Source organism: Aquitalea sp. ASV11 (genome assembly GCF_016429185.1).
Taxonomy (GTDB): Bacteria; Pseudomonadota; Gammaproteobacteria; order Burkholderiales; family Chromobacteriaceae; genus Aquitalea; species Aquitalea pelogenes.
In genome coordinates, this window is record NZ_JAELUD010000006.1 from 1 (window position 1) to 57,095 (window position 57,095).

General features: G+C 60.6%; 52 protein-coding genes. 20 read left to right on the plus strand and 32 right to left on the minus strand.

Going from position 1 to position 57,095, the window contains the following annotated elements:
- The 4 genes from JHD62_RS03485 to JHD62_RS03500 all read right to left on the minus strand — a co-directional run.
- Nucleotides 1-400: efflux RND transporter permease subunit (locus tag JHD62_RS03485; protein WP_199101781.1), on the minus strand; the 400-nt coding region annotated here is incomplete at its 3' end.
- Nucleotides 397-3,504: an MdtB/MuxB family multidrug efflux RND transporter permease subunit gene (locus JHD62_RS03490; RefSeq protein WP_199101782.1), complete on the minus strand. Its 3,108-nt coding sequence runs from the start codon at nt 3,502-3,504 to the stop codon at nt 397-399. The genes JHD62_RS03485 and JHD62_RS03490, both read right to left, overlap by 4 nt.
- 15 nt (nt 3,505-3,519) lie before the next feature.
- The gene (locus JHD62_RS03495; RefSeq protein ID WP_199101783.1) at nt 3,520-4,779 is read right to left on the minus strand and encodes an MdtA/MuxA family multidrug efflux RND transporter periplasmic adaptor subunit; all 1,260 of its coding nucleotides are present in this window, start codon (nt 4,777-4,779) and stop codon (nt 3,520-3,522) included.
- A gap of 236 nt (nt 4,780-5,015) precedes the next feature.
- Nucleotides 5,016-7,388 carry a penicillin-binding protein 1A gene (locus tag JHD62_RS03500; protein WP_199101784.1) on the minus strand — a complete coding sequence of 791 codons (2,373 nt, stop codon included), beginning with the start codon at nt 7,386-7,388 and terminating at the stop codon, nt 5,016-5,018.
- A gap of 170 nt (nt 7,389-7,558) precedes the next feature.
- Between JHD62_RS03500 and JHD62_RS03505 the strand changes: the two genes are divergently transcribed.
- From JHD62_RS03505 to JHD62_RS03540, 8 genes are all read left to right on the plus strand, one after another.
- Nucleotides 7,559-8,620, plus strand: coding sequence for a pilus assembly protein PilM (locus JHD62_RS03505; protein ID WP_233160600.1), 1,062 nt, complete (start codon nt 7,559-7,561; stop codon nt 8,618-8,620).
- Nucleotides 8,620-9,216: a PilN domain-containing protein gene (locus tag JHD62_RS03510; RefSeq protein WP_199101785.1), complete on the plus strand. Its 597-nt coding sequence runs from the start codon at nt 8,620-8,622 to the stop codon at nt 9,214-9,216. The genes JHD62_RS03505 and JHD62_RS03510 overlap by 1 nt, the downstream gene beginning before the upstream one ends.
- Entirely contained in the window at nt 9,213-9,833 is a 621-nt protein-coding gene (locus JHD62_RS03515; protein ID WP_045847774.1) for a type 4a pilus biogenesis protein PilO, read from the plus strand. Before JHD62_RS03510 ends, JHD62_RS03515 begins: the two co-directional genes overlap by 4 nt.
- Before the next feature lie 10 nt (nt 9,834-9,843).
- On the plus strand, nt 9,844-10,365 hold the full coding sequence (locus tag JHD62_RS03520) for a pilus assembly protein PilP (RefSeq protein WP_131357471.1): 522 nt from the start codon (nt 9,844-9,846) through the stop codon (nt 10,363-10,365).
- On the plus strand, nt 10,365-12,494 hold the full coding sequence (pilQ, locus tag JHD62_RS03525) for a type IV pilus secretin PilQ (protein WP_199101786.1): 2,130 nt from the start codon (nt 10,365-10,367) through the stop codon (nt 12,492-12,494). The genes JHD62_RS03520 and pilQ overlap by 1 nt, the downstream gene beginning before the upstream one ends.
- Nucleotides 12,495-12,560: 66 nt before the next feature.
- Nucleotides 12,561-13,103, plus strand: coding sequence for a shikimate kinase AroK (gene aroK, locus JHD62_RS03530; protein ID WP_045847771.1), 543 nt, complete (start codon nt 12,561-12,563; stop codon nt 13,101-13,103).
- Nucleotides 13,104-13,106: 3 nt separating this feature from the next.
- Complete coding sequence (gene aroB / locus JHD62_RS03535; protein ID WP_199101787.1) at nt 13,107-14,216, plus strand: 3-dehydroquinate synthase; 1,110 nt, start codon at nt 13,107-13,109, stop codon at nt 14,214-14,216.
- Between the two features lie 120 nt (nt 14,217-14,336).
- Complete coding sequence (locus JHD62_RS03540) at nt 14,337-14,720, plus strand: FimV family protein (protein WP_231588907.1); 384 nt, start codon at nt 14,337-14,339, stop codon at nt 14,718-14,720.
- A gap of 82 nt (nt 14,721-14,802) precedes the next feature.
- On the opposite strand, the gene msbA is transcribed toward JHD62_RS03540, so the two are convergent.
- The 9 genes from msbA to cysG all read right to left on the minus strand — a co-directional run bounded on the left by msbA (nt 14,803) and on the right by cysG (nt 25,015).
- On the minus strand, nt 14,803-16,554 hold the full coding sequence (msbA, locus tag JHD62_RS03545; protein ID WP_233160601.1) for a lipid A export permease/ATP-binding protein MsbA: 1,752 nt from the start codon (nt 16,552-16,554) through the stop codon (nt 14,803-14,805).
- An 18-nt stretch (nt 16,555-16,572) separates the two neighbouring features.
- Nucleotides 16,573-17,682: a glycosyltransferase gene (locus tag JHD62_RS03550; RefSeq protein ID WP_199101788.1), complete on the minus strand. Its 1,110-nt coding sequence runs from the start codon at nt 17,680-17,682 to the stop codon at nt 16,573-16,575.
- Nucleotides 17,675-18,838, minus strand: coding sequence for a glycosyltransferase family 9 protein (locus JHD62_RS03555; protein WP_199101789.1), 1,164 nt, complete (start codon nt 18,836-18,838; stop codon nt 17,675-17,677). The genes JHD62_RS03550 and JHD62_RS03555 overlap by 8 nt, the downstream gene beginning before the upstream one ends.
- A complete protein-coding gene (locus tag JHD62_RS03560) occupies nt 18,835-19,998 on the minus strand; it encodes a glycosyltransferase family 4 protein (protein WP_199101790.1) in 1,164 nt (387 codons plus the stop codon). Before JHD62_RS03560 ends, JHD62_RS03555 begins: the two co-directional genes overlap by 4 nt.
- Complete coding sequence (gene rfaQ, locus JHD62_RS03565) at nt 19,995-21,077, minus strand: putative lipopolysaccharide heptosyltransferase III (protein ID WP_199101791.1); 1,083 nt, start codon at nt 21,075-21,077, stop codon at nt 19,995-19,997. The genes JHD62_RS03560 and rfaQ overlap by 4 nt, the downstream gene beginning before the upstream one ends.
- A 22-nt stretch (nt 21,078-21,099) precedes the next feature.
- Complete coding sequence (ptsP, locus tag JHD62_RS03570; protein ID WP_045847766.1) at nt 21,100-22,839, minus strand: phosphoenolpyruvate--protein phosphotransferase; 1,740 nt, start codon at nt 22,837-22,839, stop codon at nt 21,100-21,102.
- A 29-nt stretch (nt 22,840-22,868) separates the two neighbouring features.
- A complete protein-coding gene (locus JHD62_RS03575; protein ID WP_045847765.1) occupies nt 22,869-23,138 on the minus strand; it encodes an HPr family phosphocarrier protein in 270 nt (89 codons plus the stop codon).
- Nucleotides 23,125-23,532 (minus strand): PTS sugar transporter subunit IIA, encoded by a 408-nt coding sequence (locus JHD62_RS03580; RefSeq protein WP_045847764.1) that lies wholly within the window; start codon nt 23,530-23,532, stop codon nt 23,125-23,127. The genes JHD62_RS03575 and JHD62_RS03580 overlap by 14 nt, the downstream gene beginning before the upstream one ends.
- A gap of 61 nt (nt 23,533-23,593) precedes the next feature.
- Complete coding sequence (gene cysG / locus JHD62_RS03585; RefSeq protein WP_199101792.1) at nt 23,594-25,015, minus strand: siroheme synthase CysG; 1,422 nt, start codon at nt 25,013-25,015, stop codon at nt 23,594-23,596.
- 307 nt (nt 25,016-25,322) lie between these two features.
- Between cysG and JHD62_RS03590 the strand changes: the two genes are divergently transcribed.
- Together JHD62_RS03590 and JHD62_RS03595 are read left to right on the plus strand one after the other, a co-directional pair.
- A complete protein-coding gene (locus JHD62_RS03590; RefSeq protein ID WP_199101793.1) occupies nt 25,323-27,479 on the plus strand; it encodes a diguanylate cyclase in 2,157 nt (718 codons plus the stop codon).
- 80 nt (nt 27,480-27,559) lie between these two features.
- Nucleotides 27,560-28,366, plus strand: coding sequence for a DUF3025 domain-containing protein (locus JHD62_RS03595; protein WP_370541022.1), 807 nt, complete (start codon nt 27,560-27,562; stop codon nt 28,364-28,366).
- Here JHD62_RS03595 and JHD62_RS03600 read toward each other — a convergent pair.
- Nucleotides 28,318-29,589 carry a YihY family inner membrane protein gene (locus JHD62_RS03600; protein ID WP_233160603.1) on the minus strand — a complete coding sequence of 424 codons (1,272 nt, stop codon included), beginning with the start codon at nt 29,587-29,589 and terminating at the stop codon, nt 28,318-28,320. The two genes, JHD62_RS03595 and JHD62_RS03600, sit on opposite strands and share 49 nt — an antisense overlap.
- 136 nt (nt 29,590-29,725) lie before the next feature.
- Between JHD62_RS03600 and wrbA the strand changes: the two genes are divergently transcribed.
- Nucleotides 29,726-30,328, plus strand: coding sequence for an NAD(P)H:quinone oxidoreductase (gene wrbA, locus JHD62_RS03605; protein WP_199101795.1), 603 nt, complete (start codon nt 29,726-29,728; stop codon nt 30,326-30,328).
- Nucleotides 30,329-30,468: 140 nt separating this feature from the next.
- Nucleotides 30,469-32,325, plus strand: a complete 1,857-nt coding sequence (asnB, locus tag JHD62_RS03610; protein ID WP_199101796.1) for an asparagine synthase (glutamine-hydrolyzing) — start codon at nt 30,469-30,471, stop codon at nt 32,323-32,325.
- Here asnB and JHD62_RS03615 read toward each other — a convergent pair.
- Nucleotides 32,322-33,128 (minus strand): helix-turn-helix domain-containing protein, encoded by an 807-nt coding sequence (locus JHD62_RS03615; RefSeq protein WP_199101797.1) that lies wholly within the window; start codon nt 33,126-33,128, stop codon nt 32,322-32,324. The two genes, asnB and JHD62_RS03615, sit on opposite strands and share 4 nt — an antisense overlap.
- Before the next feature lie 69 nt (nt 33,129-33,197).
- On the opposite strand from JHD62_RS03615, the gene JHD62_RS03620 reads away from it, so the two are divergent.
- Nucleotides 33,198-34,424, plus strand: coding sequence for an MFS transporter (locus JHD62_RS03620; protein ID WP_304506235.1), 1,227 nt, complete (start codon nt 33,198-33,200; stop codon nt 34,422-34,424).
- Nucleotides 34,425-34,488: 64 nt separating this feature from the next.
- Here the strand turns inward: JHD62_RS03620 and JHD62_RS03625 are convergent, their stop codons facing one another.
- The 4 genes from JHD62_RS03625 to JHD62_RS03640 form a co-directional block, all read right to left on the minus strand.
- The gene (locus JHD62_RS03625) at nt 34,489-34,869 is read right to left on the minus strand and encodes an MliC family protein (protein WP_199101798.1); all 381 of its coding nucleotides are present in this window, start codon (nt 34,867-34,869) and stop codon (nt 34,489-34,491) included.
- Nucleotides 34,866-36,146 carry an AmpG family muropeptide MFS transporter gene (locus JHD62_RS03630; RefSeq protein ID WP_199101799.1) on the minus strand — a complete coding sequence of 427 codons (1,281 nt, stop codon included), beginning with the start codon at nt 36,144-36,146 and terminating at the stop codon, nt 34,866-34,868. The genes JHD62_RS03625 and JHD62_RS03630 overlap by 4 nt, the downstream gene beginning before the upstream one ends.
- Nucleotides 36,147-36,214: 68 nt before the next feature.
- Nucleotides 36,215-36,817, minus strand: a complete 603-nt coding sequence (gene metW / locus JHD62_RS03635; RefSeq protein ID WP_199101800.1) for a methionine biosynthesis protein MetW — start codon at nt 36,815-36,817, stop codon at nt 36,215-36,217.
- On the minus strand, nt 36,814-37,956 hold the full coding sequence (locus JHD62_RS03640; protein WP_199101801.1) for a homoserine O-acetyltransferase: 1,143 nt from the start codon (nt 37,954-37,956) through the stop codon (nt 36,814-36,816). Before JHD62_RS03640 ends, metW begins: the two co-directional genes overlap by 4 nt.
- A gap of 183 nt (nt 37,957-38,139) precedes the next feature.
- On the opposite strand from JHD62_RS03640, the gene JHD62_RS03645 reads away from it, so the two are divergent.
- On the plus strand, nt 38,140-38,322 hold the full coding sequence (locus JHD62_RS03645) for a hypothetical protein (protein WP_199101802.1): 183 nt from the start codon (nt 38,140-38,142) through the stop codon (nt 38,320-38,322).
- A gap of 358 nt (nt 38,323-38,680) precedes the next feature.
- On the opposite strand, the gene JHD62_RS03650 is transcribed toward JHD62_RS03645, so the two are convergent.
- On the minus strand, nt 38,681-39,214 hold the full coding sequence (locus JHD62_RS03650; RefSeq protein ID WP_199101803.1) for a fimbrial protein: 534 nt from the start codon (nt 39,212-39,214) through the stop codon (nt 38,681-38,683).
- 424 nt (nt 39,215-39,638) lie between these two features.
- Between JHD62_RS03650 and msrP the strand changes: the two genes are divergently transcribed.
- Nucleotides 39,639-40,547 (plus strand): protein-methionine-sulfoxide reductase catalytic subunit MsrP, encoded by a 909-nt coding sequence (gene msrP, locus JHD62_RS03655; protein ID WP_199101804.1) that lies wholly within the window; start codon nt 39,639-39,641, stop codon nt 40,545-40,547.
- Nucleotide 40,548: 1 nt separating this feature from the next.
- On the plus strand, nt 40,549-41,175 hold the full coding sequence (locus tag JHD62_RS03660) for a sulfite oxidase heme-binding subunit YedZ (protein ID WP_199101805.1): 627 nt from the start codon (nt 40,549-40,551) through the stop codon (nt 41,173-41,175).
- Here JHD62_RS03660 and pcaF read toward each other — a convergent pair.
- The 6 genes from pcaF to JHD62_RS03690 all read right to left on the minus strand — a co-directional run bounded on the left by pcaF (nt 41,168) and on the right by JHD62_RS03690 (nt 49,122).
- Entirely contained in the window at nt 41,168-42,376 is a 1,209-nt protein-coding gene (gene pcaF, locus JHD62_RS03665) for a 3-oxoadipyl-CoA thiolase (protein WP_199101806.1), read from the minus strand. The genes JHD62_RS03660 and pcaF overlap by 8 nt on opposite strands.
- On the minus strand, nt 42,376-43,911 hold the full coding sequence (locus JHD62_RS03670; RefSeq protein ID WP_199101807.1) for a 3-hydroxyacyl-CoA dehydrogenase: 1,536 nt from the start codon (nt 43,909-43,911) through the stop codon (nt 42,376-42,378). The genes pcaF and JHD62_RS03670 overlap by 1 nt, the downstream gene beginning before the upstream one ends.
- Before the next feature lie 28 nt (nt 43,912-43,939).
- Nucleotides 43,940-44,728 (minus strand): enoyl-CoA hydratase-related protein, encoded by a 789-nt coding sequence (locus JHD62_RS03675; protein WP_199101808.1) that lies wholly within the window; start codon nt 44,726-44,728, stop codon nt 43,940-43,942.
- A gap of 27 nt (nt 44,729-44,755) precedes the next feature.
- Entirely contained in the window at nt 44,756-46,105 is a 1,350-nt protein-coding gene (locus JHD62_RS03680; protein WP_199101809.1) for an MFS transporter, read from the minus strand.
- A gap of 78 nt (nt 46,106-46,183) precedes the next feature.
- Nucleotides 46,184-47,377, minus strand: a complete 1,194-nt coding sequence (locus JHD62_RS03685; RefSeq protein WP_199101810.1) for a CaiB/BaiF CoA-transferase family protein — start codon at nt 47,375-47,377, stop codon at nt 46,184-46,186.
- Nucleotides 47,374-49,122 carry an acyl-CoA dehydrogenase family protein gene (locus JHD62_RS03690; protein ID WP_199101811.1) on the minus strand — a complete coding sequence of 583 codons (1,749 nt, stop codon included), beginning with the start codon at nt 49,120-49,122 and terminating at the stop codon, nt 47,374-47,376. Before JHD62_RS03690 ends, JHD62_RS03685 begins: the two co-directional genes overlap by 4 nt.
- Between JHD62_RS03690 and JHD62_RS03695 the strand changes: the two genes are divergently transcribed.
- The gene (locus JHD62_RS03695) at nt 49,053-50,165 is read left to right on the plus strand and encodes a LysR family transcriptional regulator (protein WP_233160605.1); all 1,113 of its coding nucleotides are present in this window, start codon (nt 49,053-49,055) and stop codon (nt 50,163-50,165) included. The two genes, JHD62_RS03690 and JHD62_RS03695, sit on opposite strands and share 70 nt — an antisense overlap.
- Here JHD62_RS03695 and JHD62_RS03700 read toward each other — a convergent pair.
- On the minus strand, nt 50,149-50,460 hold the full coding sequence (locus tag JHD62_RS03700) for an antibiotic biosynthesis monooxygenase (RefSeq protein WP_199101813.1): 312 nt from the start codon (nt 50,458-50,460) through the stop codon (nt 50,149-50,151). The genes JHD62_RS03695 and JHD62_RS03700 overlap by 17 nt on opposite strands.
- A gap of 103 nt (nt 50,461-50,563) precedes the next feature.
- Between JHD62_RS03700 and ybaK the strand changes: the two genes are divergently transcribed.
- The gene (gene ybaK, locus JHD62_RS03705; protein WP_199101814.1) at nt 50,564-51,046 is read left to right on the plus strand and encodes a Cys-tRNA(Pro) deacylase; all 483 of its coding nucleotides are present in this window, start codon (nt 50,564-50,566) and stop codon (nt 51,044-51,046) included.
- A 57-nt stretch (nt 51,047-51,103) separates the two neighbouring features.
- Here the strand turns inward: ybaK and JHD62_RS03710 are convergent, their stop codons facing one another.
- The 5 genes from JHD62_RS03710 to JHD62_RS03730 all read right to left on the minus strand — a co-directional run bounded on the left by JHD62_RS03710 (nt 51,104) and on the right by JHD62_RS03730 (nt 55,821).
- A complete protein-coding gene (locus JHD62_RS03710) occupies nt 51,104-52,558 on the minus strand; it encodes a 4Fe-4S binding protein (protein WP_199101815.1) in 1,455 nt (484 codons plus the stop codon).
- Nucleotides 52,555-53,373: an FTR1 family protein gene (locus tag JHD62_RS03715; protein ID WP_199101816.1), complete on the minus strand. Its 819-nt coding sequence runs from the start codon at nt 53,371-53,373 to the stop codon at nt 52,555-52,557. The genes JHD62_RS03710 and JHD62_RS03715 overlap by 4 nt, the downstream gene beginning before the upstream one ends.
- Nucleotides 53,374-53,400: 27 nt before the next feature.
- On the minus strand, nt 53,401-53,724 hold the full coding sequence (locus JHD62_RS03720) for a cupredoxin domain-containing protein (protein ID WP_045847748.1): 324 nt from the start codon (nt 53,722-53,724) through the stop codon (nt 53,401-53,403).
- A gap of 122 nt (nt 53,725-53,846) precedes the next feature.
- Nucleotides 53,847-54,392 (minus strand): iron transporter, encoded by a 546-nt coding sequence (locus JHD62_RS03725; protein WP_045847747.1) that lies wholly within the window; start codon nt 54,390-54,392, stop codon nt 53,847-53,849.
- Between the two features lie 223 nt (nt 54,393-54,615).
- Nucleotides 54,616-55,821 carry a multidrug effflux MFS transporter gene (locus tag JHD62_RS03730; protein WP_199101817.1) on the minus strand — a complete coding sequence of 402 codons (1,206 nt, stop codon included), beginning with the start codon at nt 55,819-55,821 and terminating at the stop codon, nt 54,616-54,618.
- A gap of 240 nt (nt 55,822-56,061) precedes the next feature.
- On the opposite strand from JHD62_RS03730, the gene arsC reads away from it, so the two are divergent.
- On the plus strand, nt 56,062-56,412 hold the full coding sequence (gene arsC / locus JHD62_RS03735) for an arsenate reductase (glutaredoxin) (RefSeq protein WP_045847745.1): 351 nt from the start codon (nt 56,062-56,064) through the stop codon (nt 56,410-56,412).
- A 154-nt stretch (nt 56,413-56,566) separates the two neighbouring features.
- A complete protein-coding gene (locus JHD62_RS03740) occupies nt 56,567-57,061 on the plus strand; it encodes a MarR family transcriptional regulator (RefSeq protein ID WP_045847744.1) in 495 nt (164 codons plus the stop codon).
- The last annotated feature ends 34 nt before the right edge of the window (nt 57,062-57,095 follow it).

The following is a 57,095-nucleotide window of genomic DNA, read 5'->3' on the forward strand; positions in this document are numbered from 1 at the left end:
GGTTCACCTTGCGGTAGGTGGGGTTGGACGGCATGCCGGTGGGCAGCAACGAACGCGCAGCATTGATGGCGGCCTGTACATCGCGCGCGGCACCGTTGATGTCGCGGTTGAGGTCAAACTGCAAGGTAATGCGGGTGGAGGCCAGCGAGCTGGACGAGGTGATTTCCGTCACTCCGGCAATGCGCCCCAGCGCCCGTTCCAGCGGGGTGGCCACGGTGGACGCCATGGTTTCCGGGCTGGCACCGGGCAGCTTGGCGCTGACCGAGATGGTGGGAAAATCCACCTGCGGCAAGGGCGACACCGGCAGCAGCTTGAAGGCCAGAAAGCCCGCCAGCAGGATGGCCAGCGTCAGCAACGTGGTGGCAATGGGCCGCCGGATGAAGGGCGCGGACGGAATCATGCCTCGGCCTCTGCCTTGTCATCGTCAGCGGCATGGTCAGGACGCCGCCAGCGTCGTGCCAGCCGGTCGAAGGCCAGGTAAATCACCGGGGTGGTAAACAGCGTCAGCACCTGGCTGACCAGCAGCCCGCCCACCATGGTGACACCCAGCGGCGAGCGCAATTCGGAACCCATGCCGCTGCCCAGCATCAGCGGCAGCGCGCCCAGCAGCGCCGCCATGGTGGTCATCAGGATGGGACGGAAGCGCAGCAAACAGGCCTGGTAGATGGCGTCACGCGGGCTCATGCCCTGCTCGCGCTCGGCCTCCAGCGCAAAGTCGATCATCATGATGGCGTTTTTCTTGACGATGCCGATCAGCAGGATGATGCCGATGATGGCAATCACCGACAGGTCGTTGCCGGACACCAGCAAGGCCAGCAAGGCACCGATACCGGCCGAGGGTAACGTCGACAGGATGGTGATGGGGTGGATATAGCTCTCGTACAGCACCCCCAGCACGATATACATGGTGATGATGGCCGCCAGGATCAGCCACAGCGTGTTGCTGAGCGAAGCCTGGAAGGCCAGCGCCGCGCCCTGGAATCTGGTATCCAGGCTGGCCGGCATGCCCAGTTCGGCTTCAGCCTGACGGATGGCCTCCACCGCAGGGCCCAGTGCCGCACCCTTGGCCAGGTTGAACGAGATGGTGGTGGTGGGGAATTGCCCCAGATGGTTGATGGTGAGCGCGGTCGGGCGCTGCTCGATGCTGGCCACCGTATCCAGCGGTACTGGTCCACCACTGGCGGTGGGCACGTAGATGCCCTTCAGCGACAGCGGGCCTTGCTGGTTCTGCGCGTCCACTTCCAGCACCACGCGGTACTGGTTGGTCTGGGTGAAGATGGTGGAAATCAGCCGCTGGCCAAAGGCGTCGTACAGCGCATTGTCGATAGCTGCGGTGGTGACGCCCAGCCGGGCGGCGGTATCACGGTTGATGTTCACATAGGCTTGCAGGCCCTTGTCCTGCAAGTCGCTGGCCACATCCGCCAGTTGCGGCAACTGGTTCAGCTTGTGCACCAGCTTGGGCACCCATTGCGACAGCTCGTCCGGATTGGTGGCCTGCAGGGTGAACTGGTACTGGGTGCGGCTGATACGGGTGTCGATGGACAAATCCTGTACCGGCTGCAAATACAGCGACATGCCCGGCACGCTGGCGGCACTTTGTTGCAGGCGGGCCAGCACGGTGCGGATATCATCGCGCTCGCCCTTGGGCTTGAGGTTGATTTGCAGGCGGCCGCTGTTGAGCGAGGCATTATTGCCATCCACCCCGATAAAGGACGACAGGCTGTCCACCGCCGGGTCTTTCAGCAAGGCCTGGGCCAGTTGTTCCTGCTTCAGCGCCATGGCGCTGAAGGAAATGCTTTGCGCTGCCTCGCTGCTGCCCATGATGGCACCGGTGTCCTGCAAGGGGAAAAAGCCCTTGGGCACCGCCACATACAGCAGCACGGTCAGCAGCAAGGTGCCCAGTGCCACCAGTAGGGTGAGCTTTTGCCGCTCCAGCACCCAGCCCAGCATCTGGCCGTAACGGGCAATGATGCGGTCGAAGAAGGCCCCGCTGGCATGGTAGAAGCGGCCCTGTTTTTCTTCCGGCACATGCTTGAGCAGGCGCGCGCACATCATCGGCGTCAGCGTCAGCGAAATGAAAGCCGAAATCAGGATGGACACCGCCAGCGTGATGGCAAACTCGCGGAACAGCCGCCCCACCACATCGCCCATGAACAGCAGCGGAATCAGCACCGCAATCAGCGAGAAGGTGAGCGAGATGATGGTGAAGCCAATCTGCTGCGAGCCCTTCAGCGCCGCAGCCATCGGTTTTTCGCCTTCCTCGATGTAGCGGGCGATGTTTTCGATCATCACGATGGCATCATCCACCACAAAGCCGGTGGCAATGGTCAGCGCCATCAGGGTGAGGTTGTTGATGGAAAAGCCGGTGAGGTACATCACGCCAAACGTGCCCACCAGCGACAGCGGCACCGCCACGGCGGGAATGATGGTGGCCGGCACATTGCGCAGGAACACGAAAATCACCATCACCACCAGGCCGATGGCCAGCATGAGTTCAAACTCGACATCCTCCACCGAGGCACGGATGGTGACGGTGCGGTCGCTCAGCACCTTCACATCCACCGCGCCGGGCAAGGTGGATTGCAGTTGCGGCAGCAAGGCCTTGATGCGGTCGGTCACCTGGATGACATTGGCCCCCGGCTGGCGCTGTACATTCAGGATGATGGACGGCGTCGTACCAGCCCAGGCTGCCAGCCGCATGTTTTCTGCCGCATCAACGACCTTGGCCACGTCCCTCAGGCGCACCGCTGCGCCGTTCTGGTAAGCGATGATGACATTCTGGTATTCCTCGGCCGACTTCAGCTGGTCGTTGCCATCCACGGTGGAGGCTTGCTGCGGGCCGTCAAAACTGCCCTTGGCCTGGTTCACATTGGCATTGCTGATGGCGGTGCGGATGTCCTCCAGCGTCAGGCCACGCGCGGCCAGTGCCTTGGGGTTGCTCTGGATGCGCACCGCAGGCCGCTGGCCACCGCTGAGGCTGACCAGCCCCACGCCCGGCACTTGCGACAGTTTTTGCGCCAGCCGGGTATCCACCAGGTCTTCCAGCTTGGTCAGCGGCAGCGTGTCCGAGCTGACCGCGATGGTGAGAATCGGGGTATCCGCCGGGTTCACCTTGCTGTAGATCGGCGGATTGGGCAGGTCGCTGGGTAACAGGTTACCCGCCGCATTGATGGCGGCCTGCACTTCCTGCTCGGCCACATCCAGCGTCAATTCCAGGCTGAACTGCAAGGTAATCACCGATGCCCCACCGGAACTGGTGGACGACATCTGGGTCAGGCCCGGCATCTGGCCGAACTGGCGCTCCAGCGGCGCGGTAATGGACGAGGTGATGACTTCCGGGCTGGCTCCGGGATATTGGGTCACCACCTGGATGGTGGGATAGTCCACCTCGGGCAGGGCCGATACCGGCAGCAGCTTCCAGGCCACCAGGCCGGTAAGCAGGATGGCCAGCATCAGCAAGGTGGTGGCCACCGGCCGCAGGATAAAGGGACGTGAAGGGTTCATGCCGTCATCCCGCGCTTAGTTGGCGGCAGAAGCGTGCTGGCGCTGACCGCCCCAGCTGCCACTGGCGGCATGCTGCTTGCCCCGGCCCTTGCCTTTGCCATTTCCATCGGCTGCATTCTGCATGGCCCGGTCGATCACCTTGATCTGCGCACCTTCACGCAGCTTGTCCAGGCCATCCACCACCACTTTCTGACCGGGCTTCACGCCCTCTTCGATAAGGGTGTTGTCACCGGATACCGCACCGGTTTTCACCTTGCTGATGCTGACGGTCTGGTCCGGATTCACCGTGTAGACATAGCTGCCCACCTTGCCCTGCTGCAAGGCGACGCTGGGGACTACGATTGCATCGGGCTGGTCGCCCAGTTGCAGGTGCACATTGACAAACTGGTTGGGGAACAAGACGGCATCCGCATTGGCAAAGCGCGCCTTCAGGTTCACCGTGCCGGTGGTGGTGCTCAGCTGGTTGTCGATGGCCAGCAGCTCGCCATCGGCCAGCTTGTGGCGGTTGTCACGGTCCCAGGCTTCCACCTGCAATTTGCCCTTGGCGGCACGCGCGGCAGCCAGCACCTGGCCAAGGCTGGTTTCCGGCACGGCAAACAGCACATTGATGGGTTGGGTCTGGGTAATCACCACCACGCCGTTGCTGTCGCTGGAGTGCACGATATTGCCCAGGTCCACCTGCCGCAAGCCGACACGGCCGGACAAGGGCGCGGTGATGCGGCTGTAATCCAGTTGCAGCCGGGCGGTAGCCACGGCACCCTGATCCAGCTTCACCGTACCCTGATACTGGGCCACCAGCGCCTGCTGGGTATCCACCTGCTGCTTGGCAATGGAGTTCTGCGCCAGCAGCTGCTGGTAACGGGTGAGGTCCAGCCTGGCGTTTTGCAGCAGTGCCTGGTCGCGCATCAGCTGGCCTTCGGCCTGAGTCAGCGCAGCCTGGAAGGGACGCGGGTCCAGTTCGGCCAGCAGCTGGCCTTTCTGTACCAGCTGGCCCTCCTCAAAATGCAGGGCCATCAACTGGCCATCCACCCGGCTGTGCACCGTCACCGTGTTGGTGGCCGTCACCGTGCCGAGAGCCCCCAGCTGCAAGGGCGCATCCTGCTGCATCACCGGGGCCACCGCCACGGCTACCGGGCCGCCACCGCGCTTGGGTGCGGCTGCATCCGGTGCGGCACTGCGGTGACTGCTCCACCACCAGCCACCAGCCGCCAGTGCCAGCAGTAACAGGGAAACATTGCGCAAGGTATGGGTGGATTTGGCAGGAGCGGCAGACATATTGGTTTTCCGGGAAAGGGCCAGCTTAAATTGTCAGCGGAGTCAGGATCGACAGGCCTGATGCAAAGCAGTAAACAGGCTGAGATGATAAGGAATCGCCCTGCCCTTGCCTATCGACAAGCTGTTTATAGTTGTTAATCGTCCGGCATCACGCAGGTCCTGGCGGACATGACGGACCAACAGGCAAGAAAAAGCCCACTCTGGTGAGAGTGGGCTGTGATGAACGGCCATCTGGCTCAGAACAGCATTTCCTTGACGTTTTCCACGGCATCCTTGGCAGCAGGCGCGTTGGGATCTTTCGCCGCAGGGTCGTCTGCCGCAGCATCAGAAGCGTTAGCGCCCGGAATGCTGCCGTGGTTGTCAATCTTCAGTTCCGGATTGGTCTTCTGGAATTCTTCGTAGTAGTACTCGTCACCACCACGCTGACCCGCACCCGGTTTCACCACGATGCCGGCAGGCACTGGCAGTTCCACTTCCGGCACGCCCTTGAGCGCATTGGCCATGTAATTCATCCACACCGGCAAGGCGGCGGTACCGCCATAACCATATCGGCCCAGCGAGCGCGGCTGGTCGTAACCCACCCAGGTGGCTGCCACCAGATTGGGGTTGAAGCCGACAAACCAGGCATCCTTCCAGTCGCTGGTGGTACCGGTCTTGCCGGCCAGATCCATACGCCCCAGGCTCATGGCCTTGGCTGCCGTACCGTAACGCACCACGTCCTTGAGCATGGAAGTCATGATGAAGGCATTGCGCGGGTCGATGGCCTGCGTGGCATTCTGGCCGGCCACCGCAGGCTGGGTCTTGGCCAGTACATGGCCGGACTGGTCCTCGATGCGGTCAATGAAGTAGGCCTTGATGCGGTAGCCACCATTGGAGAACACCGAATAGCCCTCAGCCATCTGCAGCGGCGTGGCCGCACCGGCACCCAGCGCCATGGTGAGATAGGCCGGATGCTGCTTGGGCGAGAAGCCGAAACGCTGGATATATTGCTGGGCGTAATCGGTTCCCAGCGCCATCAGCAAGCGTACCGACACAAGGTTTTTGGATTGGGTCAGTGCGCGGCGCAGGGTAATCAGGCCGGCAAATTTGCCATCGTCGTTCTTCGGTTCCCAATTACCGGTACCCGGCGCACCAGGCACGGTCAGCGGGGCATCGTTGAACATGGTGGATGGCGTCACGCCGCGTTCGATACCGGCCGAATAGATAAAGGGCTTGAAGGTGGAGCCCGGCTGACGCCAGGCCTGGGTCACGTGGTTGAAGCTGCGACGGTTGAAGTCAAAGCCGCCCACCAGCGACTTGATGGCACCGCTACGCGGGTCCATCGACACGAATGCCCCTTCGACATCCGGCATCTGTACGATTTCCCAGTAGCCCTTGTCATTGGCACGCACACGGATGACGGCACCGCGGCGAATCTGTTTATCCGCTGCCAGCTTGGGGTTGAGCGCACGGCGGGCAAACTCCAGGCCCGGCCCCTTGATGACCGCCACCTTGCCGCCGCGCAGGTAGGCACGCACTTCGGACGGGCTGGCAGACAGCACGATGGCCGCCTGCATGTCGCCACTGTCGCGAATTTCAGACAGTGCATCGTCCAGCACTTCGGTCTGGTCTTCCCCCTCTGCCGAGGCCAGATCGATATAACTTTCCGGGGCACGGTAACCCTGCTTGCGGTCGAAATCGATCAGGCCGGCACGCAGTGCGTCATAAGCCCATTGCTGGTGATGGCTGTCCAGCGTGGTGTAGACCTTGTAGCCCTCGGTATAGGCAGCATCCTTGTAGCGTTCGTACATGGCCTGACGGACCATTTCCGCCACGTACAGGGCCGGCTGATTGCCGTCAACACTGGCGCTGGCCAGATGCAGCGGCTCTTTGATGGCCGCGTCATACTGGTCCTGGGTAATGAAATTCAACTCGCGCATGCGGCGCAGCACATACTGCTGACGCAGGTGGGCACGCTCCGGATTGACGATGGGGTTGTAGGCGGAAGGTGCCTTGGGCAGGCCGGCCAGCATGGCCATTTCGGCAACGCTCAGGTCAGTGATGGGCTTGCCGAAATAAGCTTGTGCGGCAGCTGAAAAACCGTAAGCACGCTGCCCAAGATAGATCTGGTTGAAGTACAACTCGAGAATCTGATCCTTGGAAAGCGTATGTTCGATTTTGAAAGCGAGCAAAGCTTCATTAAACTTACGTGTGAAAGTCTTTTCACTGGAAAGAAAGAAATTCTTGGCCACCTGCATGGTGATGGTACTGGCACCGGAACGGGCATGACCGGACACCAGATTACCGACGGCAGCACGCATGACACCCATGTAGTCGATGCCGCTATGCTGATAGAATCTTTCATCCTCGGCAGCCAGCAGTGCTTGTTTCATCAGTTGCGGGACTTCATGGATACGGGCGAACGAACGGCGCTCTTCACCGAACTCTCCCAGCAACTGGCCATCTGCCGAGTAGACGCGCAGTGGAATTTTTGGACGGTAATCCGTCAGCACATCAAGACTTGGCAAACGCGGGTAGGTTATGATGATGGCAATGGCTGCAGCACCGGCTGCCAGCACGGCCCCACCAATGACCAAACCGGCCAGAATCGCAAGAAGTCGTTTGAACATAATTACAAATAGGCTTTCGGAAGAAAGCGGATTATAACGTCTTGTGAGAACTAGCAAGACAAACATTGACAGCGACAGTGCAAAAACTGTCGCACTAGACTATTTCGGGGCCTTAACTGATGCTATCCGACAAATTTCGGTTCAGTACGGACTGGCTGGATCAGCTTGGATTGGGGAAATCCAAGAATGTTCCTCTGCTGGGTCTTGATATCAGCACTACCTCGGTCAAGCTGGTAGAGCTGTCCAGATCGGGCAAAAACTTCCAGATCGAGCGTTACGTGATTGAAAACCTGCCCAAGGAAGCCGTTTCCGAAGGCAATCTGGTGGATATCGAAGGGATTGCCGAGACCTTGCGCAAAGCATGGAAGCGACTTGGCAGCCCGATCCGGAATGTCGCCATCGCCATTCCCACTTCGATGGCCATCTACAAAAAGCTTCTGGTACCGGTCAGCCAATCCGAGGACATGGAAGGCATGATCGAGTCGGAAGCCGACCAGATCATCCCCTTTCCGCTCGATGAAGTGAATCTGGATTACCAGGTGCTGGGCCCGTCCAGTAGCAGTCTGGATGACCTGGAAGTGCTGCTGTGTGCCGCGCGCAAGGAAAAAGTGGAAGAACGGGTGGCTGTAGTGGAAATGGCTGGCCTGCGCGCCCATCTGGTGGATGTGGAATCCTTCGCCATGATGACGGCCTTCGAGCAGATCCAGCAGCAACTGCCCGATCATGGCATGAACCAGACCTTTGCCCTGTTTGATATCGGTGCCAGCAAGATCCACTGCAATGTCATCCGTAACGGCCAGCAAATCTACTACCGCGAACAGATGTTTGGCGGCCAGCAACTGACCCGTGACATCCAGCGCCGCTACGGCATCAGTTTTGACGAAGCAGAAAACGGCAAACGCAGCATGGCGATGCCCGACGGTTACGAGTCGGAACTACTGCACCCGTTTGTCGACGCACTGGCGCAAGAAATCCAGCGCGCACTGCAGTTTTTCTACACCACGGTCAGCGTGTCGCAATACCTGCGCGTGGACTACATCCTCCTGGGCGGCGGCTGCAGCATGCTGTCCGGACTGGACGACGCCGTGGCCTCCCGCACACAGATCAGTACCATGATTGCCAACCCCTTCACCTCCATGGTGCAGTCCAGTTCGATCCGGCTGAAGGAATTGCTGCTGGATGCGCCTGCACTGCTCATTGCATGTGGACTTGCCATGCGGAGGTTTGACTGATGATCCGCATCAACCTCCTGCCGCACCGCGAGCAGAAAAAAGCCGCACACCGCCTGCGCTTCCAGCTGTTGCTGGGCAGTGCCTTTGGTGTCGCCCTGCTGATTGTCGGACTGAGCTATTTCGTTCTGGACACCCGTGAATCGCATCAGGAAGAACGCAACCAGTTCCTGCAAGGCGAAATTGCCAAGCTGGATCAGCAAATCAAGGACATCGGCGCACTCAAGAAGCAGCGTGACGACCTGCTGACACGCAAACAGCTGGTGGAACGCCTGCAACAGGGGCGTAATGATGCCGTACACATTTTCGACCAGCTGGTTCGCCAGACACCGGATGGCATCTATCTGAAGAGCTTCAGCCAGAGCGGCAACAACTTCAGCTTTAGCGGCTATGGCCTGTCCGGGGCCCGCGTGTCCAATTACATGCGTACCCTGGCACAGTCCACGGTATTCACCGAACCACAGCTGGTGGAAGTGAAAGCCTCCACTGCCAGCAACCAGCGCGTGAGCGAGTTCAGCCTGACCAGCACCTTCAAACAGACAGCCCCGGCTGCCAGCGCACCGCAAGGCCAGGTCGCACCGCAGGGAGCCAAGCCATGACCCTAGACGAGTTCCGCAACCTTGACCCCAAGGACATGCCCAACTGGCCCTTCCCGGCCCAGGTGTTCGTGGCAATCTTCATCGCCGTGGCCTTTTTGGGACTGGGATATTTCTTCGTGCTGAGCGACCAGCTGGACAAGCTGCACAATGCCCAGCAACAGGAAGAACAGCTCAAGCAAACCTTCGTCGACAAAAAGCGCCAGGCCATCAACCTGGAAGCGCTGCAACAGCAATTGAAAGAAATCCAGCTGTCCTTCGGTGCCCTGCTCAAACAGTTGCCTACCAAGGCAGAAATGGATGCCCTGCTGACCGAAATCAACCAGGCCGGCATCGGTCGCGGACTGCAGTTTGACCTGTTCCGCCCCAGCGGCGAGGTGAAGACTGCCGAAATGGCGGAAGTGCCGATCGCCATCCGCCTGACCGGCAGCTACAACGACCTGGCCGCCTTTGTCAGCGATGTGGCACAGCTCTCGCGCATTGTCACCATCGGCGACATCAAGCTGACTCCGGGCCAGGGCAAGGATGCTGCACGCATGACCATGGAAGCCACGGCCAAGACCTATCGGTCGCTGGAGCCGGAAGAGCGCATCGCAGCGGCACAGCCGCCGAAGAAGTGAGTGTGACTTCATGCTGAAAAAAACTTACGCCATCTTGCTGTGCCCGCTGCTGCTGACCGCCTGCAGTGGCAGCAATACCGATGACCTGCATGCCTGGATGTTGCAGGCCAGCCAGGGTTTGCGCGGTCAGATCGACCCCCTGCCCCAGGCACAGAGCTACCAGCCGTTTGCCTACAATGCGTTTGATCTGCCCGATCCGTTCAACCCGGTCAAGCTGCAAATGGCAAAACGACAGAACTCGGCCAACGCGCCCGACTTCAAGCGCCCGCGCGAACTGCTGGAAAACTATGATCTGGACAAGCTGAAAATGACCGGCTTGCTCAAGCGCAACAATATTACCTATGCCTTGATCCGCACTCCGGAAGGCAGTATCTACCGCGTGCAACCGGGTAATTTCATTGGCCCCAATTTCGGCCAGATCAAACGTATCAGCGATACCGAACTAGTACTTTCCGAGACCGTGGAAGATCTGAACGGAGAATGGGTACAACGCGAAACCAGCATGTACCTGGATGAACAAGGGCAGAAATAATGAAAAACCATTCAATCAAACTGTTGTCGGGGCTGGGTCTGTCCATTGCATTTTCCATTGCCCATGCAGCATCCATCACCGCGATCGACATCGCCCAGACCGATGGCGATGCCCAGTTGCTGCAGATCACCTTTGACGGGCCGGCCAGCAAGCCCAACAGCTTCGCCATTGCCAACCCGGCGCGTGTCGCCTTCGACTTTGCCGATACGCAGGTGAAGCTGCCGAAGAACACGGTTGAGCTGGGCAACCCCATCGTCAAGTCCGCTGTCGCGGTTGAGGCTAACGGCCGCTCCCGCCTGGTGCTGAACCTGGCACACAACGTGTCCTACAGCACCAGCGTCTCCGGCAACAAGCTGCTGGTGCGCATCAACAACAGCATGTCTTCCCCGCAGCAGTCGGCCACTTCGCAAGAACAGCCGGCCAGCACCGCTTCCGCTGCCGCCCAGGCCAGTGCGCAAGCTGCCGTGGCCACCACCCCGCTGGGTCTTGACTTCCGTCGTGGCCGTGGCGGCGAGGGCCGGGTGGAAATCAACCTGCCAACCGAGAGCACGCCGGTTGATATCCGTCGTGAAGGCAAAAACCTGGTGCTGGACGTGATGGGTGCCAATCTGCCGCGTTCGCTGGAAAAGCGCATGGATGTCAGCGACTTTGCCACACCTGTGGACAAGGTGATTGCCAGCAATCAGGGCCGCAACAGCCGTGTACTGATTCAACCGCAGGGTGACTGGGAATTCTCCTCCTACCAGACCGAACGCAAGCTGGTGGTGGAAGTACGCAAGGCCGTGGTGGAAAGTGCCAGCAAGAACGAGCTGAACAGCAAGCCGCAATACAAGGGCGACAAGCTGTCGCTCAACTTCCAGAACATTGAAGTGCGCACCGTGTTGCAGGTGATTGCCGAGTTCACCGGGCTGAACATCGTCACCAGTGACTCGGTCACCGGCAATATCACGCTGCGCCTGAAAGACGTGCCGTGGGATCAGGCGCTGGACCTGATTCTGCAAACCAAGGGTCTGGATCAGCGCCGCAATGGCAACATCATCAATATTGCCCCGCGTGAAGAGCTGCTCAACCGCGACAAGCAGATTCTGGAAGGCAAGCAACAGCTCAATGCGCTGGAGCCCATCCGCTCGGAAACCTTTGTCCTGCGCTATCGTTCGGCCGAAGACTTCAAGAAGATTCTGGATGGCAGCACCACCACCGCCGGCTCCAATGCAACGGGTAATAGCGGCGGCAACGGCCTGCTGTCGGCCCGTGGCAGCTTCATGATCGACCCGAAAACCAATACCCTGATCATCAACGACACCCAGACCGTGATCGACAAGATCCGCGATCTGGTGACCAAGACCGACATTCCGGTCAAGCAGGTGCTGATTGAAGCACGTATCGTCGAAGCCACCGACAACTGGAGCAAGAGCCTGGGGGTGAAACTCAATGTGGCACGCGCCAGTGGCGGTACCAGTATTGGCGGCTCGCTGGCTGATGCCACCACCAGCTTCAATATCGCTCGCGGAACGACTACTGGCACCATCCCTCTGACCTCCGGGGTAAACCTGGGCCTGTCCGGTACCTATAACTCCATCGGCGCCGTTTTTGGTGCTGGTTCGCGTGCCGCCATTGGCCTGGAACTGGATGCAATGGAAACCGCCGACAAGGGCAAGATTCTGGCCAGTCCGCGCATCATGACTGCCGACCGGGTAGAGGCCAGCATCGAACAGGGTACGGAAATTCCGTATCAGGAAGCCAGCTCCAGCGGTGCAACATCCGTATCGTTCAAAAAGGCCAACCTCAGCCTGAAAGTGACCCCGCAAATCACACCGGACAACCGTGTGCTGATGGAAATCCAGATCAACAAGGACAGCGTCAGCAGCACCTTGTTTGTCAACAGCACCCCGGCCATCGACACCAAGGTGGTGAAAACCCAGGTGATGGTGGAAAACGGCGGCACCGTGGTGATTGGCGGTATTTACCAGCAAACACTGGATACCACGATCAACAAGGTACCGCTGCTGGGTGACATCCCCTTCCTGGGCGCGCTGTTCCGCAGCAAGGTGGACAAGAACAACCGCACCGAGCTGCTGGTATTCATCACGCCGAAGGTGGTGGAAGACCTGAACCTGCAAAATCGCTGAACACTGGGCATCTGCGCGCATTTTGTCCTCTGCCCGCGCAGACAGACCCAGCCAGCATCAGCTACAATGCCTGCCATGGAGAACATGGCAGGCAATTTTTTTCTTGTCGGGCTGATGGGTGCCGGCAAGACCACCGTTGGCAGGGCACTGGCACGCAAGACCGGCAAGACCTTCTACGACTCGGATCATGAAATCGAGGCGCGCACTGGCGTTCGCGTTGCCACCATTTTCGAGATAGAAGGCGAGCTGCGCTTTCGCGACCGTGAAAGCAGCGTGATTGCCGATCTGGCAAAAATGAACAATATCGTGCTGGCCACCGGTGGGGGCGCCGTACTGCGTCCGGAAAACCGGGCCGAGCTGTCAAGACATGGCGTGGTGATCTACCTGCGCGCCTCCATTGACGACCTGCTGGCGCGCACCATGCACGACAAGAACCGCCCGCTGCTGCAAACCGCCGACCCGCGTGCCAAACTGCAAAGTCTGCTCGAGCAGCGCGACCCCTTGTACCGCGAAGTCGCCGACATCGTGGTTGATACCTCGCAACAGAACGTCAACCTGCTGGTCAGCCGCCTGCTCGACCAGCTGCATAACATTCCAGCCAAGACCTGACGCATGATTACGCTAGACCTGACCCTGCCGGATACCCGCTACCCCATTCACATTGGCCACGGACTGCTTGATCAGGTTGAACTGATCCTGCCGCACCTGCCCATTCCCCAGGTTGCCATCGTCACCAACGACGTTGTTGCCCCACTCTACCTGGAGCGTCTGACCCGACAATTGGAACGCCTCGGCGTGCATTGCATTCCGGTGGTGTTGCCGGACGGTGAGGCAAACAAGAACTGGCAGACGCTGAACCTGATCTTCGACGCCCTGCTCAGCCACAATGCCGAACGCAAAACCACGCTGATTGCCCTCGGTGGCGGTGTGGTGGGCGACATGACCGGCTTTGCCGCCGCCTGCTACCAGCGCGGTGCGCCCTTCATCCAGATTCCCACCACCTTGCTGGCGCAGGTTGACTCTTCTGTTGGGGGCAAGACGGCCATCAACCATCCGCTGGGCAAAAACATGATTGGTGCCTTCTACCAGCCCCGCATGGTGCTGGCCGACATGGATCTGCTGGCCACCCTGCCCGAGCGGGAACTGTCGGCCGGTATTGCTGAAGTCATCAAGTATGGCTTGCTGGGCGATACCGACTTCCTCGCCTGGCTGGAAGCCAATATGGACAAACTGCGTGCGCGCGACCCGGCAGCGCTGCAATACGCCGTACGCCGTTCCTGTGAAATGAAAGCTGAAATTGTCGGCCAGGATGAAAAAGAACAGGGCGTGCGCGCCTTGCTCAATCTTGGTCATACCTTTGGCCACGCCATCGAAGCCGGCCTGGGTTATGGCGCATGGCTGCATGGCGAGGCCGTCGGGGCTGGCATGGTGCTGGCTGCTGCCGCGTCACAGGCACTGGGCTGGCTGAGTGCGCAAGATGTCCAGCGGGTGGTGACACTGATTGCCGCTGCCGGGTTACCGGTACAGAGCCCCGACTTCGGCCTTGAGGAATGGATGCGCCACATGGGCCACGACAAGAAAGTGGAAAGCGGCGTCATCCGCTTTGTCCTGCTCAAGCAACTGGGGCAGGCCGTGATTCAAGCCGGGCTGCCCACCGCGCTGCTGGAGCAGCTGTTCCAGTCCTCGCACATCAATCCGGCGCTGGGCCGGCAGGGTGTTTGAGACCGTCACCACGGAAACCTTGACCCTATTAAGGATTTTTACGGATTGCGGCCCTGCACGCCTCCCCGAATAATCGACTGCATAATTCAAGCAGAGAGAGAATCTCGGAGGGAAGCCGCGGTGGATGCAATAACAGCCTTGGTCGCCAGTTTTGGCCTGATGTGTACTTATGGTCTTGCCCGCCGTGTCTGGCGCAAGGCAACTTACAAGAAACCGCGTGCGCGGGGTATCGACCCTGTCGGTGAGGCCGAGGTGTTTCTGGCTTACGGCCGCAGCAGCGATGCAGTGCGGGTACTGAAAGAGGCGATGAAAGATGAGCCACAGAATCTTTCCATCAAGGTGACGCTGCTGCGTGCCTATTCCTCGGCAGGTAACTGCAAAGCCTACTGCCGTCTGGCGCGAGATGTACAGGCCCAGGTGAAGGATCAGCCGGTATGGCGCACCATTCAGGAAAATGGCCGGCTGCTGGCACCGCAGGATCCACTGTTCGCCGCCAAGGCGTGATGCCATCGCAAAGAAACAGGCTGCCCGAGGGCAGCCTGTCTTGTTTTGTCCTGTGACGATTGGAAATTCAGCTGGGGGAAACTCAGCTGGCGTCAGCTTCCGGCTCGCGGAACTGCAAGCTGTGCAGACGTGCGTAGATACCATCCTGCTGCATCAACTGCTGATGACTGCCCTGCTCCGCCACCTTGCCCTGATGCATCACGATGATGCGGTCGGCATTCTCGATGGTGGACAGGCGGTGGGCAATCACGATGGTGGTACGGTTCTTCATCAGGTTTTCCAACGCGGCCTGTACCAGTCGTTCGGATTGGGTATCCAGTGCAGAGGTCGCTTCGTCCAGAATCAGCAATGGGGCATTTTTCAGCAGTGCACGGGCAATGGCCAGACGTTGACGCTGGCCACCTGACAGGCGCACTCCGTTCTCGCCAATCTGGGTATCCAGCCCTTCCGGCATCGCCTCAATGAACTCCAGCGCATTAGCCGCACGTGCCGCTTCAATGATCTGCTCGCGGGTAATGTTATCGCGTGCGCCATAGGCGATATTGGCGGCTACAGTGTCGTTGAACAGCACCACATCCTGACTCACCATGGCGATATGCTGGCGCAGATCAGCCAGCACAATGTCATCCAATGCAATGCCATCCAGCGTGATCTGCCCGGACAAGGGCTGGTAAAAACGCGGAATCAGGCTGACCAGCGTGGTTTTGCCGCTGCCGGAAGAACCCACCAGCGCCACGGTTTCACCCGAATTCACCTCCAGGCTGACCTGCTGCAACACATCGCGTTCGGCATTCGGATAGCGGAAAGACACATTATCAAAGCGCAGTCGGCCCTGGGTTTGTGGTAGACGGCGCGTACCGTGATCCGGCTCGCCCGCCTCGTCCAGGAAATCGAATACACTTTGCGCTGCTGCCAGGCCCCGCTGCATGGCCTGGGAAATGCCGGTAATCCGCTTCACCGGTGCGAACAGCAGCATCATGGCGGTGAGGAAGGACATGAAGTCACCGGCGGTGAATGATCCATGCTGGGCACGCAAGGCGGCAAAATACAGGATGGCGGCCAGCGCACAGGCAATCATCAGCTGGGTCACCCCGGTATTGGCCGAACTGGCCGCGCTCTGCTTCACCCCGTTGCGGCGGATGGCCTGGGCTGCAGCATTGAAGCGGCTTTCTTCATATTCCTCGCCACCATAAACCTTGATGACTTTCTGACAATCCACCCCTTCACCCAGAATCTGGGTCAGGTCGGCCATGTGTTGCTGATTTTCCAGCGCCAGACCACGCAGACGCTTGGCCACCATGCGCATGCAGACGGTGACCACCGGCATCACCACCAGGCAGATGATGGTCAGTTGCCAGTCGATATACAGCAGCCAGGCCAGCAGGCTGACAGCAGTCACCCCGTCCTTGACCGTGACGGTGATGACATTGAAACCTGCTTCGGTCACCTGATTGACATCAAAGGAGATGCGCGACACCAGGCGGCCGGACTGATTGTCGGCGTAATACGGCACCGGCAGGCGCAACATCTTGGCAAACATTTGCTGGCGCAGGGTTTGTACCAGATGCCCGGCCAGCCAGCTGGAGGTGTATTCGTTGATGAAACTGGTGATGCCGCGCACCAGGAATACCCCGACAATGGCCATCGGCACCCAGACAATGGCCTTTGGGTCCTTGTTGACAAAGCCGCCATCAATCAGCGGTTTCATCAGCCGGGCAAACGCCGGTTCGGTCAGCGCGGCAATGGTCATGGAGACCAATGACAGGGCGAATACTTTCCAGTACTGGGCCAGGTAACCCAGCAGTCGTCGGTAGATGGGCCAGCTATGTTTCAAGTTGATAGTCCAATCAGTTCAATGTGATGCGGCCAGCAGGCCGGAAAGCCCGCTCAAGGCCATGATCTGCTGCAGATTGCTGTCCGGCGCAAAGCGTTGCCGGACATCCTGCGAACCGGCCGCCGCCATGACACGCTGCTGCGGCATCGCATCCAGCGCGCTGGCAATCGCGTCCGCCCAGGCCTGGGCGTTGCCGGCTTCCACCAGGGTGCCGGTCTGGCCATGCTTTACTGTTTCCGGAATGCCCCCGGTATTGCTGGCCAGCACCGGGCAGTGCAAGGCCAGTGCTTCGATTTGCGACATGCCCAGCGGCTCGTAGGTGGATGGCATCAGCAGCAGGTCCGCACGCCTATACAGCGGTGCCACCGGGGATACCACGCCGGCCAGCAGCACGCGCGACTGCAAACCCAGGCGCTGGATTTCAGTCTCGATATCTGCCTTTGCCACCCCATCGCCCGCCACCAGATAGCGCCAGTGCGGATGGCTGTCACGCAGGATATTCATTGCTTGCAGGATGGTCAGATGCCCCTTTTCACCGCGCAGCATGGCGGCATGCAGCAGCACCGGGCTGTCATCTGCCGCCAGCCAGCTGGCAATATGAGGTGGCACCGCCTGATCAACGGCAGCATCCAGCCCGGCGAAGTCTATCCCCGGATACACCACGTGGATGCGCTCGGGCCGGATGGCCGGATTCTGCAGCAAGGCATCACGCAGGTAATGACTGGGCACCATGGTGGCATCCACCAGCCGGTTATAGGACCATGCCGAAGGCTTGCCCGGCTGATAGGTACGCGAGCGCAGCAGGAACGGCCGATGCCATACCAGGCGCGCGGCAATGGTCAGGTTATTACTGTCATGCCCGCTGTGGCAAATGGCCAGACGCGGCTGATGCCGGCTGATCCAGCGCCGCAAAATGGCAATGGAGGGCAGGTGCAGGCTGTTACGGAAGCGCACCGGCAGCACCGACAGCCCTTGTTGCAAGGCAACCTGCTCCACCCGGCTACCGGGACGGCAGGCCAGCATGGTGCGCAGGCCATGCGACTGCATCTGACGCATTTGCTGCATCAGTTGCAGCTCCTGGCCACCCACATTGTCGGATGACTCGGTAAACAACACCCAGTCAGTCATGATGATTTCCTTCGGCAGCGCCGGCTGGCTGGCTGATACGCAGCAGCTGTTGCAGGGTTTGCCATGCCTCGGCGCTGCTGATGGCTTCCATGCACAGGGCACGACGACATTCATTGGCACCGTTGCCAAAACGGCGGAAACAGCGCAAAGCCCAGTCCACATCGCGATGGTGCACACTGCGCTGGTTACGGCAGGGGAAGATGGCAGGCCCTACCCCCAGGCAGTGATGGTGCGCAAAGAAACGGCTGGCACCAAACAACACTTCGCTGCCGGGGCCAAACAGCATCAGCAATGGCGTACCGGCTACCTTGGCCAGATGCGCCACACCGGTATCAGGGCAAACACAGGCGCGCGCACCGGCCAACAGCTGACGCAGTTGCAGCAGGCTCAGGCAACCAGCCATGCGTACATCACTGGCAGGCGGGTCGATTTGGCGCTGCAGGGCATCCTCGCCTGGCCCGCAAGACCACACCACAGACAGCTGGGCGGCACGAATGGCATCCGCCAGTGCCCGCCAGTGTTCAGCAGGCCAGAAGCGGGTGGCCGAGCTGGCCCCCACATGCAGTACGATATAGTTGTCCGGCAAGGCTGGCAGGCTCTGCGGCGGCATCGGCCAGTCGGCCAACTGATAAGGAGCAGGTTCCGGCCCTTCCACCAGTCTGGCGGCGGTCTCGGTCCAGGATTCCGGCTCCTGGGCATAGGGAACAGCCTCGTCCAGCAGCCAGTTCTTGTGTGCGGGTTGTTCAGCGGCAAAGCCGACAATCCAGCGCGCCCCGATGGCACGTGCCAGATAACTCAGCCGGTTTTCCCCCATCAGCAGCACCAAATCAAACCGCGGCATGGCAAACAACTGGCACACCGAGGCAAAGTTGCGGATATGCCAGCCAAAAGCCCGCACACCATAAGGTTGACCAGCATAAAGCGCTGCCTGACCTGGTGGGCAGGCCATCACGATGTCGGCCTGTGGATAACACTGTCTGGCTTTGGCCAGCAGGCTGGTGGCCATCAGCGCATCGCCCAGCAGGAACTGGTGCAGGATCAGTACACGCTGTACTTGTTCAGGCCGTGGCTTGCGCCGTAACCATTGCCAGGGCAGACGTAATAACAGGGACAGGAAAATCAGCGCCCGGCCGGGAAATCGGCTCGCCTTCATCATGTCGGCCTCACTGCTTGGGATGCATGGCCGTGCTGGTCTGACAGCAGGCTGCGGTACAAGGCCAGCATTTGCGCCACCATATGCTGCTCGGTTTGGCCTTCCACCCGCTGGCGGGCCTGGGCTGCCATGGTCGGCCAACTGTCCTGTGCTGCCAGCCAGGCAGCCACATTGCGTTGCCAGGCTGCAGTATCGTGCGGGGCGGCCAGCCAGCCGGTAGCCGGGCTCACCCACTCGGCACCACCACAGCGGGTACTGGTAAGCACCGGCAGCCCGCACGCCATGGCTTCCCCCACCACCGAGCCGAACGGTTCGTACATGGTGGGCAGAATAAAACCGTCGGCCATGCCGTAATGGCTGAGCACATCTTTTTGCGGGCCGGTAAACACCACCCGTCCGGCAATACCCAACTGGCTGGCCAGTTGCCGGTAAGCGGCCAGTTTCTTGTCGCCCCCCACCACCACCAGCCATACATCCGGATGAGGCTGGATGGCACGCAGCGCCTGCGCCACACCCTTGCGCTCAAAACCTGAACCGACATACACCAGCAGCGGTGCCGCCGGGGGAATACCGTATTGCGCCCGCAGTGTGCTGCGCTGTTGGCGGGCAGCTGCAGGGTTGAACCGCTGTGCATCCACGCCGTTATGAATCACCACACACTGCTCTGGCCGGAGCGGGAAACGCTGCAATACGTCCTGTTTCACCATCTCCGAATTGCAAATCACCGTGCGCAAGGCCGGATGACTGAACATGGCGCGCTCCATGCGCAGCATGAAATGATGATAGGGATTACACCAGACCGACAGCTTGTGCCACCAGCCCTTGCCTTCGGCGCGGGCAGCCAGCCAGGCAGCATGCACCCCATCGCCGGCACGGAAGATATGGCAGCCCGGAATGCGTTCGTGGGACTGCACCAGATCGGCCCCCATCTGCAGCCAGGCGCGGCGCGCGGCGCGGGCAAAGCTCCAGTCACGCCAGATGCTGCCCAGATAGAAGGGATTGACGCGACACACGGCCACGCCATCCAGTTGTTCCCAGTTACGGTTGATCAGCACCGGCTGCAGTTCGTCCTGCTGTTTGAGCTGGCCCAGAATGGCGCTGACAATCCGTTCTGCCCCACCGGCCGGATTGTATTTCTGCCGCACAATGGCCAGTCGGCTCATGCGGTTTCTCCCAGCACGGCATCCACCGCGTCCAGCACTTGTTGCAGGCTGATCAGCTTCAGGCATTCGCTGTTCCAGCCGCCACCGCAACCAGCGTTACCACAAGGACGACAGGGCACACGGGCAGCAACCACGCGGTGCGGCACCTGCCACGGCCCCCATTCGATGTCACCGGACGGACCAAACAGCGCCACACAGGGAGTTTTCATGGCCGACGCAATATGCATGGGCACCGAATCCACGCCGATGTACAGGCGTGCATTGTCGATGGCTGCGGCGAGCTCCTTCAGGGTCAGCTGGCCGGCCAGGCTGGCAACCGGCTGCGTCAGCCGTGACTGGATATCAGCCAGCATGGCCATTTCATCCGGGCTGGGCGCTGCCGTCAGCAGTACGCGCTGGCCACGCTGCTGCAGGGTGTTGATCAGCGCGGCCATGTTTTCCACCGTCCAGCTCTTGAACAACCAGCGCGAGGTGGGGTGCACCAGAATGTACTGCCCGGCCTGCAAGTCTTGCTGTTCCAGCTTGGCAGCCAGCGTAGCCTCGGCATTATGCCCGGCCACCAGAGTCAGCTGACGCTGTTGTTCTGCCGGATATACCCCGATACGCCGCAGCGCATCCAGATGGATTTCAATGGTATGGCGGCGGTTGCCCGGCACCTGCAAATAACGGTGGGTGAAGCTCTTGCGGAACATCTTGCCATACGGGCCATCCGGCCCCACCGACCAGCGTGGTGACAGCAGGCGGACCAGCCAGGCGCCGCGCTTGTGTTCGGTCAGGGTGATGACCAGGTCGTACTGGCGCTGACGCAGCCGGTTGATCAGCCCCAGCTCGGCCTTGCACTGACCGATGAGGCCCAGCTTTTTCCAGTTGCGGTCTATGGTGTGCAACTGGCTGATGGCAGGATGCAGGCTGAGCATTTCCTGCGTATCCCGATACACCAGCGCATCGATTTCCAGCTGCGGAGCCTGCTGTTTGAGGACGTTGAACACCGGAGAGGTGAGCAGCACATCCCCATGGTGGCGCAGTTTGATGACCAAGACGCGGCGCACCTGGTTCAGATCGATGGAGTCGTTCAGCATAGATAGGGTGAAAAAAGCCGGATCAGGCATCCGGCTCGGCATTCAGCAGTTGCAAAAGATCGGCGATTTTATCAGGGTCTTCGGATCGAAGCATGCGCCCCGCAATGGGCGCGATATCGTCCAGATGGGTGTTGAGCACCATGCGCTTGACCGAGAGCAGGCTGGCCGGATGCATGGAGAACTTGCGCAGTCCCATGCCCAGCAGCAGGCGGGTCAGGCGCGGGTCGCCCGCCATCTCGCCGCACACCGATACCGGTACCCCACCCTTGATGCCGGTGCGGATGGTATGCAGGATGAGCTTGAGCACCGCCGGATGCACCGGGTCGTACAGGTGGCTGACCGAATCGTCGTTACGGTCGATGGCCAGGGTGTACTGGATCAGGTCGTTGGTGCCGATGGACAGGAAATCGACGTACTTGATGAAACTCCCCACCACCAGTGCGGCGGACGGGATTTCAATCATCGCGCCTACTTCCACCTTTTCATCGAATGGCAGGCCTTCTTCGTGCAACTCCTGCTTGGCGTAATCCAGCTGGGCAATGGACTGCTTGAGTTCGCCCAGTGAATTGAGCATGGGGAACAGGATTTTCACCTTGCCATAGTGCGAGGCGCGCAACAGCGCCCGCAGCTGGGCACGGAACATCAGTGGCTCGGCCAGGCACAGGCGAATGCCGGTGAGGCCCAGCGCCGGGTTGTCCGCCACATCATGGTTCAGCCACTTGGGGTTCTTGTCGGCCCCCAGGTCCATGGTGCGGATGGTGACTGGCAGGCCTTTCATGTCTTCAGCCACCTTGCGGTAGGCCTCGAACTGTTCGTCCTCGGTAGGCAGGGTGTCGCGCCCCAGAAACAGGAACTCGCTGCGGAACAGCCCCACCCCGGCTGCGCCGGAGCCTTTTACCACGTCCACATCCTGTGGCAGCTCGATATTGGCCAGCAGTTCGATCACCGTGCCATCTTTGGTTTTGGCATCGGATTTGCGGATGGAGGACAGCTTGCGCTTGGCGTCGCGCCAGGCACGCTGACGCCGGCGGTACTCGCTCAGCACCAGTTCGTCCGGGTTGATGATCAGCACGCCTTGCTGGCCATCGACGATGATCTGTTCTTCCTCGCGGATCAGCTCACGCGCATGGTGCAGAGCGATAACGGAGGGCAGGTCGAGGCTGCGCCCCAGAATGGCGGTGTGTGAAGTCGCGCCGCCCACATCGGTGACAAAGGCAGCAAAGCTGGAATCCTTGAAATACACCATGTCGGCAGGTGACAGGTCGTGTGCCACCAGGATGGTGTCGTCCAGCAGGTCGCCCGGTGCCGGCAGTTGCGGCGTGTGGCCGTCCAGATTCTTGAAAATGCGTTCCACCACCTGCAGCACGTCGTTCTTGCGTTCGCGCAGGTAGTCTTCCTCGATGGCGTCAAACTGCTCCACCAGCAAGTCGCATTGCAGTTTCAGCGCCCATTCGGCATTGCAGTGCTGCTTTTCGATGATTTCACGCGGTTCGCGCGAAATGGTGACGTCGCCCAGCAACATGATGTGCAAGGACAGGAAGGCGCCCAGCTCGGCCGGGGCATTTTCCGGGATGCTGCCCCACAGCATCTCCAGTTCCTTGCGCGTGGCACGGACGGCTTCGTCAAAGCGCGCCATTTCGGCCGGAATGTCCTTCTCTTCCAGGCCGTAATGCGCCACATCGTCCATGCTGCGCGAGATGAGATGGGCCCGGCCAATGGCGATGCCGCCACCAATGGCTACACCGTGCAGGGTGATATTCATCGTCCCATCCCCTCCTCAAGCGGGCTGATTCATTCAGCCTCGTCAAAACGATTGTTGATCAGTGCCACCAGCGCATCCAGCGCTTCCTGCTCGTCCGGACCATCCACATCCAGCTCCACGGTAGCCCCCTTGGCCGCAGCCAGCATCATCACGCCCATGATGCTCTTGCCGTTGACACGCCTGCCGTTGCGGGCAATGCCCACATCGCTCTTGAAGCGGCTGGCCAGCTGGGTGAATTTACTCGAAGCCCGCGCATGCAGGCCAAGTTTATTGATAATTTGTATTTCAACGCGCAGCATTACCGTCCCCTGGAAGAATATAAAGCACGCCCTCCAACCCACCGGTAATGGCTTTGCTGACCACGATTTCCAGCGGTTGGCTGCTATAGCTGAGCGCACGCACCAGCATGGGCAGACTGACCCCGGCAACGGCTTCCACCTTGCCCGGGTCGATCAGCCGGCTGGCAATATTGGATGGTGTGCCACCATACATATCAGTCAGTACCACTACGCCATCGCCTTGTTCCAGGCGTGCCACCAGCGCAGAAGCCTCGACCAGTTTCTGATCCGGATCCTCGGTTTTTTCTACCGCCAGCGTGGCGATATTGTCCGGGTCCCGTCCTAATACATGCCGGGCGCAGTCCAGTAGACAAGCGCCCAGATTGCCATGCGATATGACCAATACACCTACCATGCCCGCGTCTTCTTGTCCGTAACGATGATCGGCACACAGCTGCCCCGGGGGCAGGCTGCGCTCATTTCTGCTGCGAATCCGCCATTGTAGCAGGCCCGTTTTCCACACGGCGGAACCAGGCCAGTTTATCTGCCAGCGTGACAACGCTGCCCACAATGATAAGCGCTGGCGACGCAACACCATAGGAAGAAATCAGCGCCGGCAGGCTTTCCAGCGTTCCGGTCAGCGTGCGCTGACGCGTGGTGGTGGCCCATTCGATGACCGCCGCCGGGGTATCCGCCGGTTTGCCGTGGGCGATGAAGGCCGCACACAAATCAGCCGCCATGGTCAGCCCCATGTACACCACCACGGTCTGGTCCGGCCGGGTAAGGGCAGGCCAGTCCAGATCGATGCTGCCGTCTTTCTTGTGGCCAGTGACAAAAGTCACCGACTGGGCATGATCACGATGGGTCAAGGGTATACCGGCATAGCTGGCTGCGCCATTTGCCGAGGTAATGCCCGGCACTACTTCAAACGGAATGCCGTGGGCGGCCAGGGTTTCGATTTCCTCACCACCACGGCCAAAAGTAAACGGATCGCCGCCTTTCAAGCGCAATACGCGGCGGCCTTCGCTGGCCAGGCGCACCATCAGCTGATTGATGTCCTCTTGCGGCAAGGTGTGATTGGCACGGGCCTTGCCCACATAGATGCGCTCGGCATCGCGCCGCACCAGCTCCAGCAATTCCGGCGCAACCAGGTTGTCATGCAGCACCACATCGGCCTGCTGCATCAGGCGCAGGGCACGGAAGGTAAGCAGATCGGGATTGCCCGGTCCGGCACCTACCAGATACACCGCACCACTGGGGCGGTCTTCAGCCGAAGCCAGGCACTGCTCCATTTCGGCGCTGGCAACCGCCTCGCGACCATTCATCACCGCTTCGGCAATCGGTCCTTCCAGCACGTTTTCCCAGAAAATGCGGCGTGACTCCACGTCGGCAAAGCGGGCCTTTACCCGGTCGCGAAAGCGTGCCGAAAATGCGGCCAGCAGGCCGAAACCGGCGGGAATGATGCTCTCCAGCCGTGCCCGTACCAGACGGGCCAGCACCGGAACGGCACCGCCGGATGACACGGCAATCACCAGCGGCGAGCGGTCGATGATGGCCGGCGTGATGTAGGTGGAGAGCTCCGGATCATCCACCACATTGACCGGAATATTCTGCTCTTGCGCCGCGGCTGATACTTGCTGGTTGACCTCCCGCAAATTGGTGGCCGCAACCACCAGCCGCATGCCGGCCACGCGGGATGCCTCAAACCGCTCCGGCAGCCACTCCAGCTCGCCCCGTTCAATCATCTGGGCCAGTTCGGCCGTGACTTCCGGCGCAAGTACTGTCAGGCGTGCACCGGCAGCCTTGAGCAAACGCACCTTGCGCAGGGCGACATCGCCCCCGCCCACCACCAGGCAGGCGGCATCCTGCAGCTTGAGAAAAATCGGGAAATAATCCATGCAACACTCCGCAACAATCGGCACAGCATACTTTATTTGTTGCACAAAAACGACGACCACAGCATATGCAGTCTGATTTTCATCATCACAATTTCTGTATCAGATGCCATGATGAAGTAAAGCCCCGCACAAACGTTAACAGGGGCGGCATCAGAAAGCGGCGGGTAGGCATTTGGATAAATTGAGCGCAAATACCGGCAACCATGTCATCCGGTCTGGCAGCGCCCTGCTGCTGTTCAGTAGTTCTGCATGGGCGGCACCTGCCATCAAAACTCCATGGGAATGGCCGTTGCTATGCATCGCGGGTTTGGCGTTGGCAGCATGGCTGGGCAGTTTCTGGCAACGCTGGCGCCTGCGCCAGTTGCAGGAGGATTCCCTGCGTTTCAATGTGCAGCATTCCGGCACAGCCATGCTGGTTCTGGACGAACAGGGCCGGGTACAGGCTGCCGGGGATGCCTGTGCCAAGTGGCTGGATATCGGCCCGGACCAGCGCTTGCCCGAAATACTGTACGCACGCTTGCAGCAACAGACTGCACTGCTGGCTAGCTCCCAGCCCCTGGTGTGGACCGATGAGCGCTGCGGCCATACCCGGCTGGGCATTCAGCAACTGGTGCTGCCGGCGGAATTCCTGCCCGCGCGCTGGCGCATCATCCAGCTGCATGCGCTTGACGAGGCGGTACTGGCCGTACCGCAAGCCCAGGCCATGCTGACCGCCATGCAAGGCGCACGCATCGGCCTGTGCGAATTCGACCTCGACAAGAACCTGGTACAAGGCTCACCCGCAGCCCTGTCCACCCTGCTGGGCCTGCCAGCCAGCGACATGCAGCTGGATCTGGGCGACTGGCTGGAGCGTGTGCACCCGGATGACAGAGCGCTGCTGGAAAACGCCCTGCAAGCCATCGCCCACAGCGGGCAGACCAGCCAGGAGCTGGAATACCGTATCCGCCACGAAAAACAGCACTGGGAATGGCTGGAGCAAATCCTGCAGGGCAAGGACTGTGCGGACGATACGCATCGCGTGCTGGCCCTCAGCCAGGTCATCACCCCGCGCAAACTGGCCGAGGCGGCCATCCGCCGGCGGGAGCAGGAGTTCCGCACGCTGGTGGAGAACTCCAGCGACATCATTGCCCGTTACGATCTGTCGCTGCGCTGCCAGTTCATCAACCGCAGTGTCAGCCGTTATTCACCGCTGATCCGCGATGAACACATCGGCAAGACCATGGCGGAAAAAGGCTGGCCCGCCGATATCGTCCAGCAGTTTGAAAGCGAATGCCAGACGCTGATCGACACCGGGCAGCCACGCTGTTTCGAGATGGAATTGCTGCTGCTCAACCGGCGTCATATCTTCGAAACCCGGCTGTTTCCCGAATTCGACAGCCAGGGCAAGCTCACCAGCATCCTGTCAGTGGACCGGGAAGTCACCGACAGTCGACTGGCCCAGCGCCTGCTCAGTGAAGAAAACGCCGTGATGGAGATGATTGCCTCCAATCAGCCGCTGGAAGACACGCTGGCGCAGATCTGCACCATGATTGAGACCCAGCTGGCGGGAGGACGCTGTTCGGTGATGCTGCTGACCGAAGACGGCCAGCACCTGCATGTGGCATCCGGCCCCGGACTGCCTGCGGGCTACACCTCCCGGATAGAGGGCATCGCCATCGGCCCGGAAGTCGGCTCCTGCGGCACCGCCGCCTACTGGAAGCGCACCATCATTGTAGAGGATATGGAAAGCAGCCCCTTGTGGCAGCCCTATCTGGAACTGACGCGCCGCTTTGCGCTGCGTGCGTGCTGGTCCACACCGCTGTTTAGCAGCCAGCGTGAGCTGCTGGGCACTTTTGCCATTTATTACAGCGAGCCACGCACGCCAACCCCGGAGGAAATGCGTCTGGTGTACCGCAGCTCGCATATCACCGCCATTGCCCTGCAAAGCGACCTGCATGAACAGAAGCTGGTGCAACTGGCCACCATTGATGAACTGACCCATCTGGATAACCGTCGCCACTTCCTGCAACAAGCCGGGCGCGAACTCAAGCGCTGCCAGCGCTACCAGACGCCGATGGCGGTGCTGATGATGGATCTGGACCACTTCAAGAACATCAACGATCAATATGGCCATGCCGCCGGTGATGAGGTGATCACCCACTTTGCCCGCCTGTGTCGTGAAGTCTTGCGGACCAGTGACCTGACCGGGCGGCTGGGAGGTGAAGAGTTTGCCGCCATCTTGCCCAACACCGACAGCAGCGCGGCACTGGCCGCGGCCGAACGCCTGCGCCAGGCCGTCAGCGACAGCCTGGTGACGGTCAATGGCCAGCAAATCCATTACACCGTCAGCCTGGGCATGACGCTATTGCGCGAAACCGACTTGCATGTGGACGACTTGCTCAAACGGGCGGACAAACTGCTGTACCAGGCCAAGCACGAGGGACGCAACCGGGTATGCCATGACCTGGCGCTCAAGGTGGTGTGACGGACAGCAGCAGGCAAGGCGGCTATCGCAGCCGGCGGGTGTGGCTCTAGAATACGCGTTTTCCCGCAATGGCCGCTGCCGTGAAAGACTGGAGCAAGCACTACCTCAGCCACCCGCTGTACCAGCCGGTTGCCGATTTTGCCACCCTGCTGCCGCTGGCGGACTGGCCGGATCAACAGGACTACGACCAACTGCTGCAACAAGCCCGCCTGCGCTGCCAGCTCCCCGCGCAGCTGCGTTTCTGCTGTGACCTGCAAGCAGACGCCTACTATGAAATGCACATCGGCAGCACCGGCGAAGTGCCCACCCGCAGCCACAACTGGCATGACTGGTTCAATGCGCTGGCCTGGCTGGCATGGCCGCGCAGCAAGGAGGCACTGAACGCGCGCCATGTGCGCGCCATCGGCCGTGGAGAGGTAAAACGCGGGCCACGGCGTGATGCCGCCACCTTGCTGGATGAATGCGGGGTGATCGTGGCCTGTGCCCGTCCGGAACTGGGCCAGGCACTGGATGACATGCAGTGGCAAAGACTGTTTGTCGATGAGCGTGCCGCCTGGGGACGGCACATCAGCGTGCATACGCTGGGACACGCCATTTTCGAAGTAGGCTTGCAGCCGCATATCGGCTGGTGCGGCAAAGCCTTGCTGCTGGATGTCGACACCGGATTTTTCCAGCTGGATGAACACGCGCAACGGGCCTGGCTGGATGCCAGGCTGGCTGCGCTGCTGGCCGATGACAACTGGCTGGCCAGCCCGCGCCAGCTGTGGCCGCTGCCCTTGCTGGGCATACCGGGCTGGTGGCCGGACAATGAAAACCCTGCCTTCTACCAGAATACCGACTACTTCCGCCCCAGCCGGCGGGCAAAATCCTCCAGCGTCACGGTCTGAAGCCGTTCGGTGACACTGCCCAGCAAGGCTTCAATACCCTGGCCGACATCATCGTCATTGGCCAGGTCGGCCCGGTAGACAAACAGCTGGAACAGGTCGGACAAGTGCACGCTGGCCAGTTTGCGCATCAGCACCCAGCCATCACGCTGGCCTTTCTGCACGTAACCATGCTGTGCCAGCTTGTCCAGCACCAGGCCCAGTTCGTCATAACCGATCTTCACCTGCTCGCGCAGCTGTACCGGTGTCAGGCTGCGGCCTTGCACCTGGGCCGCATCCAGCATCAGCAATACTTCTACCGCATCCAGAAAACGGCGGCGCGGTTCAAAGCGGCGCCGCCAGGCCCCACCTTCCCAGTAAGACAGGGAGGCGGTGAATACCGCACCGGCCAGCACCACCATCCACAGGCAGTACACCCACAGCAGGAAAATCGGAATGCTGGCAAAAGCGCCATACACCAGCTGGTAATTGGCGACCTGCCCGATGTAGTAGCCAAACAGCAGCTTGGTCAGTTCCAGCAATACCGCGGTAATCATCGCGCCCAGCACGGCATGACGGATCGGGACAAAGCGGTTGGGCACAATGCGGTACAGCAGCGACAAGACAATGCCGGTCAGCAAAATGGTGCCCCCGGCCTCGACCGTACTGGCCAACAGCGGCATGGTCTTTTCAAAACGGGTGAACTTGAGCAGCCAGCGCCAGGACAGCAAACCACCGCCCAGCACCAGCGGGCCCAGCGTCAGCACCGTCCAGTACACCATGCTCTGCTGCAGCCAGGGGCGGCCACGGCGCACGCTCCAGATGGCATTGAAGGTGCGCTCGATGGTGGACATCAGCATCAAGGCCGTCACGCCCAGCATCACGATGCCGGCTGCGGTCAGCTTTTCTGCATTGTCGGCAAACTGGCGCATGTAGACGGATATCACCTTGCCGGCGAATTCCGGCACCAGGGTGGACAGCAGCATCACCTTGAAACGCGTGCTGTAATCGGCAAACACCGGGAAAGCGGATATCACCGTCAGCGCAATGGTGAACAGCGGCACCAGCGCCAGCAGTGTGGTGAAAGTCAGGCTGCCGGCCACCTGCATCACACGATGGCTGCCCATGCGTCTGACCAGAAAACCGACAAAGCCTGCCTGAGTAGCGTATTTATGCGGCAGTTTCATCTGCGGCAAGGTAATGCAGCTACCTGCCGCTGGCAAGTGACAGCCACGCTCGTGCGCCATTTACATCACCTGCCATGCAGGTAATTTGCTTGTGCTTGTAATGCGATGCACACCCTCTTCACACAAATTAACGATTGGAAGCTGGTATCATGTTGCCTGTCATTGCCACCACCGTGGCACCTAACCGGATATTGCCGTGCAAGACATTCTTGTTCTCTATTACAGCCAGCATGGTGCCACTGCCGAGCTGGCCCGCCTGATTGCCCGTGGCATCGAAAGTGTGCCCGGCTGCCAGGCACGGCTGCGCACCGTGCCCAAGGTATCCACCGTATGCGAAGCCAGTGAACCGGCCATTCCGGCACAGGGCGCACCCTATGTGGAAAAAAGCGATCTGGCCGAATGCATAGGGCTGGCGCTGGGCAGCCCCACCCGCTTTGGCAATATGGCGGCGGCCATGAAGTACTTTATCGACAGCACCAGTGGCGAATGGCTGGCGGGCGCACTGGCCGGCAAGCCCGGCTGCGTGTTTACCAGCTCCTCGTCCATGCACGGCGGGCAGGAATCCACCTTGCTGAGCATGATGCTGCCGCTCTTGCACCACGGCATGCTGATTGTCGGCCTGCCCTACGCCGAAGCGGCGCTGGCAGCCACCCAGACCGGCGGCACCCCTTATGGCGTCAGCCATGTGGCGGGTGTCAAGAATGACCGGCCGCTGTCGGAAGACGAGCGCAAGCTGGCGCTGGCGCAGGGCAAACGCCTGGCCGAGGCCGCGCTGCGCTTGCACGACACACAGCAGTAAACCACAGGTCAGACAGCAGGCTGTCTGCTTGATACCGGCGGTGCGCTGAATACGGCGCAAGCAGCCGGTTTTCCATTTTTGCGACGACTGACCGCCAGCCCGGTGCCGCGGTCAGGATCAGGATCAGGATCATCTTTACTATGTGCGGAATCGCAGGTTTCTTCTCCCGACAACCGGTGGCAGCGGCCACCGCCGATGCCATGCTGCTGGAGCTGGCCCGACGCGGCCCGGATGCTGCCCACCAGTTGCGACTGGACCAGCAAGGCCAGGTCGCGGCGGATGATGCCATCCACAACGCCTTGCTGCATGCACGGCTGTCCATCATCGACCCGCGCCCCGAGGCCGACCAGCCGATGCGCAACGACGATGGCCAGCTGTGGATCTGCTACAACGGCGAGGTGTACGACTGGGAAGACGACAAGCGCGAACTGGAACAGGCTGGCGTAGTGTTCCGCACCCATTCCGATACCGAATTCATCCTGCGGGCTTACGAGGCCTGGGGCATTGACGGCTTGCTGACGCGCCTGCGCGGCATGTTTGCCTTTGCCATTCTCGACCTGCGCCAGGGCAAGGTGCATCTGGCACGCGACCGCATGGGCGAAAAACCGCTGCTGTATGCGCTGCTGGATGGCAATCTGGCGTTCGGCTCTCTGGTGCGCTCGGTGCTGCCCTTCCTGCCCCTGCCTGCCCGCCAGTTCAGCCCAGCCGCCATCGACGCCTATCTGGCGCACCGTTACATCCCGGCACCGGCCACCGTATTCGAAAACATCCAGCGGCTGGAAAACGGCTATTGCCTGGAGTTCGACCTTGCCAGTCGTCAATTGAAGAAACGCCGTTACTGGCAACCGCAAGCCACGGCTGGCGACTGGCTGCCGGAGCTGGACCACGCCGTAGCCATGCGTACCGTAGCCGACCGCCCGCTGGGCGTGCTGCTGTCCGGCGGCATTGACTCCACCCTGATTGCCAGCAGGCTGGCCACCCAGGGCTATCAGCAGTTTTCCACCTTTACCGCGGCCTTTCCCGGCAGCACGCTGGACGAATCAATCGACGCGGCAGATTCCGCCCAGCGCATGGGGCTGAGCAATATCCGCATCGACATGCCGGAAAACCTGGCGGCTGATTTCTCAAGCATTGTGGCAGACCTCGACCAGCCCTTTGCCGACCCCTCCAGCTTCCCCACCTGGTATCTGGCACGGGAAGTCAGCAAGCACGTGAAAGTGGTGCTGGTGGGCGACGGCGGCGACGAGCTGCTGGCGGGGTACAAGCGCATGAACAAGCATCTGCGCACACGCTGGCGGCGACACCTGCAACTGCCGCTGGGCATCCGTCCCTCACTGGATGGCAAACAGGGCAAGTTGAGCACTGAGCTGGCCATGAGTTGGCGCGCAGCCTATTCGCTGCGTTTTTCCGGCATGACACCCGGCCAGCGCCGCTACCTGCAAGCGGGGCGTGAGCTGCAACAGCTCAGCTACTGGCGCAAGCCGGACGACATCGGCCCGGAAGCCAGCGACGCAGTCCCCGGCCTGCAAAGCCTGCTGGCCATCGACTTTGCCAATTACCTGCCGGACTACATCCTGCAAAAGTCGGACCTGTGCACCATGGCGCACGGGCTGGAAAGCCGCGCCCCGATGCTGGACCACGGCTTGTACCAGCATCTGCTGGCGACGCCCGATGCCGAGCGCTACACCCAGCCGGCCAAGCTGATTTTCCGTCGTGCCATGCACCCGGCCCTGCCCGCCGACTTCTTCCAGCGCAAGAAACGCGGCTTCAACCCGCCGCTTTCCGGCTGGCTGAAAACCAGTCTGGCCGAGCGTTTTACCGGGCTTGGCAGTCGGCTGAACCGCCTGACGGACGGCTTGCTGGACGCCACCGCCGTGGACGCCTTTGCCCAGGCCTACCGGGGTGGCAAAGAAGCGCTGGCCGAACAGATGCTGCAATTGCTGATTCTGGACGAAAGCCTCACCCAGCTGGACGCGCTGCGCGGCGCCCTGCCCTAGCCGCCGCCTATCACCGAGTAATCATCATCCGGCAGCGGCGCATAGAAGCTGCTGGGTGACACCCCCAGCTCGCGCTTGAACATGGTGGCAAAGGCACTGGGGCTGGCATAGCCCAGATCCAGCGCCACTTCCAGCACACTGGCCCCGCAGGCCAGCTTTTCCAGCGCGGCAATCAGCCGTGCCTGCCGCCGCCACTGCCCCAGTGACAAGCCGGTTTCCCGGCTGAAACGCCGTTGCAAGGTGCGCGGGTCCATCGCCAGCTGTGTGGCCCACTCCTCCACCGAACGGGCATCGGCCGGCTCGGCCAGCAATACATCACACAAGCCCTGCAAGGCCGGGCTTTGCGGCCGTGGCAGGGACAAGGCCAGCGTGGGCAGGCTGCGGATCTCATCCAGCAGCAGCTTCATCAGCCGCTCATCGCGTGAATCCGGCGGGTACGGCACGGCAATGCTCATCGCCGCCAGAATCAGCTCGCGCAGCAAGGGCGAAATGGCCAGCACCCGGCACTCCTGCGGCAAGCCTTCCAGACTATCCGCCCGCACATACACCGTGCGCATGCGCACTGCGCTGATCATCCGTACCTGGTGCCAGGTGTCGATTGGCAGCCAGATACCACGGGTAGGCGGCACGATCCACTGCCCCAGCGCCGTGCTCACCACCATCACGCCTTCCACCGCATACAAGAGTTGTGCCGTGGGGTGGGCATGGCGCGGCGTGTCTTCACCCGCCGGGTAATCACGCGCCTTGGCCACTACCGGGGCGATGCCGGTGTCGTACTGGTGCAGATGTTGATAATCGTTCATGACTGTCATTTTCTCGCAGATGATTGCCCCGAATGCGCAAGACGGGCATGGATTGCCCTTGATAGCATGATGAACCCACCACCACAAGACGACATCATCATGACAAGCGCCAGCCAGAGCATGGCACCGCCGCAGGACACCCGCTTCCGGGTTTTGGGTGCCATCAGTTTTACCCATTTCCTCAACGACATGTTGCAGTCGCTGATTCTGGCCATCTACCCGGTACTGAAGGGCGGCTTTCACCTGAGCTTTGCCCAGATCGGCCTGATGACGCTGGTTTACCAGTGCACCGCCTCACTACTGCAACCATTGGTCGGCATCTACACCGACAAGCGGCCACTGCCCTATTCACTGGTTTTCGGCATGGGTTCCACCCTGTGCGGCCTGTTGCTGCTGTCAGTCGCCCCCAACTACCACACTCTGCTGATTGCTGCAGCGCTGGTGGGCACCGGTTCTTCCATTTTCCACCCGGAATCCTCGCGCGTGGCGCGCATGGCTTCGGGCGGCCGCCACGGCCTGGCGCAGTCCTTGTTCCAGGTGGGTGGCAATGCCGGCAGTGCCACCGGCCCCTTGCTGGCCGCGCTGGTGGTGTTTCCCTACGGCCAGCCCAGCCTGGCCTGGTTCTCGCTGGCCGCCCTGCTGGGCATGCTGGTGCTGTGGCGCATCGGTAACTGGTATGCCCACCAGCAACGCACCGCCAAGGCACACAAGGCCATCGTGGCCACCGGGCTGTCACCGCAGCGCACGGCGTTTACGCTGGGTGTGCTGGTGCTGTTGGTGTTCTCCAAATATTTCTATCTCACCAGCATCACCAGCTATTTCACCTTCTACCTGATGCAGCACTTCGGGCTGGGCGTGCAGGCAGCACAGCTGCATCTGTTCATCTTCCTGTTTGCCGTGGCTGCCGGCACCGTGCTGGGCGGGCCGATTGGCGATGCCATTGGCCGCAAGCGGGTGATCTGGTTCTCGATTCTGGGCGTGGCACCGTTTACCCTGGCGCTGCCGCATGTGGACCTGTTCTGGACCAGCGTACTGTCCTTCATCATCGGCTTCATCCTGGCTTCGGCCTTCTCCGCCATCCTGGTGTATGCGCAGGAGCTGGTGCCGGGCAAGGTGGGCATGGTGTCAGGGCTGTTCTTCGGCTTTGCCTTCGGTATTGGCGGCATTGGCGCTGCGGTACTGGGCAAGGTGGCCGACCACTACGGCATCGAAACCGTTTACCAGCTGTGCGCCTACCTGCCTCTGCTGGGCATCATCACCGTGCTGCTGCCGGACCTGCACCACAAAAAGGCCTGAGAACACCGGCCCCATAGGCAAAGCAGGCAGTACAATGCAAAACCGGCCACGATGGCCGGTTTTTTCACGGGGAGGGTTGGACAGATGTGGCTGGCAGCAGCGGCTGGCAATCACGCGCCAGCGTGCGCCCGCCACGGGTCAGCAATACCGCCTGCTCACCCTTGTTCCACCACACCAGCTGCTGGCTGGCATAGCGTGCGCCACTGGCACTGCTCACCCGCACCAGCCGGTAATGGCGACCATGCCAGCTGATGCGGATGGGCACCACGTCTTCCACTTCTGCCTGCGGATATTCCACGCTGACCACGCGCTGGGCCGCGCATTGGTAATCCACCTTTTGCAAAACCACGGCATTGCCTGCGGCTGGTTCCGGCATGGCTTCCGGCCCCGGCGCAGCCAGCACTGGCAGGCTGAGCAGACTCAACAGGATAACAGTTGCCTTCATGCAGTCTCTCCGTTCTGATCATCCCCGTGCCACGGGGCCACTTTCAGCAGCAACATCATGCCTGGCAAGGCCAGCAGGGTGCACAGCAGGAAAAAACCCATCCAGCCCAGCCCATCCACAATATAGCCGGTTGCCGCATTGGCGAAGGTGCGCGGGACGGCGGACAAACTGGTAAACAGGGCAAACTGGGTGGCGGTATAGGCCGGATGGGTGGTACGGGCGATGAAGGCCACAAAGGCCGCCGTGCCCAGGCCCACGCCCAGCGCTTCAAAACCGATCACCAGCGCCAGCTGAGCCAGCTGGGTAGGGCCAATCTGCTGAAAATGGCCATAGCTGGCCAGCCAGGCAAAGCCCAGAATCGACAATACCTGCACCACGCCAAACAGCCACAAGGCGCGGTTGATGCCCAGCTTGAGCATCCACACCCCACCCAGCAATCCACCAATCACCGCCGGCCACAGCCCGGCGTTTTTGGCCACCAGGCCGATATCCGATTTGGCAAAGCCCATGTCCAGGTAAAACGGCGTGGCCAGTGCGGTGGCCATGCTGTCCCCCAGCTTGTACAGGAAGATGAAACCCAGAATGGTGACGGCGCTGTGCCAGCCCTGGCGGTGGATGAACTCATGAAACGGCTCCACCACCGCTTCGCGCAGGGTTTTGGGTGGCGCAGCCGCCAGCCTGGGCTCGGACACCAGCAGGGTCATGATCAGCCCCGGCAGCATGAACAGCGCCGTAATGATGAACACATTGGCCCAATTGGTGTGATCGGCCAGAATCAGCGACAGGGCACCGGGCACCAGACCGGCCAGCCGGTAGGCATTGATATGCACCGAGTTGCCCAGCCCCAGCTCGGCTTCGGGCAGCAGCTCGCGGCGGTAAGCGTCCAGCACGATGTCCTGGCTGGCCGAGAAAAACGCCACCACCGCCGCCAGTGCGGCAATCTGCTGTAATTGCAGCTGTGGATTGAACAGACCGAACAGGGCCATGCTGATGAGCAAGGCCAGCTGGCTGAGCAGCATCCAGCCACGGCGCCGTCCCAACAATGGCGGGACAAAGCGGTCCAGCAGCGGCGACCACAGGAATTTCCAGGTATAGGGCAGGCCGATCAGGGCAAACAGGCCGATGGCCTTGAGATTCACCCCTTCGCTACGCAGCCAGGCCGGCAGCAGATTGATCAGCATATACAGCGGCAGACCGGAGCTGAAGCCGGTGGCAATGCAGATCAGCATGCGGCGCGACCAGATGGCCTCGCGCCAATGTACGGAAGAATGCGTCATGTATCCTTGCGGCATGGGCCGCCAATGCAAAAAGGCGGCCAGCAGCCGCCTTTGTTAGTCATCATTCATCAGCCCGTATGCCGGGCAACCCGATAAAACGCCAGGCTGCCACGCAAATTAGGCAGGAAATGAATGCGCTTTGCCTCGTTCATCACCACCCGCTCCAGCACGCGAATGCCGTTTTTGGCGCATAGCGCTTCGAAGTCCCCCAGCATGCACCAGTGAATATTGGGCGTGTTGTACCACTGGTAAGGGATGGTTTCCGACACCGGCATATGGCCTTGCAGAATCTGCCAGCGGTTTTCCCAGTAGCCGAAATTGGGGAAGGTGACGATGGCCTCGCGGCCCACGCGCAGCATTTCCACCAGAATCTGCTCGGTATTGTGCATGGCCTGAATGGTTTGCGACAACACCACATGGTCGAAACGCTGGTCTTCAAACTCGGCCAGACCGGTTTCCAGGTTGCCCTGGATGGCGTTGACACCGGCTTGTACGCAGCGCACCACATTGTTGACGTCAAAGTCCACGCCATAGCCGCGCACCGCCTTGTGGCGGTTCAGCCAGGACAGCAAGGCACCATCGCCGCAGCCCAGGTCCAGCACGCGGCTGGAAGGGGCCACCCAGTCGGCAATCAGTTGCAGGTCGGCCCGCAAGGTATTGGCAGCGCTCATGCGTTCACCTCCTCGGCCACACGGTTCAGATAGGCACGCATCAGCTTGACATAGGGTTCATCCAGCATCAGGAAGGCATCATGGCCGTGTACCGACTCGATTTCGCCGTACACCACTTCCTTGTCCGCCGCCACCAGCGCCTTGACGATTTCGCGCGAGCGCTCCGGTGAGAAGCGCCAGTCCGAGGTAAAGCTGGCCACCATGAAACGGGCGCTGGCTTTTCTCAGCGCCGCCACCAGATCGTCGTTCAGGTCCTTGGCCGGGTCGAAGTAATCCAGCGCCTTGGTCATCAGCAGATAGGTATTGGCGTCGAAATAATCAGAGAACTTGTCGCCCTGATAACGCAGGTAGGATTCGATCTCGAATTCCACCTCGTAACCAAACTGGTAATCGCCGCTTTTGAGCATGCGGCCGAATTTCTCGCCCATGCCGTCATCGGACAGATAGGTGATATGGCCCAGCATGCGCGCCAGCCGCAGGCCGCGACGTGGAATGGCATCGTGGGCGTAGTAGTCGCCGCCGTGGAAATCCGGGTCGGTAAGGATGGCCTGACGGGCCACGTCGTTAAAGGCAATGTTCTGTGCCGACAGCTTGGGCGCAGACGCAATCACCAGTGCATGCGCCACCCGTTCCGGGTAGTCGATGCTCCATTGCAGGGTCTGCATGCCACCCAGGCTGCCACCGATGATGGCGGCCCAGCGGTCTATGCCCAGCCGGTCGGCCAGCCGCGCTTGCGAGCGCACCCAGTCCGGCACCGTTACCACCGGGAAAGACGACCCCCAGGGCTGGCCGGTGGCCGGGTTGATGGAGGACGGGCCGGTACTGCCGTGGCAGCCGCCCAGATTGTTCAGGCCCACCACAAAGAAGCGGTCGGTATCGATGGGTTTGCCCGGACCCACCATATTGTCCCACCAGCCTGCCGCCTTATCTTCAGGCGTATAACGCCCCGCCACATGATGGTGGCCGGACAGCGCATGGCAGATCAGGATGGCATTGCTGCGCGCGGCATTGAGCGTGCCATAGGTTTCAAAACACAGCTGGTAATCAGGCAGTACGGCGCCGCTGGCCAGCTGCAGCGGGGTATCGAATACCGCTGTCTGCGCCTGTACGATGCCGACGGACCTTGTCAGATCAGACATAACAAAAAGGGCCTCTATTGATTATTGCCCCGCCGGCGGCCTTGCTGGCCATTCTCGGTGCGGAGCCTCCTGTAGGCTACGGCTGCTATCATCGCTTGTCTGGGCGATTATATCCATAGCCTTGCTTGCTACCGTTTCGCATGCACCGCATAATCGGCCCGGTTTTCTTACCCCGTCCCTGCCATGATCGGTCGCCTGCTCCGCCTGTTGCTGCTGTTTGCCGTGCTGTACGCCATCGCACGCTGGCTGCTGGACCGGCGTCAGCGGGCCAGCCTGCGTGAATTCGTCAGCACGCTGGCCACCGCCCTGCTGGCTGCATCGGCCATCTTCGTGCTGCTGTACTGGCTGGGTTTTCACCAGCTCTAGCCACATCCACCAGGGCAAGACCATGTATCATCGGCGCACCGCGCCCACAGCGGTTCACCCAATAGCGTAGCGTGCGTGGGGCAAGCCATGCCAACGCGGAACATTTACAAAACATGCAAGGTCAGGGCCAGAAGGTGTAAGGTGGCAGCGGGGTTAACGTGCGCGGCGGCAGTTCTTGCGCAGGGCGGTCAGACTGCCGGGCAGAAAATGGAAGGGGTATCGCCGGAGTGACTACACTGCCAGACAGCGGTAGGGCGCCGTCAGGCACAGGTAGCTCTAGTTCGGTAAACAGCTTTTGCGCAATCCGGTGTGTTATCAGCGCGAGCCCGGCTCCATGCGCAAGGTAGCCACCAGTGGGCTACTGGTACTGAACCGTATAGTTGACGCTGGCCGTCACCGTACCAGCGACGGCAGCACCCGTGGCGTAGTATTTCGCCTGATAGTGCAAGGAGGAGGTGCCACTGCTGATCGGAAATGCCGCCCCGCTGCTGCCAAACGCACCATTAGTCTGACCAATGGCAATGGGTATGGTTGACGAAAGGTTATACAGGGCAACATCGACATTCTTGGCCGTGCCAGTATTGACCAGACGCCCGGCGGCATTGACATTGCTGTCGTATTCAAACCAGATGGCCGCCTGGGTGGCTGATCCGCTACATGCTGACAGCGCAATGGTGAAGTCCGTAGTACCGGCGGTGGCGGCAGCAAGAGCCAACGCTTTGGTGGACACGGTGGGCAGGGTGATGCTGCCATTGCTGGTCCCCCCAGCCACACTGATGGTGCAGCTTTCGGCAGATACATTGCCATTGATGGTGAAAGTCCCATCATAAGCGTACGCTTGTGAAACAACCCCAGCCAAAGCCGCGCCAAGAATAATCAATGACTTGTGCATTTTACCGCTCCCTGAATATTTGATTCATCGCTTAATAAGAAAAGTCACTCTTTCTTTATTGCTTGTGTTACAACTGAAGCCATTGGCTTTAAGTGACTGTTTTCTATATAGGAAACATTTTGATCTATGTAAAACTACCTAGAAATTTTTTGAGCAATTCTCTTGATAAAATGACTTGCCCCACTCCAGTCATTCCATCCAGCCCACCAGACATTGCTGGCAAGCGATTCCGCAGCGCATCGACAGCGCAAGGATGCTGCCACCGCCCCACAGCCCACGCGTTCAGCCCATGCTGCGTCCCTTGCTGGACCTTGCACATACAAATTAGCCATTGGCTATCGAACCAGTCTGAACAATCGTAAAGATTGCATGTCAGATTCTCCCTGTTGCTGCGACAAAGAAGCACAGCACTGGAGAAACCATCATGCTCATCAAGAAACCCGCCGACATCCAGCCTTCGGAAATCACGCCCGAAGGCGTGTACTTCAACCGCCGCCAGTTCATGCTGGGTAGTGCCGGGCTGTTGCTGTCCGGTGAAACCCTGGCCGCACTGGCGGGCAAAAAAAGCCCGCTGTCCACCAGCGACAAGCCCAACAGCCTGAAAGAAATCAGCACCTACAATAATTTCTACGAATTCGGCACCGACAAGAGCGAACCGGCCATGTATGCCGGGGCCTTGAAAACCCGGCCGTGGAATGTGGTGGTGGATGGTGAAGTGGGCAAGGCGCGCAGCTTTGGCATCGAGGAACTGCTGAAACAGCCGCTGGAAGAGCGCATCTACCGTCTGCGCTGCGTGGAAGGCTGGAGCATGGTGATTCCGTGGATAGGCTTTCCGCTCTCCAGCCTGCTCAAACAAGTCGCCCCCAACTCGCGCGCCAAATACGTGGCCTTCGAAACCCTGCAACGCCCATCCGAGATGCCTGGCCAGCGCAGCCGCGTACTGGACTGGCCTTACCGCGAGGGGCTGCGCATGGACGAAGCCATGCACCCGCTCACCATTCTGGCCGTCGGCCTGTACAACGATGTGCTGCCCAACCAGAACGGCGCGCCCATCCGGCTGGTGGTGCCGTGGAAATACGGCTTCAAGAGCATCAAGTCCATCGTGCGCATCCATTTGCAAGAGCAAATGCCCGCCACCAGCTGGAATATGGCCAATGCCCATGAATACGGCTTCTATTCCAATGTGAACCCGGAAGTGGACCACCCACGCTGGAGTCAGGCCAGCGAACGGCGCATCGGCGAATTCCTCAAGCGCAAAACGCTGATGTTCAACGGCTATGGCGATCAGGTGGCCAGCCTGTACCGTGGCATGGACCTGCGCAAGAACTTCTGACATGACGACCCTGCGCATGAAAAACCCTGCTGCCGCCCGCCAGCCTGCCCGCTTCAACTGGCTGAAGATTGCGGTCTTTGTGCTCTGCCTGCTGCCACTGGCCCGCGCGGCGTGGATTGTGCTGTCCGGCGCTGCCGTCAACCCGGTGGAGTTCATCACCCGCTCCACCGGCACCTGGACGCTGAGCTTCCTGCTGATCACCCTGGCCATCAGCCCCTTGCGCCAGCAATTCGGCTGGGGCTGGCCGCTGCGTCTGCGCCGCATGCTGGGCCTGTATGCCTTTTTTTACGGCTGCCTGCACTTAACCACCTATGTGTGGCTGGACCAGTTTTTTGACTGGCCCGGCATGCTGCACGACATCGCCAAGCGACCCTTCATTACCGTGGGCTTTGCCGCCATGCTGCTGATGACGCCGCTGGCCATCACCTCCACCCAGGGCTGGATGAAACGGCTGAAACGCAATTGGGGCAAGCTGCACCAGCTGGTTTACCCGGTGGCGCTGCTGGGCGTACTGCACTACTGGTGGCTAGTGAAGAAAGACCTCACCCAGCCCATGCTGTACGCCAGCGTGCTGGGGGTACTGCTGGGCTGGCGGCTGGTGCGCAAGCTGCGGCAGCGCGCTAGCTGACCCGCTCCAGCACCACGGCAATGCCCTGCCCCACGCCAATGCACATGCTGCACAAGGCATAGCGGCCCTGACGGCGTTGCAGCTCATAACTGGCGGTGGCCAACAAGCGTGCACCACTCATGCCCAGCGGATGGCCCATGGCAATCGCCCCACCATTGGGGTTGATGTGGGGCGCATCCTCCGGCAGGCCCAGCTCACGCAGCACCGCCAGTGACTGGGCAGCAAAGGCTTCGTTGATTTCAATCACCTCCATCTGCTCCAAACGCAGACCCAGCCGCTGCAACAGCTTGCGGCTGGCGGGTACCGGGCCCATGCCCATCAGCCGTGGTTCCAACCCGGCGCAGGCCATGCCCAGTACGCGGGTGAGTGGGCGCAGGCCATGCTGCTGTACTGCACGCGCCGAAGCCAGCAGCAAGGCGCAAGCCCCGTCGTTCACCCCGGAGGCATTGCCCGCCGTCACCGACAGATCCTTGCCATTGATGGCGGACAGCCTGGCCAGCCCTTCCAGCGTCACCTCCGGGCGCGGGTGCTCGTCACAATCAAACACCCGCTCCGGCTGGCGCGGACGCGACAGCGTCACCGGGATGATTTCCGCGGCAAAGCGGCCCTGCTGCTGTGCGGCGTGCCAGCGTTGTTGCGATTGCAGGGCAAAGCAGTCCTGATCGGCCCGGCTGATGCCAAAGGCAGCTGCCACGTTGTCAGCGGTTTGCGGCATGGAGTCGGTGCCAAACTGCTCTGCCAGCAAAGGGTTGATAAAGCGCCAACCGATGGTGGTGTCAAACAGCGCCTGATTGCGGTCAAAGGCCTGAGCCGCCTTGCCCAGCACCAGTGGTGCACGCGACATGCTCTCCACCCCGCCAGCCAGCAGCAAATCGGCCTCACCCAGTGCGATGCAGCGTGCGGCGCTGCCCACTGCATCCATGCCGGAACCACACAGCCGGTTCAGCGTCACCCCGGCAGCCGTAATGGGCAGACCGGCCAGCAAGCCCGCCATGCGTGCCACATTACGGTTGTCCTCCCCGGCCTGATTGGCACAGCCCAGCCAGATATCATCCAGCGCCCCCCAATCCAGCTCGGGGTGGCGCGCGTGCAAGGCACGCAAGGGCAAGGCGGCCAGATCATCACAACGGATGGTGGACAGGCTGCCGCCATAGCGGCCAATCGGAGTACGGACGGCATCACAAATAAAAGCGTCTTGCATTACAACACCTCGGCAGGGGATGACAGGGAAGAAAAGGCCTGTTGCTGCAACCAGGCAGAAACGCGGTAGTGACCATCACCGTGGTAATCCGCCAGATGGTGCAGCACCTGAGCCAGCCAGCCATAGCCCAGCCGTCGGCCCCAGGCCAATGGGCCTTGTGGATAATTCAGGCCCAGGCACATGGCACGGTCGATATGCTCGGCACTGGCAAGGCCTTGCTGCAGCACATCAGCCGCTTCATTGACCAGCATGGCCACCGTACGCAGTACCGGCAGCCCGGCGGCATCCGGCAGATGGCACAGGCGGATGCCCGCGACATTCAGCATGACCTCCAGCGTCTGCCGCTCCGTCAGGGACAGGCCAGGGCTGGACTGGGCGGCCAGCAGACTGACGTGCTGAAAATCAACAGCCTGATCCAGCAGCAGGCAAGGCCGCTGTCCCGCCTGTTCGCGCCGCGCCGCCGGGCGGCCATCACTTAAATAGACATGCGCCCCCCCCGCCTGCAACAGCCAGTCGGATGCCGTATCGTGGCTGCCCACTACAGGTGCACCGGCTTGTTGCAGCCGCTGTGCCAGTACTGCGGCCACAGGTTGCGCCAGATTGAAGCTGATCTGACTGCAGTCCGGCTGTTGCGCGGGCAACGGGTCTGGTGCAGCGGGCTCCACTTGTGGATACAGGTAATAACCACGACCGCTTTTGCGTCCCAGCCAGCCTGCGGCCACCATTTCCTGCTGAATCCACAAGGGGGTGTAGCGCGGGTCGTAACACATGGCCTGCCAGATGGAGCGATGCACGGCCAGATTCACATCCAGGCCAATCAGGTCCATCAAGGCAAACGGCCCCATGCGAAAACCGCCGCTGTACTGCAACAGGCGGTCCAGCGTGACGCTGTCGGCCAGGCCTTGTTGCAGGCAGCGCAGGCTTTCCAGATAAAACGGCCTGGCAATGCGGTTGACGATAAAACCGGGACTGGAGCGCACCAACACCGTCTCCTTGCCCCAGGCGCAGGCAGTGGCACGCACTTGTTCCAGCACATCCGCTTCCGTGGCCAGGCCACGCACGATCTCCACCAGGCGCATGGCTGGAGCCGGGTTGAAAAAATGCATGCCCACCAGCCGCTGCGGTGCGGCCATGGCGGCGGCAATGGCGGTGATGGACAGGGAGGAGGTGTTGCTGGCCAGCAGGCAGTCCGCCGCCACGATTTGCTCCAACTGGCAGAACAGCGCCTGCTTGGCGGCCAGGTCTTCGACAATGGCTTCAATCACCAGACCGGCGTCGGCCAGTTGCGCCAGTTGTTCGGCGCGGGACAGCCGTTCTCCCAGGCGCGCCAAGTCTGCGCCGGATAACTTGCCTTTGTCGGCCTGGCGCTGCCAGTGTTGGTGAATGGTCTCTACCGCCTGGGCGCTGGCTTGGCCATTGGCATCATATAAACACACCGGATGGCCAGCGGCAGCGGCCACCATGGCGATGCCACGGCCCATCACGCCACTACCGATAATGGCCACCTGTCGTGAAACAGAAAGGGCTTGTTGCATGGGTTCTCTCTTTCGTGAACAGGCGGGATCAGCATCCCTGCCACTGTGGTGGACGCTTTTCCAGAAAGGCGCGGATGCCCTCCTGCCGGTCCTGGCTGGCGGACAGGGTGACAAAATGAGCACGCTCCTGTGCCAGCCCGGCGGACAAGCTGGTTTCGGCCGCCGCCAACAACGCCGCCTTAGCTAGGCGCAAGGCCAGCGGGGCGTGCCGGGCAATGCGTGCTGCCAACGCCTGGGCCTTGGGCAGGCAATCGGCATCCGGCCACACCTCGGCCACCAAGCCGGCCTGTCTGGCTTCTTCGGCCCCAATAAAGTCGCCGCTGAGCACCATTTTCATCGCCAGCGACTTGCCCACCGCCCGCAGCAGACGCTGGGTACCACCGGCACCCGGCATGATGCCCAGCTTGATTTCCGGCTGGCCGAAGCAGGCAGATTCCCCGGCAATGATGATGTCGGCGTGCATGGCCAGTTCGCAGCCGCCGCCCAGCGCATAGCCGCACACCGCCGCCAGCAGTGGCTTGGGAAAACGGGCAATGGCGGCAAACAACTGCGGGCGTTCGTCACACAGCATGGCGGGCATGCTCTTGTCCGCCATTTCCGCCAGGTCTGCCCCGGCGGCAAACACGGTGTCACCACCGGTCAGCACCACCGCCGCCACCGCCGCGTCCTGTTCGGCCTGAGCCAGTACCGCCACCAAGGCGGCCAACAGGGGCGTGGACAGCGCATTGCGAACGGCGGGTCGGTGCAAACGCAAGGTCAGCACCCCGTCCAGCGGCCCGGAGCAATGCAGTAAATCGGGAATATCGGCATATGGCATGCTTGTTTCTCCTTGGGACGGTGTGGATCAGCGCGGCTGTACCGTTGCGGCGGCGGCAAGCGGTGCAGGCGTCGCGCCGGACTCCGGTGCATCCAGCGCCGGGATGCGCTTGAGCAGCCACAGGGTGCTGAACAGCGATACCAGCGCATAGCAAGCAGAAATCATGGCCACCAGGCTGATGCCGCCCGTGAGATTGAGCAGCCACTGCGCCAGCACCGGCGTGCCTCCGCCGATCAGCAAGGAACACAGCTGGTAAGAAAAGGACATGCCGGTGTAACGCAGCTGCACCGGGAAGGCCTGGGCCAGAATGCCGCCAATGGCTCCGTAAAACATGGAGTGCGGAATTGTGGCCAGGCACATGGCACTGACAGCCAGCCAGTAACTACCCGTGGAGATGGCCCAGAACATCAACGGCATCAGCAGGAATTCCGGCAGCAAAATCCACAAAATGGCCTTGACCTTGTCCATACGCGATACCAGCACCGCGCCAAATGGCTGCACCACAAACTGCACCACCAGAGCCCACAGGATGATCTGCAAAAAGGTTTCCCGGCCATAACCCAACTCACTGGTGGCCCAGGACAGGGCGAAGGTGGTTTTCAGATACGTCACGTGGATGACGGTGGGCACCAGCATGGCCATCCATACCAGCATGCCGTGCTGACGGATCACACTCAGCAGCGGCAGCCGCTCTACCTTGTTCTCGGCAATCACCTGCTGCATGGCACGGGATTCGCTCAGTTGCAGGCGGATAAACAGCCCCACCAGCACCAGTAGCGCCGATAGCAGGAACGGAATACGCCAGCCCCACTGCACAAACTCCGGCATGGGCATGCGGCTGAGCAGGAAGAACACCAGCGTGGCCAGCAGATTACCCGCCGGTGAGCCTTGCTGGGCAAAGGCGGCATACAGGATGCCCTTGCTCTTGGGTGCGTTTTCGCTGGCAATCAGCACTGCTCCACCCCACTCGCCGCCTACGGCAATGCCCTGCACGATGCGCAGCAGCACCAGGCAGATGGGTGCCAGCACACCAATGCTCTGGTAGGACGGCAGCAGGCCGATGCCCAAGGTGGACAGGCCCATCAGCATCAGGGTAATCACCAGCGTGGTCTTGCGGCCGATACGGTCGCCAAAATGGCCGAAAATGATGCCGCCCAATGGCCGGGCGATAAAACCGGCCCACAGCGTGACAAAGGAAAGCAGCGTGGCCACGCCCGGGTCCAGCGAAGCGGGAAAAAATACCTTGCCAAACACCAGCGCGGCGGCAAGACCATAGATATAAAAGTCGTACCACTCGATGGTGGTGCCGACAAAGGCAGCAATGGCGGCACGCATCGGTTTTTTCTTGTCGTGCGCCTGGGTATGCACGTGTTGCATGGATTTGTCTCCAAAATAAAGGCGTGTCCCCCGGCATGGCAGGCTGGCTGCTCGCGGGAGACACCGGGCAGGAATGGCTCAGCCGTGGCTGATTACCACCCCGGCATCCAGTAGCGCCTGCTGCTGTGCAGGCGCATAGCCCAGTTCGGCCAGTACGTCACGGCTGTGCTGGCCCAAGGCCGGGGGCGGCGTGTCATAGCGCGCAGGGGTGCGCGACAGCTTGATTGGCGAGGCGGTACCACGGTATTCCCCCATACTCACAAGCAACTGGCGATAAGCGGTATGCGGATGCGCCACCACCTGCTCCACCCCCTGTACCGGCGCGCAGGGCACGCCGTCATGCAACAGGCGCGGGGCCAGCTCTTCAGCCCGGTGCTGGCTGAGGGCTGCCTCCAGCGCCTGCTTGAGTGCCGGGCGATGAGCGCAGCGGCTGCGGTTGTCGACAAAGCGCGGGTCATCCGCCAGAGCTGCACACTCCAGCCGCTGGCATAGCCGGTAAAACTGGCGGTCGTTGCCCACGGCCAGATACAAGGGCACGCTGGCGGTACGGTAGCTGTCGTAAGGCGCGATATTGGGATGGGCATTGCCACTACGCAGCGTGGCCGTGCCCGAGCCAAAGTAATTGGGTAGATGCGGGTGCAGCAGCGACACACCGCAGTCGTACAGCGCGATATCCAGCGATTGCCCCAGCCCGCTGCGTTCGCGCTCATACAGCGCCAGCAAGATGCCAGACAAGGCATTCAGGCCAGTCACCATGTCCACCACCGGCAGCCCCACCCGCAATGGTGGCCCGTCCTGCTCACCATTGACGCTCATCAGACCGGTCATGGCCTGGATGGCGGCATCGTAGCCAGGCAAGCCCCCCAGCGGCCCCTCCGCGCCAAAGCCGGTCACCGCGCAATGAATCAGGCGGGGAAAGCGCGGTGCCAGATCGTGGGCATAGTCCATGCCCCAGCGCGCCAGTGTGCCGGGCTTGAAGTTTTCCAGCAGCACATCAGCCTGCTCCAGCAACTGCCACACAATGGCCCGCCCTGCTTCTTGCGACAGGTCGACGCAAATGGCGCGTTTGTTACGGTTGACGCCCTCGAAGTACCAGGCGGTATCACCCAGAAAAGGCGGCCCCCAGCTACGGGTTTCATCCCCGCCGGGCGGCTCCAGCTTGATGACATCTGCGCCATGATCGGCCAGTGCCTGGCTGCAATACGGCCCGCCCAGCACCCGGCTCAAGTCCAGCACGCGCACCCCGTGCAAAGCGCCTGCTGCCCGCTTCATGGTTGTGCTCCGGCAGGCAGGCAAGTCATGGCCTCATCCAGATTGATATCCTGATCAGCCAACAGTTTTGTGGCCAAACCCACGGGCAGGGCCGCGTCATCCAATTGCATTGGATCCTGTGGCAATACGCGGTGGCGCAGCACGAGATGCGCCAAGGCCAAGCGACGGTAGTTCGGGGCCAGCTGCGCACCTTCCCAAGCCATAAACAAGGCAGTCAACACGTGGTAGAACAGGCTGCCCGCCTGGCGAACCGACTGTTCCTCGCCCCGCTCGGCCAGCTGCACCAGATTGTCAGCAGCCCGCTGCAACAGACGACGGAACAACTGATCACTGGCGGCAGGCAGCTGAGCCTCGTCCAGCAAGGCCCGCGCATGGGCCAGCAAGGGTGGCAGCGCCCCCGCGCGTTTCACCGCGCGCAGGATATCCAGCGCTACGATATTGCTGGTACCTTCCCAGATGGACCCCAAATGGGCATCGCGCACAGTGCGGGCATCGCTCCATTCCTCGATGTAGCCCAGCCCGCCGCGCACCTCCATGGCGTCGCCGGTCACCCGGCGTGCATCGCGGCAGGTACGGAACTTGATCAGCGGCGTCAGCAGCCGTACCGCGCCTTGCGCACTGGCATCACCGGCATCGGCCCGCCCCAGCATTTGCGCGGTATGCATGAACATGGAACGCCCTTGTTCGGTAGGCAGCAGCATCTTCAACAACTGGCGTTGCATCAGCGGCATGTCGATCAGGCGTTTGCCAAAGGCCTGACGCTGACCGGCCACGAACAAGGCTTCTGACAAGGCGCGGCGCATCAGCCCGGCAGACCTCACCCCATTGGACAGCCGCGACATATTGATCATGTCGGCCATTTGCTGGAAACCACGGCCAATCTGGCCAATCAGATAGGCCGTTGCGCCTTGCAGCACAATTTCCCCGCTGGCCATGGAACGGGTGCCCATTTTCGGTTTCAGCCGCACGATACGGTAGGCATTGCGCGTGCCATCTGGCAGTTGCTTGGGCAACAAGAACAAACCCAGGCCATGTATCCCTTCAGGCGCCCCTTCCGGGCGTGCCAATACCATGGCCAGATCGGCATCCGGATTGGAGCAGAACCACTTGTCGCCATACAACTGCCACTGTTCGCTGCCGTCAGCCGCCTGACCGCGTACGGCACGGGTGGCCACCTGGCCGACATCCGAACCGGCCTGCTGCTCGGTAATGAACATGGCGCCCTGATAGAGCTGGTCAAAATTGCGGCTGCTGAGATGAGGCAAATAACGGGCGACCAGTTCGGGCTCGCCAAACTTGCACAGGGTACGGGTGAGGGAGTCAGTCATGCTGACCGGACAGCACAGGCCGAATTCAGCCTGCACAAACAGATAGGTCAGGGCATATTTCAGCAATGGTGGATTATTTTTTCCATCATGACTGAGCGATGCCAAGCCCAATTCTGAATAAGCTACCTTTTCCAGCTTGATATAAGCCGGGTGCTTTTCAATATGATCCACAGATTCGGCACGTCGATTTCGCGGATACAACACTGGAGGGTTCCGATCAGCCAGCAATGCCAGCTCATCCAATTCCGCCGTTATCCTGCCACCCAAATCAAACAACTGTTCTTTGATGCTGGAATAATACTCGTCCCCTAAATGCAGGGACAGCAAGGCAGCCAGATCTTTATCCGATGCAAAGAAATTACAGTTCCTGCTATCGGGAATATTATTTCCACCATGACCATCCTGATGCATTGCCATTTGTTTTCTCCTCAAGAATCATCATCCGAATCAAGCGACAGCCAAGCTTGATTAATGAAGAAAACAGGCTATTGGCATGGCACTGCATGCGTCCAATACATTTAAATTTTCGAACGATAAATCATGTTTATCGACATCAATGGAAGAAGAAAATGGAGCTCAGACAATTACGCAACTTCCTTGCAGTTGCTGAAGAACTGCATTTTGGTCGAGCGGCAAAACGGCTGCATATTTCTCAGCCGGCCTTGAGTTTTGACATTCGGAAACTGGAAGAAAGAATAGGTGTTAAGCTATTTTTGCGAAACAACAAGGAAGTCCGGCTCACACGATGTGGTGACGCTTTGCTGATCAAATGCAGAAGCCTGCTGGAAGGTGCGGATGAATTGCAGCAGATGCTGCACAGCTATGCACAGGGGAAGAAAGGGTTTATTCGCCTGGGCTTTATCAACTCCATGCTCTATCGCGGCCTGCCGGAAGCAATTGCACAATTTTCCCGACAATATCCCGGTGTAGCCGTTGCCCTGAAAGAAATGGGCACACAGGAGCAGATTCTTGCGCTGGAGAAACGGCAGATTGATATCGGCTGTGCCAATGGTGCGCACTTTCCTCCTTGCATCCGGGCCGATGTGGTCGTGGAAGAGGCATTTGTCTGCTGCCTGCCGCAGGCTCATCCATTACACCAACAAGCCACTATCGACCTGTCTGCCCTGCGACAAGAATCATTCATTCTGTTTGCACCGGAAGTCTCGCCTCATTTCCACCATCAGATTCTGGCCCAATGTGCTGCTGCCGGCTTTTATCCACGTATTCAGCATCAGGCCCGCACCTGGGAAACCATCATCACCATGGTGGGGATGGGGCTGGGTATCGCCTTGGTACCACAAGGTCTGCAGCATATCGCAACCGAGCGCGTCGGCTACCGCCCCTTGGTTGACATGTTGCTGACAACCAGGGTGCTGCTACTCCGTCATCAAGACGTCCATGAAAGCTGTATTCCCTTACTGGCGCAGGTACTGCAAAACCATATCAACCCAGTGGCCTAGATGCAGGCTCGACCTGCTCGAAATGCTCCACCACCGGAAACGGCTGATAAAAATGATGCAGCAGCCGTTTCCACTCCTGATAGCCCGCTGACTGCCGAAAACCCTGTTCGTGGGCGGCGACGCTATCCCAGCCCACCAGCAGCAGGTATTTGCCTTCCACCTCCAGACAGCGCTGCAACTGGTGCCAGTGATAGCCGGGCATGCTGGCGATAATGGTTTGCGCCTGGGCAAAGGCGGTTTCGAATTCCTGCTGCATACCGGCTTTCACTTGCAGCATGGCGGCTTCCAGAATCATGGGCAGTCTCCCTGAAAACATCAGAATGCCATAGAACACAGGGTTTGCAGTGGGCCGCCACAGCCACTAAAGTAGCCGTTTTGCCGTAAACGGATAGACGGATATGTCCAAGGAAAAAACGCCGGTCACCCAGGCCATTCGCGTGCTGCGCGAGCACAAGGTGGAATACAGCGAGCACCTGTACAAATACGAGGACAAGGGTGGTACCACGGTGTCGGCACGCGAACTGGGCGTGGACGAGCACTGCGTGGTGAAGACCCTGATCATGGAAGACGAACAGAAGCACCCGCTGATCGTGCTGATGCATGGCGACCGCGAAGTGGGCACCGGCATGCTGGCCAAGCAGATTGGCGTGAAGAAGATCAACCCCTGCGACCCGAAAACGGCAGACAAGCACAGCGGCTATCAGGTGGGCGGCACCAGCCCGTTTGGCACTCGCCACCCTATGCCGGTATATATGGAAAGCAGCATTGCCCAGCTGCCACGCATCTATATCAATGGCGGCAAGCGCGGTTTCCTGATCGGCATCGACCCGCAGGAAGTCATCCGCGTGTTGCAGCCGGTGCTGGTACAGGCGGCAGCCTGAATACGGACGCAAAACAGGGCGGTAAAACCGCCCTGTTTGCTAGCAAAGTCTGCCGTTTTACCACCACCAGAACATGAAGCCCCAGGCGGCATCCACCAGTGCCATGCCGGCCAGCAGGCAAGCCAGTGCCGGCAAGGTACGCCAGCCGATCTGCCATTGCCGCACGATGCCCGCCGCCAGCCATAGCGACCAGACATTGGCCAGCAACAGCAGGCCCAGGCGCAGATCATTGGCCCACCCGGTGGTAATACCTTCAGCCTTGAGCAGGGTGACGGTCAGCGCCGACAGCCCCAGGAACACACCGATACCGGCCAGCGGAATCAGGCTCTGAGCCAGATGATGCAGACGCTGGCTGCGCCACGCGCCAGCCAGGCGCACCGCACAGGACAGCGCCAACAATAAGCCGCTGCCCAGCACCAACGCCGTACCCAGCATGTAGGCGATGATGGCCATGCCATCCAGCCAGGAAAATACGTCGTTGTGATTCGGGTAATGCGTGAGCAGCCACCACGGCGCATTGGTATCCAGCGGCCACATGATGTCGTGGTCCACCAGCCATTCCGCCACCGCCTGTTTCATGTCGACAAACCAGGGGCTGGCCGTCCAGTGGAACCCCCCCATGGCAATACCCAGCAAGCCATAGACAATCAGCAGCGTCTGCCATGCACTGGCCTCTTTGGCTGCAACCTTCACCACCTCTTCAGCCGGAGAACGCAGACTCAGGGTGATGGCATCGCGGTGACCGCTGCAACGGCCGCACATATGACAGCCACTGCCGCCCTGCATGTGGCGTAGCGGCTGCAGGGGGGCGCAGTCCACCGCCTGGATGCGGATGACGCCGGACTGGCGGGCTGACTCCTGCCAGCGCTCTTCATCCACCTTGTAATGCATGGGAGCCAGCTTGGAGAGCAAGGCAAATACGCCGTTCACCGGGCACAAATGGCGACACCAGGCGCGCTTGCCACGGGTGTATACCAGGCCCACCGCAATGGCTGCTACCGTGGAGCCGCCCAGCACCAACAGCGCCGCCTTGGGATACTGGTAAACACTCACCAACTGACCGTACAGGGTGGTGAGGGCAAAGGCGACAAAAGGCCAGCCGTCCCAGCGCATCCAGCGCGGAATCGGACGGCCCAGGCCCTTCTTGGCCGCCCATTCACTGAGCGCGCCTTCCGGGCAGAGCACGCCGCACCACAGTCGGCCAAACAGCACCATGGACAGCAGCACGAAGGGCCACCAGATGCCCCAGAACACAAACTGGGCAAAGATGGTGAGGTTGTTGACGATACGGGCACTGTCGTCCGGCAGCGGCAGACAGGCGGGGATGATCAGCAGAGCCGCATACACCAGCACCACCAGCCACTGCAACAGGCGCAACGTACCGGCATGATCGCGCAGCCAGTTGCCCACCACGGCCAGCCTGCCATGTCCCAAGGGCGCATGGCTGCCACATCCGCCAGACACGGTGCGCACCAGTTCGGGCCGGCGGCGGTGATCAGACTGCGGTTTCATGCGGACTGACGACGCTTACGCCAGAAGAACAGGCCGGACACTCCCGCCCAGAACGCCAGATAAGCCAGCAGGCTCATCAGTGCCGGGTGGGCACGATAGCCGGTGAGCGAAGCCACCACACCACCAGCCGGGCTCATGTCGTCCAGCAGTGCCGAGCTATCCCACAGCGGGTCGATCAGCGCAGGCAGGATTTCCATGGAAATCAGCTTTTCCACCCCGGCCAGGAACAAGGACGCCCCCAGCAGCAGCAGCATGATTTCGGTCACGCGGAAAAACAGGCGCCAGGACAACACCTTGCCACCCAGCTGCAATACATAAAAGGTGAGGAAAGCCAGCGCCAGGCCCATCAAGGCCGCGCCACTCATGTGCAGCAAGGTCTGGCCGTCGGCGCTGCCCAGCATGCCGTACAGGAACACCACCGTCTCGCTACCCTCACGGGCCACGGCAATGGCCACCAGCGTGGTGACACCCCACCAGTTGGCAGTGCTGGCATTATCGGCCAGGCCGGATTCCAGCTCTTTTTTCAACGTGCGGCCATGCTCGCGCATCCACAACACCATCTGCACGATCAGGCCGGCAGCCATGAACTCCATGACGGTCTGGAACACATCCTGCGAACCCGCCATCAGGGTGCTGGCAGAAAACAGCGCCACCGCCAGCAATACCGCCAGCGCAATCCCCAGCGCCACACCACCCCACAAATAGGGCTTACCGGCGCGGCCTTGCGGGTTCTGGTTCATCCAGGCATTCAGGATACCCACCACCAGCAAGGCTTCCACGCTTTCGCGCCAGACAATGAACAGCACCTGACCCATTACTTGTGTCCTCTCAAACCAGACGGCTTACTTGGCGACAATCACGCCTTGTCCGCTAGCCGTATGGAAATCGTCAAAGAATTTGTACTCGCCAGCGCTCAGCGGCAGGATGATCACCGAAGAGGTTACGCCCGGTGCCAGCACCTTTTCCTTGCGCAGCTGGGTGCTTTCGAATTCGGCCGGCGTCTTGCCGGTATTGCTCACTTCCAGACGGAACTTGGTATTGACCGGCACTTGCAGGCGGGCGGGCTTGACCACACCGTCCTTCAATTCCAGCTTGAACGTGGGCATGTCATCGGCCAGTGCCGTCATCGACAGCAGGGCTGCCGCCAGAAACATCGCAACTTTCATGTGCAACCTCTGAATAGAAAACAGCGCCAACTTAAAGCAAGTAGCGCTGTTTCTTATGATACTCCAACAGGAATGGTTTGCGTTTAGATTCTCATTCGCGCCATGCCTGTTCGGGCAGCGGCTTAGTAGCCGCCCTTCTTGCCGATGCCGGCATAGGTAAATTCGTAGTTCACCTCAAACGGCTTGTACCACGGGCCCACGCCGGTTTCCTTGTCCACATGGCGGCCAAAGTGGGCGTGCGGGTTTTCCGACGGCGGCAGGATGGTCAGCTTCAGCTTGTACTTGCCCGGGCCTTGCAGCTTTACGTTGTCGCCGTAGTGCGGGCCATCATTGGCCACCATCGGCATCATGTCGCCCTTGATGCTGCCCTTGCCACCCACCTTGGTCAGCTCGTACTTGACCATCAGGTAAGGCATCCAGGCACCTTCTTCAAAACCGTTGGGGTTGTTCTTCACTGCATGGATGTCGGCTTCCAGATGCACGTCGGACTCTTCGGCCTTACGCATCATGCCTTCCGGTTCCATCTTGGTGGGTTGCAGGTAAACCGCACCGATTTCCATGCCGTTCTTGATAGCCGGCTTGCCAATCGGATATTCCTTGGCCGCAGCCACGGCGCTCAGGGTCAGGGCGGCGGAAGCCAGCAAAACGGTGCTGATGGTGGAGCGCATGAGTTACCCTTTATGCAAAGCAGCGGGCAGCGGAGGTCGCTACGGATGGCTGCAGGAGAATGATAATTTTTCGCATTTTATATGCGAATCATTCTCTTTCGCAATCCACCAATGGACACTCTCCGGGAAAATTATTGATAAATCCCGGAAAAACCCTACTCAGTATGCAGAATTTACAACAAGGTCGCTCCACAACGAAGCAGGCCTGAGGCCAACGGCAGCCTCAGCCGGGCAAACGCGCCAGCCGCCGGCGATACGCGGTACGACACAGACAGCCCAATACCAGAAACACCGCCATGCAACAGGCCAGGCTGAGCGTGCTGCCCCAGACCAGCGGCGCAATCACCCCGGCCACGATGCTGGACAGCATGGTCTGCAAAAAGCCCTGCAAGGACGACACCGTGCCACGCAGTGCCGGAAACTGGTCCATCAGGTTGAGCGTGATGGACGGTGCAGCCAGCGACATGCCGGTGGTGTACAGCGCCAGCGGCAACACCGCCCACGGCATGGCGGCTTGGGCCACCAGCAGGTTGTAGGCCAGGTTGGCCCCCGCAGCGACAAACATCAGCACATAACCCAGCGTGACGATTTCACGCGCGCTGCGCCGTCCGGCCATCTTGCCGGACAAAAATGCGCCGAACATGATGCCGGACACCGCCGGACCGAACATCCACAAGAACTGGTCCGGTCGCAAATGCAAATGCTGCATCAGGAATACCGGTGCCGACGGAATGTACAGAAAGAAGCCGGCAAAATTGCAGGACACCGCCGCTGCCAGCAGCTGGAAATCGCGCTTGCCCAGCACTTCCAGGTAGTTGCGCAGCAAGGAGCGCCAGGCCAACGGGGTACGCAGGTGGGCATGATGGGTTTCATCCAGCGCAAACCAGCTCATCACGAACAGCGCGAGGCCGATCAGCGCCATGAACACGAAAATGGAATGCCAGCCAAAAGCCCCGAACAGCCAGCCACCCACCACCGGTGCAATGGCCGGGGACAGGGAAAACAGCATGGTTACCTGCGACATCAGCCGCTGTGCCGCTGCGCCGTCCAGCTTGTCGCGGATGATGGCCCGCCCCACCACCAGCCCGGCGCCACCACACAAACCCTGCAAGCCACGGCACAGCAGCAGCCAGCCCAGCGACGGCGCCAGCGCACAACCCAGCGAAGCCAGACTGAACAGCAAGGTGGTGACCAGCACCACCGGACGACGGCCGACGGCGTCGGAAATCGAACCATGCCACAGCATCATCACCGCATAACACAGCAGATAAACCGTCAGCGCCTGTTGCATCTGCAAGGGCGTTGCCGACAGCGAATGGCCAATGGCCTGCATGGCCGGCAGGAAAGTATCAATCGAGAAGGGGCCGAGCGTGGACAGGGCCGCCAGCAACATGGCCAAGCCAAAATGGCTGCGCGCGGAATGCGACATGAAAATCCGATCAAGGGCGGAGGGGGCGGCACATGTTACCGCCCGGCGCCGGCAAAAGCCAAACCCTTGGCGCGGTGCGCCTGCTGAGCGAGAATGCGCCGCGCAGAAAAGCGGCAACACCGGATGTCATTGCCGCTGCACAAAGAAAAAGTTTTCTGTCTAAGATGGAAGTCACTGCCCGGCCAGGCCGGTGTGGCAGCCCTTCATCCCACCCCACCAGAACCAAAAGGGAGACCCACCATGATCCGTCTGTATCACAACCCGCGCTGCTCCAAATCGCGCGAGGCGCTGGCCCTGCTGCAAGAAGCCGGGGCCGAAGTGGAAGTCATCGAATACCTGAAACACCCGCCTACCGCAGCCGAGCTGGACCACATCCTCACCCTGCTGCAGCTGGAACCGCGTGACCTGCTACGCACCAAGGAAGAGGAATACGAAACCCTCTGTCTGGACGACATCACGCTGGAGCGGGACTCGCTGATTGAAACCATGGTGGATAACCCCATGCTGATCGAACGCCCCATTGCAGTCAGCGACACCATGGCCGTGCTTGGCCGTCCGCCGGAAAAGGTATTGGCCTTGTTACAACACTGACAGCATCAGCACCGCGCATCCTGCTGCGCACCCCTGCCCTGCGCCAGGCTCTTGCCTGGCGTTGTCATGTCTGCACAACAGTGCACGGTAGTGAAATTACTTTGATACAAATAATCACTTGAAAAATAGTAACGTGTGTTACTAAAATACCGGGATGAACAAATCATTCCATCATCTGGAACAGGCTGTGGACCGGATAGAAGCCCGCTTCCCCGGTGTGCCGCGTCAGGAAGTCATCCTTACGCGGCTGTATTACCACATCCTGCCGCGCCTGACCTGTCATCTGAATGAGGACATGAAGGAATACGGCCTGAACGAATCGCTGTGGATGTCCTTGCTGGCCATGTACTCCTGCCCGCATCAGACTTTGTTTCCGTCTGACATCAGCGACACGCTGGATTCCTCGCGCACCAACGCCACCCGCATCGTGGACGAACTGGTACGCAACGGCTGGGCCACGCGGATTCCCTGTGAGGAAGACCGCCGCAAGATAGGCCTGGAACTGACCGCTGCCGGGCTGGAGTTGGTGGAAAAACTGCTGCCGGTTTCCCGCGCCAGTCATCGCGCGCTGTGGCAGGACTTTGATCAGGAAGAAATGCAGTTGATGGAACAGCTGATGCGCAAGCTGTTGGCCAAACTGGGTGGATAACCAGGGCAGCCGCCCTGTTTTTTGCCCAAATAAT

Excerpts from the sequence above, each read along its gene's own strand:
- msrP (WP_199101804.1), top strand. The coding sequence starts at position 39,639 with ATGCTCATCAAGAAACCCGCCGACATCCAGCCTTCGGAAATCACGCCC.
- pcaF (WP_199101806.1), bottom strand. The coding sequence starts at position 42,376 with ATGCAAGACGCTTTTATTTGTGATGCCGTCCGTACTCCGATTGGCCGC.
- JHD62_RS03680 (WP_199101809.1), bottom strand. The coding sequence starts at position 46,105 with ATGCAACACGTGCATACCCAGGCGCACGACAAGAAAAAACCGATGCGT.
- JHD62_RS03690 (WP_199101811.1), bottom strand. The coding sequence starts at position 49,122 with ATGGCAATGCATCAGGATGGTCATGGTGGAAATAATATTCCCGATAGC.
- JHD62_RS03645 (WP_199101802.1), top strand. The coding sequence starts at position 38,140 with ATGATCGGTCGCCTGCTCCGCCTGTTGCTGCTGTTTGCCGTGCTGTAC.
- JHD62_RS03560 (WP_199101790.1), bottom strand. The coding sequence starts at position 19,998 with ATGAGCCGACTGGCCATTGTGCGGCAGAAATACAATCCGGCCGGTGGG.
- JHD62_RS03520 (WP_131357471.1), top strand. The coding sequence starts at position 9,844 with ATGCTGAAAAAAACTTACGCCATCTTGCTGTGCCCGCTGCTGCTGACC.
- ybaK (WP_199101814.1), top strand. The coding sequence starts at position 50,564 with ATGTCCAAGGAAAAAACGCCGGTCACCCAGGCCATTCGCGTGCTGCGC.
- asnB (WP_199101796.1), top strand. The coding sequence starts at position 30,469 with ATGTGCGGAATCGCAGGTTTCTTCTCCCGACAACCGGTGGCAGCGGCC.
- pilQ (WP_199101786.1), top strand. The coding sequence starts at position 10,365 with ATGAAAAACCATTCAATCAAACTGTTGTCGGGGCTGGGTCTGTCCATT.
- JHD62_RS03740 (WP_045847744.1), top strand. The coding sequence starts at position 56,567 with ATGAACAAATCATTCCATCATCTGGAACAGGCTGTGGACCGGATAGAA.
- JHD62_RS03600 (WP_233160603.1), bottom strand. The coding sequence starts at position 29,589 with ATGGCGCACGAGCGTGGCTGTCACTTGCCAGCGGCAGGTAGCTGCATT.
- JHD62_RS03700 (WP_199101813.1), bottom strand. The coding sequence starts at position 50,460 with ATGATTCTGGAAGCCGCCATGCTGCAAGTGAAAGCCGGTATGCAGCAG.
- JHD62_RS03730 (WP_199101817.1), bottom strand. The coding sequence starts at position 55,821 with ATGTCGCATTCCGCGCGCAGCCATTTTGGCTTGGCCATGTTGCTGGCG.
- JHD62_RS03650 (WP_199101803.1), bottom strand. The coding sequence starts at position 39,214 with ATGCACAAGTCATTGATTATTCTTGGCGCGGCTTTGGCTGGGGTTGTT.
- JHD62_RS03575 (WP_045847765.1), bottom strand. The coding sequence starts at position 23,138 with ATGCTGCGCGTTGAAATACAAATTATCAATAAACTTGGCCTGCATGCG.
- JHD62_RS03685 (WP_199101810.1), bottom strand. The coding sequence starts at position 47,377 with ATGAAGCGGGCAGCAGGCGCTTTGCACGGGGTGCGCGTGCTGGACTTG.
- aroB (WP_199101787.1), top strand. The coding sequence starts at position 13,107 with ATGATTACGCTAGACCTGACCCTGCCGGATACCCGCTACCCCATTCAC.
- JHD62_RS03640 (WP_199101801.1), bottom strand. The coding sequence starts at position 37,956 with ATGTCTGATCTGACAAGGTCCGTCGGCATCGTACAGGCGCAGACAGCG.
- aroK (WP_045847771.1), top strand. The coding sequence starts at position 12,561 with ATGCCTGCCATGGAGAACATGGCAGGCAATTTTTTTCTTGTCGGGCTG.
- JHD62_RS03615 (WP_199101797.1), bottom strand. The coding sequence starts at position 33,128 with ATGAACGATTATCAACATCTGCACCAGTACGACACCGGCATCGCCCCG.
- JHD62_RS03550 (WP_199101788.1), bottom strand. The coding sequence starts at position 17,682 with ATGACTGACTGGGTGTTGTTTACCGAGTCATCCGACAATGTGGGTGGC.
- metW (WP_199101800.1), bottom strand. The coding sequence starts at position 36,817 with ATGAGCGCTGCCAATACCTTGCGGGCCGACCTGCAACTGATTGCCGAC.
- JHD62_RS03695 (WP_233160605.1), top strand. The coding sequence starts at position 49,053 with ATGCAAAGAAATTACAGTTCCTGCTATCGGGAATATTATTTCCACCAT.
- JHD62_RS03630 (WP_199101799.1), bottom strand. The coding sequence starts at position 36,146 with ATGACGCATTCTTCCGTACATTGGCGCGAGGCCATCTGGTCGCGCCGC.
- JHD62_RS03710 (WP_199101815.1), bottom strand. The coding sequence starts at position 52,558 with ATGAAACCGCAGTCTGATCACCGCCGCCGGCCCGAACTGGTGCGCACC.
- JHD62_RS03660 (WP_199101805.1), top strand. The coding sequence starts at position 40,549 with ATGACGACCCTGCGCATGAAAAACCCTGCTGCCGCCCGCCAGCCTGCC.
- arsC (WP_045847745.1), top strand. The coding sequence starts at position 56,062 with ATGATCCGTCTGTATCACAACCCGCGCTGCTCCAAATCGCGCGAGGCG.
- rfaQ (WP_199101791.1), bottom strand. The coding sequence starts at position 21,077 with ATGCTGAACGACTCCATCGATCTGAACCAGGTGCGCCGCGTCTTGGTC.
- JHD62_RS03580 (WP_045847764.1), bottom strand. The coding sequence starts at position 23,532 with ATGGTAGGTGTATTGGTCATATCGCATGGCAATCTGGGCGCTTGTCTA.
- JHD62_RS03715 (WP_199101816.1), bottom strand. The coding sequence starts at position 53,373 with ATGGGTCAGGTGCTGTTCATTGTCTGGCGCGAAAGCGTGGAAGCCTTG.
- JHD62_RS03510 (WP_199101785.1), top strand. The coding sequence starts at position 8,620 with ATGATCCGCATCAACCTCCTGCCGCACCGCGAGCAGAAAAAAGCCGCA.
- JHD62_RS03500 (WP_199101784.1), bottom strand. The coding sequence starts at position 7,388 with ATGTTCAAACGACTTCTTGCGATTCTGGCCGGTTTGGTCATTGGTGGG.
- JHD62_RS03515 (WP_045847774.1), top strand. The coding sequence starts at position 9,213 with ATGACCCTAGACGAGTTCCGCAACCTTGACCCCAAGGACATGCCCAAC.
- cysG (WP_199101792.1), bottom strand. The coding sequence starts at position 25,015 with ATGGATTATTTCCCGATTTTTCTCAAGCTGCAGGATGCCGCCTGCCTG.
- JHD62_RS03675 (WP_199101808.1), bottom strand. The coding sequence starts at position 44,728 with ATGCCATATGCCGATATTCCCGATTTACTGCATTGCTCCGGGCCGCTG.
- JHD62_RS03490 (WP_199101782.1), bottom strand. The coding sequence starts at position 3,504 with ATGAACCCTTCACGTCCCTTTATCCTGCGGCCGGTGGCCACCACCTTG.
- ptsP (WP_045847766.1), bottom strand. The coding sequence starts at position 22,839 with ATGAATATCACCCTGCACGGTGTAGCCATTGGTGGCGGCATCGCCATT.
- JHD62_RS03625 (WP_199101798.1), bottom strand. The coding sequence starts at position 34,869 with ATGAAGGCAACTGTTATCCTGTTGAGTCTGCTCAGCCTGCCAGTGCTG.
- JHD62_RS03620 (WP_304506235.1), top strand. The coding sequence starts at position 33,198 with ATGAACCCACCACCACAAGACGACATCATCATGACAAGCGCCAGCCAG.
- JHD62_RS03495 (WP_199101783.1), bottom strand. The coding sequence starts at position 4,779 with ATGTCTGCCGCTCCTGCCAAATCCACCCATACCTTGCGCAATGTTTCC.
- JHD62_RS03555 (WP_199101789.1), bottom strand. The coding sequence starts at position 18,838 with ATGATGAAGGCGAGCCGATTTCCCGGCCGGGCGCTGATTTTCCTGTCC.
- JHD62_RS03670 (WP_199101807.1), bottom strand. The coding sequence starts at position 43,911 with ATGCAACAAGCCCTTTCTGTTTCACGACAGGTGGCCATTATCGGTAGT.
- JHD62_RS03720 (WP_045847748.1), bottom strand. The coding sequence starts at position 53,724 with ATGAAAGTTGCGATGTTTCTGGCGGCAGCCCTGCTGTCGATGACGGCA.
- JHD62_RS03725 (WP_045847747.1), bottom strand. The coding sequence starts at position 54,392 with ATGCGCTCCACCATCAGCACCGTTTTGCTGGCTTCCGCCGCCCTGACC.